This window comes from Legionella taurinensis, from assembly GCF_900452865.1.
Lineage (GTDB): Bacteria > Pseudomonadota > Gammaproteobacteria > Legionellales > Legionellaceae > Legionella_C > Legionella_C taurinensis.
In genome coordinates this window covers 2,887,672-2,940,000 of the sequence record NZ_UGOZ01000001.1, presented here as the reverse complement: position 1 = coordinate 2,940,000, position 52,329 = coordinate 2,887,672, and the positions used below count along the sequence as shown (strand labels likewise).

Here is a 52,329-nt window from a genome sequence, read left to right as displayed (position 1 = left end):
CGGGCGTTGGTTGTCCCGGTACTTGCACGTAGGTGGAGAGACTTGGCAAATCCGGTCTCTTATTAACACGGAGGTGCGAAGTGGTTCTGACCTTTCGGGGTACAGAGAAGTCATTGATGCCAAGCTTCCAGGAAAAGCTGCTAGCCATAACTTATAGGAAACCGTACCGCAAACCGACACAGGTGGACAGGTAGAGAATACTAAGGCGCTTGAGAGAACTCGGGTGAAGGAACTAGGCAAAATGGTACCGTAACTTCGGGAGAAGGTACGCCCTTGATGGTTAGTTGCCTGCGCAACAAAGCTGTTGAGGGCCGCAGAGACCAGGTGGCTGCGACTGTTTATTAAAAACACAGCACTCTGCAAATTCGTAAGAAGACGTATAGGGTGTGACGCCTGCCCGGTGCCGGAAGGTTAATTGATGGGGTTATCTTCGGAGAAGCTCTTGATCGAAGCCCCGGTAAACGGCGGCCGTAACTATAACGGTCCTAAGGTAGCGAAATTCCTTGTCGGGTAAGTTCCGACCTGCACGAATGGCGTAACGATGGCCACACTGTCTCCACCCGAGACTCAGTGAAATTGAAATCGCTGTGAAGATGCAGTGTACCCGCGGCTAGACGGAAAGACCCCGTGAACCTTTACTATAGTTTTGCACTGGACTTTGATGATAACTGTGTAGGATAGGTGGGAGGCTAAGAAGTGCGGACGCCAGTTCGCATGGAGCCGACCTTGAAATACCACCCTGTTATTATTGAGGTTCTAACTTGGTCCAGTAATCCTGGATGAGGACAGTGTATGATGGGTAGTTTGACTGGGGCGGTCTCCTCCCAAAGAGTAACGGAGGAGCACAAAGGTACCCTCGGTACGGTCGGACATCGTACCAAGAGTGTAAAGGCAAAAGGGTGCTTGACTGCGAGAGTGACGGCTCGAGCAGGTACGAAAGTAGGTCTTAGTGATCCGGTGGTTCTGTATGGAAGGGCCATCGCTCAACGGATAAAAGGTACTCCGGGGATAACAGGCTGATACCGCCCAAGAGTTCATATCGACGGCGGTGTTTGGCACCTCGATGTCGGCTCATCACATCCTGGGGCTGAAGCAGGTCCCAAGGGTATGGCTGTTCGCCATTTAAAGTGGTACGCGAGCTGGGTTTAGAACGTCGTGAGACAGTTCGGTCCCTATCTGCCGTGGGCGTAGGAAAATTGAGAGGAGCTGCTCCTAGTACGAGAGGACCGGAGTGGACGAACCTCTGGTGTACCGGTTGTCACGCCAGTGGCATTGCCGGGTAGCTAAGTTCGGACGGGATAACCGCTGAAAGCATCTAAGCGGGAAGCCTCCCTCAAGATGAGTTTTCCCATGAAGCCCGTTGAAGACTACGACGTTGATAGGCGAGGTGTGGAAGCGCAGTAATGCGTGAAGCTAACTCGTACTAATTGGCTGATTGTCTTGACCATATAACCTGATGTGCTTCAGGTTACATGGATAACATGAATGTGACTCTATTCTTTACCGGCCTCATGGCCAATCGGGTAGCACCGAGACAACCATGACGCTTAAACCGTTTTCCTGGCGACCATAGCATTCTGGAACCACCTGAATCCATCTCGAACTCAGAAGTGAAACAGACTCGCGCCGATGATAGTGTGAGGCTTCCTCATGTGAAAGTAGGTCATCGCCAGGGCTTTATTTAGAAAACAAGACCATTGTATGTGGCACACAGTAGGCAAGGATAGTCTACATTAGAAAAGAGTAATGCTGGCGTAGCTCAGTTGGTAGAGCAACTGACTTGTAATCAGTAGGTCCCGGGTTCGATTCCTGGTGCCAGCACCACTTAGTCTAATCCCATGCGCTAAAGCACTTGACTTTAGTCATTTCCTGAAAGAAAATGGCGTTTTTTTTTGGAGGGGTTCCCGAGCGGTCAAAGGGATCAGACTGTAAATCTGACGGCTCAGCCTTCGAAGGTTCGAATCCTTCCCCCTCCACCAGTTGAGAAAGAGAAAGGCACGCGGGTGTAGTTCAATGGTAGAACTTCAGCCTTCCAAGCTGATAGCGTGGGTTCGATTCCCATCACCCGCTCCAAGTATTTAATTTTCTCATGGATGTATTGTGTCTGATGCTTAAGGCCCACATAGCTCAGGCGGTAGAGCACTTCCTTGGTAAGGAAGAGGTCGCTGGTTCGAGTCCAGTTGTGGGCACCAAAATTATGATCATTTATTAGGGGAGATTTTCCGATGGCGAAGGAAAAGTTTGAGCGTAAGAAGCCACACGTAAACGTTGGAACGATTGGTCACGTAGACCATGGAAAGACAACGCTGACGGCAGCGATTACAACGATTATGGCAGGCCTGCATGGCGGCACGGCAAAAGCATACGACCAGATCGATGCTGCACCGGAAGAAAGAGAGCGTGGTATTACGATTTCTACGGCTCACGTAGAATATGAATCCACGAATCGACATTATGCCCACGTTGACTGCCCAGGACACGCGGATTATGTTAAGAACATGATTACGGGTGCTGCTCAGATGGATGGAGCGATTCTGGTGGTTTCCGCTGCGGATGGTCCGATGCCTCAAACACGCGAACACATTCTGCTGTCTCGTCAGGTTGGTGTACCGTACATTGTTGTGTTCATGAACAAAGCGGACATGGTAGACGATCCTGAATTATTAGAGCTGGTTGAGATGGAAGTACGCGACCTTCTGAGCAGCTACGAATTCCCTGGGGATGACATTCCTATTGTTGTTGGTTCTGCATTGAAAGCATTGGAAGGCGATACCAGCGAGATTGGAGTCCCAGCGATTGTTAAACTGGTTGAGACGATGGACTCTTACATTCCTGAGCCTGTACGTAACATTGATAAGCCCTTCCTGTTACCGATCGAAGACGTATTCTCTATTTCTGGACGCGGAACAGTAGTCACTGGTCGTGTTGAAAGCGGTATTGTCAAAGTCGGTGAAGAAGTTGAGATTGTGGGTATTCGTGATACTCAGAAGACAACGTGTACTGGTGTTGAGATGTTCCGTAAGCTGCTTGACGAAGGCCGAGCAGGTGACAACGTGGGTGTTCTGTTGCGTGGTACGAAGCGTGATGAAGTGGAGCGTGGACAGGTCTTGGCGAAACCAGGAACGATCAAGCCGCACACCAAGTTTGAAGCGGAAGTTTACGTACTGTCAAAAGACGAAGGTGGCCGTCATACGCCGTTTTTCAATGGCTATCGTCCGCAGTTTTACTTCCGAACGACTGACGTAACCGGTTCTTGTGATCTGCCGCAAGGTGTTGAGATGGTTATGCCTGGAGACAACGTCCAGATGACTGTAAATCTTCATTCACCCATCGCGATGGACGAAGGTCTGCGTTTCGCGATTCGTGAAGGTGGCCGTACCGTAGGTGCAGGTGTTGTTGCTAAAATCATCGAGTAATGGATGGTTTGGGTGCAAACACGGTTTGCACCCGACATGTTAAGTTAGGCCAGTAGCTCAATTGGCAGAGTGGCGGTCTCCAAAACCGCAGGTTGGGGGTTCGATTCCCTCCTGGCCTGCCAACTAACAGAATACATATGACTAATTCATCAAATTCAAGATTTACATTCAAAGAAGCAATCTTGTGGTTAGGGATACTGATACTAACTGCGGGTTCTTTTTTTGTTACCTATTATTATTCTTATTCCGCGCCGGTTAAAATTATTATATGGATTGGTTGGCTGGTAGGTTGTGCTATACTTGCATTCTTTACCAACAAAGGGCAGCAGGTTTTTGAGTTTGCAAACGAAGCCAAAGTAGAACTACAAAAAGTGGTTTGGCCCTCCCGACAAGAAACCATACAGACTACTTCCATTGTTATGATCATGGTCGCTGTGACAGGTTTTATCTTGTGGGGCGTTGATTCTGCAATGATGTGGGTCATTGCTAAAATAACACATTTAGGTTGAGATCAAGGTGGAAGAACAGAACAAGGTTGAAGAACAAAAATCTAAGCAGTGGTATGTTGTTCATGCCTACTCAGGCTATGAAAATTTTGTAATGCGCGAAATTAAATCACGTGCTGAGCACCACCATCTGCAGGATAAAATAGGCGAAGTTGTTGTCCCTTCTGAGGAAGTGGTTGAAATGCGCGCGGGTCAAAAACGTAAAAGCACCCGTAAATTTTTCCCTGGTTATGTCCTTGTTAACATGGTGATGGATGATGCCACATGGCATATGATCCGAGCGATTCCACGTGTACTTGGTTTCATTGGCGGCACAAGCCAGACGCCTACTCCTATTAGCGATAAAGAAGCGCAAGCTATTCTGCAGCGTGTTGAGGATGGTGTTACCAAGCCTAAACCTAAAATTCTGTTTGAACCTGGCGAAGTGGTTAGAGTTAAGGAAGGTCCTTTCGTTGACTTTAACGGCGTTGTCGAAGAGGTCAATTATGAGAAAAGCCGTCTACGAGTTGCTGTTCTCATTTTTGGTCGCTCCACTCCTGTCGAGTTGGAGTTCAGTCAGGTTGAGAAAACCTGATTTTTGTTAGTAACGGGAAGCCAAACACTGATTACCAAATCAGACATTGGCGCTATACCCATAAGGAGTCATCATGGCTAAAAAAGTTGAAGGTTATGTCAAGTTACAGATCCCGGCAGGAAAGGCTAATCCAAGTCCTCCAGTAGGTCCTGCTCTGGGTCAGCGCGGCGTAAACATTATGGAATTCTGTAAAGCCTTTAATGCGGCAACACAGAATTTGGAACAAGGTTTACCTATCCCTGTTGTTATTACTGTATACAGTGATCGCAGTTTTACTTTTATTACTAAAACGCCTCCAGCTTCTATCTTATTGAAAAAGACAGCGGGTCTGCAAAGTGGTAGTAGTAACCCCAATACTAAGAAGGTGGCAACATTGAATCGGGCTCAGCTCGAAGAAATTGCCAAAACAAAAGAACCCGATTTAACTGCCGGAAGTTTAGATGCAGCGGTACGCACCATTGCTGGAACTGCCCGTAGCATGGGAATCGAAGTTGAAGGTTGATAATAAGGGGCACTACCATGGCAAGTTTAAGTAAAAAACAACAGAAAATTCGCGAAAAAGTTAAAATCAATTATTTGTATAATCCAGCTGAAGCGATTGAAATTCTGAAAGAGTTTGCAAGTAGCAAATTCAGAGAAAGCGTGGATATCAGCGTTAATCTTGGCGTCGATCCAAGAAAATCAGATCAGGTTGTTAGAACATCAACCAATCTGCCAAAAGGTACGGGTAAAACCGTCCGTGTTGCGGTGTTTGCACAAGGTGACAATGCCACCAAAGCTAAAAATGCCGGCGCTGATCTGGTCGGTTTTGAAGATCTGGCAGACAAAATCAAAGCAGGTGAACTGGATTTTGATGTAGTCATTGCTACACCGGATGCTATGCGCATTGTGGGCCAATTAGGTCAAATTCTCGGTCCTCGCGGTCTGATGCCTAACCCCAAAGTCGGTACGGTTACTACGAATGTGGAAGCAGCCGTTTCCGATGCTAAGTCAGGTCAGGTTCGTTATCGAACCGATAAAAACGGTATTATCCATTGTACTGTTGGTAAAATTGATTTCACTTCGGATGATCTCATTGAAAACATTACCGCGTTAATGGTTGACTTGAAAAAGGCAAAACCGGCTTCATCTAAAGGGGTATATTTGAAAAAAATTACCTTATCAACCACAATGGGTCCTGGATTACCTATTGATATTGCATCATTACCTGTGTAATATATCTGACCCGAATTTCGAATTCACGGCATAGACTCGTTCCATGCCGTCGAAGACCGCAGGTGCAGAAATGCTTAATTACCCTGCGCAGACGGTGAACCGGAACAGAAGTTATTCTGAGACGGCCACCATAACTGTCAAATCATTTAGATTTGCACAACTTAGGAGGTCACTAACGTGACGATAACATTAGCTGCAAAGAAAGCTGTTGTCGAAGAAGTAAATGCAGTTGCTTCTAAGGCTATTTCAGCTGTGGTTGCTGATTATCGTGGTTTGACTGTAAACCAAATGACCCAATTGCGTAGCCAGGCTCGCAAATCCGGTGTTTATCTAAGGGTTGTAAGAAATACATTAACCCGTAGAGCATTTGAAAACACTGATTTTTCCTGCTTGAGCGACAAATTGGTTGGTCCTTTATTTATCGCTTTATCACTTGAAGCACCAAGTGATGCGGCAAGACTATTAAAGGATTTCGTAAAAACATTTGACAAGCTTGAAATCAAAGCATTGTCTGTAGGCGGTAAAGTCTATGGCGCTGAGCAATTAGATGCAGTAGCCAGCTTACCGACTAAAGACGAGGCAATAGCCAAACTGATGTTTGTGATGAAAGCGCCTATTGAGAAATTTGTCAGAACACTTGCTGAACCGCATGCCAAACTGGTTAGAACGGTTGCTGCAATCAAAGACAAAAAAGAACAGTAAAATTCCGATAATCGATTATATTTAATTAGGAGCTAGTAATGGCTGTATCAAAAAATGAGATCCTTGAAACAATCTCTAACATGACCGTAATGGAAGTTGTTGAGCTGATCGAGGCAATGGAAGAAAAATTTGGCGTTTCTGCCGCCGCTGCTGCTGTAGCTGTCGCTGCACCCGCTGCTGCTGCATCTGCTGCTGCTGAAGAAAAGACAGAGTTTGACGTGGTAATGACAAGCTTTGGCTCTAACAAAGTCGGCGTTATTAAAGTCATTCGTAACATCACCGGTTTAGGCTTGAAAGAAGCAAAAGACCTGGTTGAAGGTGCACCTGCCACTGTTAAAGAAGGTGTATCGAAAGACGAAGCAGCTAGCATCAAGAAAGATCTGGAAGAAGCTGGCGCGACTGTTGACGTTAAGTAATAATTATACGTCTCTATTTCAGAACCCGGCCATGGTTACATGGCTGGGTTTGTGTGTTTGATGATCAATAATTTACAGAGGAACCACCATGGCAACTGCAGAAGCTAAACCTCAACACTATTCTCACGCCGAGAAGAAACGATTCCGTAAGAGCTTTGGCAGGCAAGCTGACAAGATGGCGATTCCCAATCTCCTGGACATTCAGTTAAAGTCCTATAGAGATTTTCTGGAAGCTGATTCAAAAGCCAACTCAGAACAGAAAACAGGTTTGCATGCAGCGTTCTCATCCGTATTTCCTATTGAAAGTTTTTCTGGTAATGCCCGCTTAGAATACGTGGGTTACAAATTGGGCGAACCCGCCTTTGACGTGAGAGAGTGTAAATTACGTGGTTTAACGTATTCAGCTCCTCTGCGTGTTAAAATCAGACTTGTGGTCCTTGACAAAGATGCGGCTGGTGAACCAAAGCCCATCAAGGATATCCGTGAACAAGATGTGTTCATGGGTGAAATTCCATTAATGACTGACGTCGGTACTTTCGTTGTTAATGGAACCGAGCGCGTTGTTGTTTCGCAGTTGCATCGCTCGCCCGGTGTTATATTTGAACATGATCGCGGAAAGACGCATTCTTCCGGTAAACTGCTTTATTCCGCCCGTATTATTCCATACCGTGGTTCATGGCTTGATTTTGAATTCGATCCTAAAGACTGTGTTTTCGTGCGTATTGACCGCCGTAGAAAATTACCAGTCAGCATTTTATTACGTGCACTGGGGTATGAAGTTGAAGATATCCTCGCTGAATTTTTTGAATCGACCGTTTGCCAACTGCGCAATGGTGAATTCCACATTAATCTCATTCCTGCTCGTCTGCGCGGTGAAATTGCATCGTTTGATATTGCTGTTCCTGAAACGGGTGAGCTGATCGTTGAGCAGGGCCGCCGCATTACTGCCCGTCATATTAAAATGATGGAAAAGAGCAACATGCAGGATCTCGTGGTCCCGCAGGATTATCTGGTCGGTAAGATACTCGCCAGAAACATTGTTAATACTGAAACAGGTGAAGTGTTGGCGAATGCCAATGATGAAGTCACCTCTGAATTATTAGATCAGTTGGCTGAACATGGCATTTTGTCATTTGAAATGATCTATACCAACGATCTGGATCATGGTTCTTATATTTCTGACACCTTAAAAATTGATCCCACCAACAGCCAACTTGAAGCGCTGGTTGAAATTTATCGCATGATGCGTCCTGGTGAGCCGCCAACAAAAGAAGCGGCGGAAGCCTTATTTAAAAACCTTTTCTTTGCGGAAGATCGCTATGATTTATCCGCAGTCGGCCGTATGAAATTTAATCGACGCGTAGGGCGCAAAGAAGATCAGGGTCCAGGAACGTTAACGAAAGAAGACATTCTCGCAGTTATCAAAACATTGATTGATATTCGTAACGGTATTGGCATGGTTGATGACATTGATCATCTGGGTAACCGACGTGTACGCAGCGTGGGTGAAATGACAGAAAACCAGTTCCGTGTTGGTTTGGTCCGTGTTGAGCGTGCGGTCAAAGAGCGTTTAAGCCTGGTTGAATCTGAAAACCTGATGCCTCAGGATTTGATTAACGCCAAGCCAGTTTCTGCTGCCATTAAAGAATTTTTTGGTTCAAGCCAGTTATCGCAGTTTATGGATCAAGTTAACCCCCTTTCCGGCGTGACTCACAAGCGTCGTGTTTCAGCTCTGGGCCCAGGCGGGTTAACTCGAGAGCGCGCAGGATTTGAAGTCCGCGACGTTCACACCACCCACTATGGCCGTGTTTGCCCGATTGAAACGCCTGAAGGTCCAAACATCGGTTTGATCAATTCACTCTCTGTCTACGCCCGTACCAATGACTATGGTTTTATTGAAACACCTTGCCGTAAAGTAATTGATGGCTATGTCACGGACGATATTGAATACCTGTCAGCGATCGAAGAAGTCGATCAATACATTGCTCAATCGAGCGTAGCAGTAGACGAAAAAGGCAAAATCCTTGCCGATTTGGTTCCTTGCCGTCACCAGAATGAATTCTCATTGACGACACCGGATAAAATTAACTACATGGATGTGTCGCCTAAGCAGATCGTATCCGTTGCAGCCTCATTGATTCCTTTCCTGGAGCACGATGACGCGAACCGTGCCTTGATGGGTTCTAACATGCAACGTCAGGCGGTACCCACACTGCGTTCTGAAAAGCCGCTGGTTGGTACGGGAATGGAGCGCACAGTGGCTTCTGATTCCGGTGTTTCTGTTGTTGCCAAACGTGGCGGTGTGATTGATTTGGTTGATGCCTCCCGTATCGTTGTCCGCGTTAACGATGACGAAACCACTGCGGGTGAAACCGGGGTAGACATTTATAACCTGACGAAATATTTCCGTTCTAACCAGGATACCTGTATTAATCAGCGTCCCATTGTCAATACAGGTGATCGTATTCAGAAGGGTGATGTTCTTGCCGATGGCCCGTGTACTGACATGGGTGAATTGGCACTGGGGCAGAACTTGCTGGTCGCCTTCATGCCCTGGAACGGTTATAACTTCGAAGACTCGATTTTAATTTCAGAGCGTATTGTCCAGGAAGATCGCTTCACCACCATTCATATTGAAGAATTAACCTGTATTGCTCGCGATACCAAACTCGGAACGGAAGAAATTACGGCGGACATCCCTAATGTGGGTGAATCAGCATTGGCCAATCTCGATCAATCGGGTGTGGTGTATATTGGTGCTGAGGTCTCCGCAGGCGATATTCTCGTTGGTAAAGTCACGCCAAAAGGCGAAACACAGTTAACACCGGAAGAGAAATTATTAAGAGCCATTTTCGGTGAGAAAGCGTCTGATGTAAAAGATTCTTCCTTGCGCGTTCCATCCGGCATGAACGGAACAGTGATTGACGTTCAAGTCTTTACACGGGATGGTCTGGAAAAAGACGAGCGTGCCAAGAGTATTGAAGAAGAGCATCTGGCCCGCGTCCGTAAAGACCTTATCGATGAACGACGTATTCGCGAAGAAGACATTTATCACCGCGTCTATAATTTGTTGCTGGGTAAAACGGCAGCAGGCGGTCCATCCAGCATTAAGCCGGGCTCTAAAATCACTGAATCCTATCTGGAGAAAGTGGACAGAAGCAAATGGTTTGATGTTCGCGTGGATGACGAAGTTATCAGCCAGCAATTGGAACAATTGTCCAAGCAGCTTGAATTGCTTGGCAAAGAAATGGAAAAGCGCTTTAACGACAGCCGTAAAAAAATTATCCAGGGCGATGATTTGGCTCCCGGCGTTCTAAAAATTGTTAAAGTGTATCTTGCAGTTAAGCGTCGCATTCAGCCGGGTGATAAGATGGCTGGTCGCCACGGAAACAAAGGGGTTATTTCCATTGTGGTTCCCGTTGAAGACATGCCTTACATGGCGGATGGTACTGCGGTTGATATCGTATTGAATCCATTAGGTGTACCGTCCCGTATGAACATTGGTCAGGTTCTGGAAACGCACTTAGGACTTGCTGCCAAGGGTTTGGGACAGCGCATTGCCGACTTAGTTGACAGCAATAAGCCCGTTAAGCAGATTCGTGAATTCCTGGGCAAGATCTACAATCATGATGGCGTTCAGCGTGTTCACCTTGAAAAGCTTGATGACAACGAAGTCGCTATTCTTGCTGACAACCTGCGTGCCGGCGTTCCCATGGCGACACCGGTGTTTGACGGCGCCAATGAAGCAGAAATTAAATCCATGCTTGAGCTTGCTGGATTGCCTGCTGATGGAAAAACCATGCTGATTGATGGGCGTACGGGTAAGACATTTGATAACCCCGTCACCGTCGGTTACATGTACATGCTCAAACTGAATCACCTTGTGGACGACAAAATGCACGCCCGCTCCACCGGTTCGTATAGTCTGGTTACTCAGCAGCCGCTTGGCGGTAAGGCTCAATTCGGGGGCCAGCGCTTCGGTGAGATGGAGGTCTGGGCATTGGAAGCTTATGGCGCGGCTTACACGTTGCAGGAAATGTTAACAGTTAAATCAGACGATGTCGGAGGACGAACGAAGATATATAAAAACATAGTTGATGGTGATCATCGTATGGATCCTGGAATGCCTGAATCCTTCAATGTATTACTGAAGGAAATTAGAGCATTGGGTATTGATATCGAACTGAACCACGACTAACACGTTCAGCGATCAATTCTGATAAACAAATTTTTGGAGGCATAGACTTGGCTAATCTAAGCAGCGACCCAATGAGAAAAGCACCTGTAATGAGTGATTTGCTTGGTATCCTCAAACAACAAGGGCAAAGTGAAGAATTCGATGCGATTAAAATCGCATTGGCTTCACCTGAATTAATTCGATCCTGGTCTTACGGGGAAGTAAAAAAACCCGAGACCATTAATTACCGTACCTTTAAACCGGAGCGCGATGGTTTATTCTGCGCAAAAACGTTTGGCCCGGTGAAGGATTACGAATGTTTGTGTGGTAAGTACAAACGACTTAAGCACCGCGGCGTTATTTGTGAAAAATGCGGTGTAGAACTGGCATTGGCTAAAGTCCGCCGTGAACGTATGGGGCACATTGAGCTGGCCAGTCCAGTGGCCCATATCTGGTTCCTGAAGTCACTTCCGTCCAGAATTGGTCTTTTGCTGGATATGACGCTGCGTGATATCGAGCGCGTTCTTTATTTTGAAGCGTTTGTCGTGGTCGATCCCGGTATGACCGAGTTGGAGCGCGGTCAGTTGCTGAATGATGAAGTGTATCTGGAAGCAATGGAGCAATACGGTGATGAATTCGATGCCCGCATGGGTGCAGAAGCCATCCGTGATTTATTACGCCAGATTGATCTTGAAGAAGAAATACGCACTCTGCGTGAAGAATTGCCTACCACCAATTCTGAAACCAAAATTAAGAAAATCACCAAGCGCTTAAAATTAATCGAAGCATTCTATGAGTCGGGTAACAAGCCGGAATGGATGATTATGGATGTCCTGCCCGTATTGCCTCCTGATTTAAGGCCTTTAGTGCCTCTGGATGGCGGACGTTTTGCTACATCCGATTTGAATGATTTATACCGTCGCGTGATTAACCGTAACAACCGCCTGAAGCGATTACTGGATCTGAACGCACCGGACATCATTGTCCGTAACGAAAAGCGTATGCTGCAGGAATCAGTTGATGCGCTGCTGGATAACGGCCGCCGCGGCAGAGCGATTACAGGGACCAACAAGCGTCCATTAAAATCACTTGCCGACATGATTAAAGGAAAGCAGGGTCGTTTCCGTCAGAACCTTCTAGGTAAGCGCGTTGACTATTCCGGTCGTTCTGTGATTGTAGTCGGTCCGACTTTGCGTTTGCACCAGTGCGGTCTGCCGAAAAAAATGGCGCTGGAACTGTTCAAACCCTTTATCTTCAGCAAGCTCGAATTCCGAGGTCTTGCTACCACGATTAAAGCGGCCAAGAAAATGGTCGAGCGCGAAGAGCCGATTGTTTGGGACATTCTGGATGATGTGATCCGAGAGCATCCCATTCTGTTAAACCGTGCACCGACGTTGCACCGTTTAGGTATCCAGGCCTTTGAGCCCGTGTTAATTGAAGGGAAAGCAATCCAGCTCCATCCGCTCGTATGTACTGCGTATAACGCAGACTTCGACGGTGACCAGATGGCTGTTCACGTTCCGTTAACCCTGGAAGCGCAATTGGAAGCCCGGTCGCTGATGATGTCCACTAACAATATTCTGTCTCCCGCGAGCGGTGAGCCGATTATTGTTCCCAGTCAGGACGTGGTGCTCGGTCTTTATTACCTGACGCGCGAACGTATCAATGCCAAAGGGGAGGGCAAAATTTTTGCCAGCGCCCAGGAAGCTCAGAATTTTTATGAAGCTGGCTACATCGATATTCATGCCAAAATTAAAGTACGCATGCCCAAAGATGATGAAGACGGCGAAAACGGTGGTAACGCTGGTGTTCATCTCGTGGATACCACGGTAGGCCGTGCGATTCTGGCTGATATTCTGCCTAAAGGAATGGCGTTCGCACAAATCAACCGTACGATGACTAAAAAAGTTATTTCGCGTGTTGTTGACCATTGCTACCGTAAATTTGGGCTGAAAGAAACTGTCATTTTCGCTGACCAGCTGATGTATACCGGGTTTAAGTACGCCACGCGTGCCGGTGCATCGATTGGTATTGAAGACATGGAGATTCCAGACGACAAGGCCGTGATTATTGAGCAGGCTGATAATGAAGTGCGTGAGATTGAATCGCAATTCCGTTCCGGTCTGGTAACCAATGGCGAGCGTTACAATAAGGTTATCGATATCTGGTCGCGTACCAATGAAATGGTGGCGAAGTCGATGATGAGTAAAATCGCAACGGAAGAAGTGATTGATCGCGCTGGAAATACAACGCGTCAGGAATCATTTAACCCCATCTTCATGATGGCTGACTCCGGGGCGCGGGGTTCTGCTGCCCAGATTCGCCAGCTCGCCGGTATGCGGGGATTGATGGCGGCTCCAGACGGCTCCATTATTGAGACGCCGATTACAGCGAACTTCCGAGAAGGACTGAACGTATTCCAGTACTTCATTTCGACTCACGGTGCCCGTAAAGGTTTGGCCGATACCGCGTTAAAAACAGCAAACTCCGGTTATCTGACGCGTCGTCTGGTGGATGTCGCTCAGGATGTGGTGATTACCCAGGATGATTGCGGTACCGAAAATGGTATTCTCATGCAGCCTCTCATTGAGGGTGGGGATATTGTTGAACCCTTGCATGAAAGGGTATTGGGTCGTGTGGTTGCTACGGATGTTTATATTCCCAATCAGGAAGACGCGGTTGTAACCGCCGGTACCCTCCTGGACGAGGACTGGGTAGAGAAGCTTGAAAAGCTTGGCGTCGATCAAATTCTGGTTCGCTCACCCATAACCTGTGAAACCCGGTTTGGTCTGTGTGCCAAATGTTATGGACGCGATCTGGCTCGTGGTCATCTGGTGAACACCGGAGAAGCCGTGGGGATTATTGCGGCGCAATCCATCGGTGAACCCGGTACTCAGTTAACCATGCGTACTTTCCATATCGGGGGTGCGGCATCCAGGGCAACGGCAGCCAATAATATTCAGATTAAGAATAAAGGGGTTATTCGTCTGCATAACATCAAGACGGTTACTCACGAGAATGGCAACTTAGTCGCTGTATCACGTTCTGGGGAAGTATCGATTGTGGATGACTTCGGCCGTGAGCGTGAGCGCTATAAATTACCTTATGGTTCTGTGCTCACTGTTCATGACAACATGGCAGTTGAGGCCGGTCAGGTTATTGCCAGCTGGGATCCTCATACCCACCCGGTTATTTCTGAAGTAAGCGGTAAGCTGAAATTCATTGACCTTATCGAAGGCATGACCATGAATCGTCAGACCGATGAAATAACGGGTCTGAGTAATATTGTGGTCATCGATGCCAAGCAACGAAGCTCTGCTGGTCGTGACATGCGTCCTATGGTTAAGCTTGTGTCTGATGACGGCGAAGACATTTACCTGGCAGGAACCAATGTCCCCGCCCAGTATTATCTTCCTGTGGATGCAATCATTAACTTTGAAGACGGTAATAGTGTCGGCGTGGGTGATGTCATTGCCCGTATTCCGCAGGAGCGTTCCAAGACACGTGATATTACCGGGGGTCTTCCGCGTGTAGCTGACTTGTTTGAGGCTAGAAAACCTAAAGATGCTGCGGTGATGGCTGAAATATCAGGTCTGGTAAACTTTGGTAAGGAAACCAAAGGAAAACGTCGTCTGATTATTACAGCGTCAGAAAATCAGTTCCATGAAGAATTAATACCAAAATGGCGTCATATTTCGGTGTTTGAGGGTGAGCATGTTGAGCGAGGGGAAGTGATCGCAGAAGGTCCGCTTAACCCACACGATATACTGCGTTTGCTTGGTGTCGGCGCGCTGGCCAATTACATCGTTAACGAGGTTCAGGATGTTTACCGCCTGCAGGGGGTAAAAATCAATGACAAGCATATCGAAACCATTGTTCGACAAATGTTGCGTAAACGGGTAATTACATTTGCCGGTGATTCGAAATTCCTGGCAGGCGAGCATGTTGAAGAAAGCGTGATGCTGCATGAAAATGACAAATTGGTTGCTGAAGGAAAACAACCTGCCCATGGTACCCCCATATTGCTGGGTATTACTAAGGCTTCCTTGGCGACAGAATCGTTTATTTCAGCGGCGTCATTCCAAGAAACCACAAGAGTACTTACCGAAGCGGCTGTTAGCGGCAAGGTCGATGATCTTCGTGGTTTGAAAGAGAATGTGATGGTCGGTCGACTGATTCCTGCGGGAACAGGCTATGCCTACCACCAGGGCCGCAAGGCGAGACGTGCCAGAGCTGCAAGTACTGAGCATACCGCACATACCGTCACTGCAAGTGATGTAGAGCATGCATTAAGTGAAGCGTTGAACGCAGACAATCATAATGATTAACTTGGATTGATGTAACCCCGGCAGGTTTAACTTGACAAATCTGCCGGAGCTATATAGAATCCGGCCTCCTTATGCATTCAAAATATAGACAAGAGATAAAGTTCGGAGTTAACAATAAATGGCTACTATTAATCAGTTAGTAAGAAAGCCTCGCAGAGACATCGAAGAGAAAAGTAAGGTCCCTGCTTTGCAATCCTGTCCACAACGACGAGGTGTATGTACTCGTGTATATACTACAACCCCTAAAAAGCCAAACTCAGCTATGCGTAAGGTAGCACGTGTGCGCTTGACCAATGGTTATGAAGTATCTTCCTACATCGGTGGTGAAGGCCATAACCTGCAGGAACACTCTGTTGTATTAATTCGCGGCGGTAGGGTAAAAGACTTGCCTGGTGTGCGCTATCATACCGTTCGTGGAAGTCTGGATACCTCTGGTGTCAACGATCGTAAACAAGGTCGTTCTAAATACGGTACCAAGAAGCCGAAAGACAAGAAATAATCTGATTGTAGGAAATTGAAATGCCAAGAAGAAGAGAAGTACCCAAACGCGAAATTTTGCCTGATCCAAAGCATCACAGCGAACTTTTAGCCAAATTCATTAACGTCCTGATGGTAAGCGGTAAAAAATCAACTGCCGAAAAGATTACCTATGGCGCCCTTGATCTCTTGAATGAGCGCATTAAGAAAAGCAAAAAGAACGACGAAGAGGGCGAGACTGGTTCATCCAGTGCTGGTTCCGCTAGTGTTCTTCATTACTTTGAACAAGCTCTTGATAATGTAAGACCCAGTGTGGAAGTGCGTTCAAGACGAGTCGGCGGTGCGACCTACCAGGTTCCTGTTGAAGTCCGTATGGATAGAAGCATTGCGCTTGGCATGCGCTGGATAGTCCAGGCTGCCCGTTCACGCGGCGAAAAAGGAATGATGTTACGGTTGGCAGGCGAATTAATCGATGCATTCGAAAGCAAAGGTTCTGCCGTGAAAAAACGTGAAGACACTCATAAAATGGCCAAAGCTAACCAGGCTTTTGCACATTTTAGATGGAATTAACAGAGAGGTTACGTCGTGTCTACTCCGTTAGAACTATACAGAAACATTGGTATTGCCGCCCACGTGGATGCTGGTAAAACAACGACCACTGAGCGTGTTCTGTATTACACCGGTATGTCACATAAAATTGGTGAAGTGCATGATGGCGCTGCAACCATGGACTGGATGGTTCAGGAGCAGGAACGCGGAATCACGATTACCTCTGCAGCAACAACGTGTTACTGGGCTGGAATGGACAAGCAATATGCTCGCCACCGTATCAATATTATTGATACTCCGGGCCACGTTGACTTCATGATTGAGGTGGAGCGTTCTTTACGTGTTCTCGATGGTGCTGTAGTAGTATTCGATGCTGTATCCGGAGTTGAACCGCAATCAGAAACCGTATGGCGTCAGGCTGACAAATACGGTGTTCCACGCGTTGTGTTTGTCAATAAAATGGACCGTATGGGTGCAAACTTCTTGCGCGTAGTCAGTCAAATTAAACAACGTCTGGGTTCAAATCCTGTTGTCGTTCAAATGCCAATCGGTGCCGAAGAAGCTTTTGTTGGTGTGGTTGACTTAATTAAAATGAAGGCAATCCATTGGGATGAAGAAAACAAAGGCATGTCTTTTGAATACAAACCGATTCCAGAAGCTATGCTTGCCCAATGTGAAGAATACCGTGGCTTGATCATCGAAGCCGCTGCTGAAGCATCTGAAGAGTTAATGGAAAAATACCTGGAAGGCGGCGAATTCACCGAAGAAGAAATCAAAAAGGCATTAAGACAGCGGACCATTACCAATGAAATGGTACCTGTCTTCTGTGGTTCAGCCTTTAAAAATAAAGGGGTTCAGGCTGTGTTGGACGGCGTTATTGATTATCTGCCGTCCCCCATTGACATTCCGGCTATTAAAGGGCACGACGAACATGGCGAAGAAATTCGACGTAAAACATCGTATGATGAGCCGTTCTCTGCACTGGCATTTAAAATTGCTACAGACCCTTTCGTTGGGACATTGACCTATTTCCGAACTTATTCAGGTGTACTTAAAAGTGGTGACACGGTATACAACTCGGTAAAAGGTAAAAAAGAGCGTATAGGCCGTCTTCTTCAAATGCATGCCAATTCCCGTGAAGAAATCAAAGAAGTACACGCGGGTGATATCGCTGCAGCCGTCGGCTTAAAAACTGTGACGACTGGTGATACCCTCTGTGATTCTGATTCAGTGGTTATTCTTGAAAGAATGGACTTTCCTGATCCAGTGATTGCAGTTGCTGTAGAGCCAAAAACCAAAGCTGACCAGGAAAAAATGTCGATAGCTTTAGGTAAGCTTGCTCAGGAAGACCCCTCATTCCGTGTTCATACTGATGAAGAGTCAGGGCAAACAATTATTCAGGGAATGGGTGAGTTACATCTTGAGATTATTGTGGATCGCATGAAGCGTGAATTTAACGTGGAAGCGAATGTTGGGAAGCCACAGGTTGCCTACCGTGAAACGATTAAAGCCTCTGTTGAACAGGAAGGTAAATTCGTTCGCCAATCAGGCGGCCGTGGTCAGTATGGACATGTATGGCTTAAAATTGAGCCAAACGAGGCAGGGGCAGGGTACGAGTTTGTCAATGCGATTGTCGGTGGTGTAATTCCCAAAGAATACATTCCGGCAGTTGACAAAGGCATCCAGGAACAGTTGCAAAATGGTGTTATTGCAGGGTATCCAGTAGTCGATGTTAAAGTGACTCTGTTTGATGGATCTTTCCACGAAGTGGATTCCAGTGAGATGGCATTTAAAATTGCTGGTTCTCAATGTTTCAAACAAGGAGCCACAAAAGCGAAACCTGTTCTGCTTGAGCCGATTATGAGTGTCGAGGTCGTTACGCCTGAAGATTACATGGGTGATGTGATGGGTGACCTCAACAGACGTCGTGGATTGGTTCAGGGCATGGAAGACTCTCCTGCAGGAAAAGTCATCCGAGCGGAAGTGCCTTTGGCTGAAATGTTTGGATATGCAACCGATGTACGTTCGGCAACACAGGGTAGAGCAACCTACTCTATGGAGTTTTCACGCTATGCAGAAGCTCCTAATAATATTGCTGAAGCGATCATCAAGAAACAATAAAAGTTAAAGTTAACGAGGTATAGAGAAATGGCGAAGGAAAAGTTTGAGCGTAAGAAGCCACACGTAAACGTTGGAACGATTGGTCACGTAGACCATGGAAAGACAACGCTGACGGCAGCGATTACAACGATTATGGCAGGCCTGCATGGCGGCACGGCAAAAGCATACGACCAGATCGATGCTGCACCGGAAGAAAGAGAGCGTGGTATTACGATTTCTACGGCTCACGTAGAATATGAATCCACGAACCGACATTATGCCCACGTTGACTGCCCAGGACACGCGGATTATGTTAAGAACATGATTACGGGTGCTGCTCAGATGGATGGAGCAATTCTGGTGGTTTCCGCTGCGGATGGTCCGATGCCTCAAACACGCGAACACATTCTGCTGTCTCGTCAGGTTGGTGTACCGTACATTGTTGTGTTCATGAACAAAGCGGACATGGTAGACGATCCTGAATTATTAGAGCTGGTTGAGATGGAAGTACGCGACCTTCTGAGCAGCTACGAATTCCCTGGGGATGACATTCCTATTGTTGTTGGTTCTGCATTGAAAGCATTGGAAGGCGATACCAGCGAGATTGGAGTCCCAGCGATTGTTAAACTGGTTGAGACGATGGACTCTTACATTCCTGAGCCTGTACGTAACATTGATAAGCCCTTCCTGTTACCGATCGAAGACGTATTCTCTATTTCTGGACGCGGAACAGTAGTCACTGGTCGTGTTGAAAGCGGTATTGTCAAAGTCGGTGAAGAAGTTGAGATTGTGGGTATTCGTGATACTCAGAAGACAACGTGTACTGGTGTTGAGATGTTCCGTAAGCTGCTTGACGAAGGCCGAGCAGGTGACAACGTGGGTGTTCTGTTGCGTGGTACGAAGCGTGATGAAGTGGAGCGTGGACAGGTCTTGGCGAAGCCAGGAACGATCAAGCCGCACACCAAGTTTGAAGCGGAAGTTTACGTACTGTCAAAAGACGAAGGTGGCCGTCATACGCCGTTTTTCAATGGCTATCGTCCGCAGTTTTACTTCCGAACGACTGACGTAACCGGTTCCTGTGATCTGCCGCAAGGTGTTGAGATGGTTATGCCTGGAGACAACGTCCAGATGACTGTAAATCTTCATTCACCCATCGCGATGGACGAAGGTCTGCGTTTCGCGATTCGTGAAGGTGGCCGTACCGTAGGTGCGGGTGTTGTTGCTAAAATCATCGAGTGAGTAAAATGAGTAACCAACAAAATATCAAGATTCGTCTGAAATCATTTGATCATCGCTTGATTGATTCGTCAACTCGCGAAATCGTAGAGACAGCAAAACGTACTGGCGCACAAATCCGTGGGCCAATACCTTTGCCAATCAAGAAAGAGAAATTTACTGTATTGATTTCACCGCATGTTAACAAAGATGCGCGTGACCAATACGAATTACGTACCCATAAACGCCTTGTTGTCATTGTACATCCCACTGAGAAGACAGTTGATGCGCTAATGAAGCTTGATTTGGCTGCCGGGGTTGACGTTCAGATTAGCCTGGATGATGAATAATCCGGGCCAGGGATATTAACGAGGTGTTACAATGACTAATGGGTTAGTAGGCCGAAAAGTAGGCATGACACGAATTTTTACAGATGAGGGTGTATCTGTACCTGTTTCTGTAGTAGAGGTATTGCCTAACCGTATTTCTCAACTTAAAACGCTTGAGACTGATGGTTACACAGCAATCCAAATTACTGCTGGAACAAAAAAGGCAAGCCATGTGAGCAAGCCTTTAGCTGGCCATTTTGCCAAAGCGCAAATTGAAGCTGGTGATATGATGTGTGAATTTCCAGTTGAAGCATTGGATGGTTACAGTGTGGGTCAAACCCTGTCTGTTGCTGATGTTTTTACTGCTGGACAATATGTTGATGTTTCCGGGATTACCAAAGGTAAGGGTTTCGCCGGTGGTGTAAAGCGCCATAATTTCCGTACTCAGGATGCTACGCACGGTAACTCCCGTTCTCACCGTGTTCTAGGTTCTATTGGTCAAAACCAGACACCTGGACGCGTGTTCAAAGGTAAGAAAATGGCAGGCCAATTGGGTAATGTGCGTTGCACAACTCAAAGCCTGGAATTGGTTCGTGTTGATAGTGACCGTAATCTTCTTTTGATTAAGGGTGCCATTCCCGGATGCCCTGGTGCACGAATTGAAGTAAGGCCCGCGGTTAAGAAGCAAGTAAGGGGCAAATAATGGAACTTAAGACAAAAGATACAAACACTGCTCTTAGCGTAAGTGAAGATGTTTTTGACTATCGTTACAATGAAGGCTTGATTCATCAAGCGGTCGTTACATTCATGAACAATGCGCGCAGTGGTAATAGCGCCCAAAAAACACGTTCTGAGGTAAGCGGTGGCGGTAAAAAGCCATGGCGTCAAAAAGGAACAGGCCGAGCAAGAGCGGGTACGATTCGTAGCCCAATCTGGCGTTCCGGTGGGGTTACCTTCGCTTCAAAGAAACGAGATTATTCGCAAAAACTTAACAAAAAAATGTACAAACGTGCTTTGCGTAGTATAATCTCCGAACTTCATCGTACGGACAGTCTTGTCGTTGTTAGCGATTTTGAGTGCAAAACGCATAAAACCAAAGATTTTCTGTCTAAAATGAAGGACTTAAATTTATCCAATGCATTAATTGTGATGAATGAAGTGGGTGAGCACGAGTATTTGGCTTCTCGCAATCTGCATCAATATGATATTTGCGACGTTAACACGGTTGATCCGGTTAGCCTGCTGCGATTCGAGAAAGTATTAATGACTGGCGATGCAGTGAAGAGTTTAGAGGAGTTGTTACAATGAATGCAGAGCGCTTATTAATGGTTCTCAAAGAACCACACACCTCTGAAAAAGCAACTGTAATGGCTGACAAGTTCAAGCAATTCACGTTTAAAGTTTTAAAGACTGCGACCAAACAGGAAATTAAACACGCTGTCGAGCAAATGTTTAAAGTCAAGGTTAAAAGCGTGACAGTCATGAACGTTAAAGGCAAAAACAAGCGCTTCAAGCAATTAAGTGGTAAGCGAAGCGATTGGAAAAAAGCATTTGTAGCATTACATGAAGGTCATGATATTGACTTTACAGTGACAGAATAAGGCAGATTAAGATGGCATTATTAAAATCGAAACCAACATCACCAGGAAAGCGCGGTGAATTACGGGTTGTCCACCATCATATTCATAAGGGGCAACCCCATTCTGCTCTGGTTGAAAAATTAAACAAGACGGGTGGTCGAAATAACCAGGGCCGTATCACTGTCCGCCACATTGGTGGAGGTGTACGTGCTAAGTACCGTATTATTGATTTTAAACGCAACAAAGACGGCATTGAAGCCCGTGTTGAGCGTATTGAATATGATCCAAACCGTTCAGCATTGATTGCCCTTGTCGTCTATAAAGACGGTGAGCGTCGTTATATCATTGCTCCAGCAGGTCTGGAAGCAGGACAAACGATTGTGAGTGGTGAAGACTCGCCAATCAGCACAGGAAACTGTTTGCCGCTGCGCAATATCCCCGTTGGTACCACCATTCATTGCGTGGAAATGAAACCGGGTAAAGGCGCTCAGTTGTTAAGAAGTGCTGGATGCAGCGGTCAAATCGTTGCGAAAGAAGGTGTTTATGCCACTTTAAAACTTCGTTCAGGCGAAATGCGTAAAGTGCTGACCGCCTGCCGAGCTGTCATTGGTGAAGTAAGCAACAGTGAACACAGCTTAAGGGCTTTAGGTAAAGCGGGTGCAAAACGTTGGCGTGGTATTCGACCCACTGTACGTGGTGTGGCCATGAACCCGGTTGATCACCCACATGGTGGTGGTGAGGGTAGAACTTCAGGTGGTAGACATCCAGTTACTCCATGGGGTGTACCTACCAAAGGCTATAAAACCCGTAGTAACAAGCGCACTGACCGTTTCATCGTCAGAGGTCGCAAGAAGAAATAATTAGTTAAGAGGATATCACAGTGCCACGTTCTATTAGAAAAGGTCCCTTCGTTGATGGTCATCTGTTAGCAAAAGTTGAAGCGGCTATTGCGTCAAAATCAAAAAAACCAATTAAGACCTGGTCAAGACGTTCAACAATAACACCTGAGATGATTGATCTGACATTGGCTGTTCATAATGGTAAGGATCACGTTCCTGTGTTCATTACTGACAATATGGTCGGTCATAAATTAGGTGAGTTTGCTATGACTCGTACATTCAAAGGCCACTCTGGCGACAGAAAAGCCAAAGGTAAGTAAGAGGCAATGATGGAAGTTACAGCTAAATTAAGAAATGCACCACTGTCCGCCCAAAAAGGCAGATTGGTTGCAAACATGATTCGCAAAATGGATGTCTCAGGAGCGTTAGACGTGTTACGTTTTACTCCTAAAAAAGGCGCCCAGTTAATGCTGAAATTGTTGGAATCTGCTATTGCTAACGCGGAAAACAACAACGGTGCTGATATTGACGAATTGAAAGTAGGTATGATTTGTGTCGATGAAGCGATGACATTAAAGCGCATTAGCCCAAGAGCGAAGGGTCGTGCTAATCGCATCTGCAAACGCACATGCCATATCACTATAAAAGTGTCTGACGAGGAATAGCAATGGGACAGAAAGTAAACCCTATAGGTATCCGTTTAGGTATTATTAGAGACTGGAATTCCAAGTGGTATGCCAGTAGAGATTATGGCCGATTGCTTAATCAGGATATTAACTTAAGAAAAGATCTTAAGAAAAAATTGATGGCTGCGGCCGTTAGCCGTATTCAGATTGAACGTCCGGCTAATAATGCAGTTGTTACTATTCATACTGCCCGCCCTGGCGTCATTATCGGCAAAAAAGGCGGTGGTATTGAATCTCTGCGAGGCGATATCGCCAAACAACTGGGTGTACCTGTTCATTTGAACATTGAAGAAGTACGTAAGCCTGAGCTGGATTCAACTCTCGTAGCAGAAGGCATTGCTCAGCAGCTGGAGCAGCGCGTCATGTTCAGAAGAGCAATGAAGCGTGCAGTCACTTCAGCAATGAAGGCAGGCGCTAAAGGTATCAAGATTTGCGTAAGTGGTCGTCTCGGTGGTGCTGAGATTGCCCGAAGTGAATGGTATCGTGAAGGCCGTGTGCCATTGCATACATTCCGTGCAGATGTTGATTACGGAACTGCAGAAGCCAAGACAACTTATGGCATCATCGGTGTTAAAGTCTGGATTTTCAAAGGCGAAATTCTGCCCCAAAAGAATCGTAATGCTGAAAGCAGTAAATGAGTGAGGATTTTTAATCATGCTACAGCCTAAACGTACAAAATATCGTAAACAAATGAAAGGCCGCAACCGCGGACTGGCCCAACGCGGCAGTAAAGTCAGCTTTGGGGAATTTGGATTGAAAGCACTTGAGCGTGGCCGTTTGACTGCGCGACAGATTGAAGCTGCTCGTCGAGCCATGACTCGCCATATTAAGCGTGGCGGTAAAATCTGGATTCGTGTATTTCCTGACAAACCAATTACTCAAAAGCCTCTCGAAGTCCGACAGGGTAAGGGTAAAGGTAACGTTGAATACTGGGTTGCCCAAGTTCAACCGGGTAAAGTTTTGTTTGAAATGGAAGGCGTTACCAGAGAATTGGCCATGGAAGCGTTTAATCTCGCTAAAGCCAAACTACCTTTCAAGGTTATATTTGAAGAAAGAACGGTGATGTAATGAAAAAGATTGAAGAGCTTAGAAATTTATCATCTGACGAACTGAACGCCGAATTATTAACTCTGCGCAAAAAGCAGTTTGAACTGCGTATGAAGAAGGCAAATGGTTCTTTAGATAAGACCCATCTTGTTTCTCAAGTCAGAAAAGCGGTGGCGAGAGTTAAAACCATTATGACAGAAAAGGTTGGAAAGAGTGATGTCAAATAGTGAATCAAATGCAAGAACAATAGTTGGCAAAATTGTTAGCAATAAAATGCAAAAAACTATTGTTGTCATGGTAGAAAGGACTGTAAAGCATCCGAAATACGGAAAAATCATGAAACGCAGAACGAAACTGCATGCTCATGATGAACAGCAAGTTGGACAAATTGGTAATACCGTAAGAATACGCGAATCTAGACCCCTCTCTAAAACAAAAAGTTGGGTTTTAGTCGAAGTTATTTCTTAATTTGACTTGATCACTTTTAAAATTCCAGAAGGGCTGATATAATCAGCAACCTTTTTCTGGTCGAATTTAGAGCTGGAGATAAGAATGATACAAATGCAGACTGTGCTTGATGTTGCAGACAACAGCGGCGCACGCAAAGTGATGTGTATCAAGGTGCTTGGTGGATCACACAGACGCTATGCTCGCGTCGGTGATGTTATTAAAGTAAGCATTAAAGATGCAATTCCACGTAGCAAAGTAAAAAAGGGTGCGGTAATGAAAGCCGTAGTCGTGAGAACCAGTCAGGGTGTTCGTCGTGATGATGGTTCGCTCATCCGTTTTGATGGTAACGCAGCCGTATTGCTGAATAACCAGGACGAGCCTATCGGCACACGTATATTTGGCCCGGTTACTCGTGAGCTTAGAGAAAGATTTATGAAAATCATTTCTTTAGCTGCAGAAGTTTTGTAAGAAGGATTAGATATGAAGCGTATTAGATCAGGTGATACTGTCATTGTTATCGCCGGAAAAAGTAAAGGCCATGTCGGTAAAGTCAAGCGTGTTAGTGATAAAGGTATCGTTGTTGAAGGAGCGAACCTGATCAAGAAACATGTTAAGCCTAATCCTCAAATTAACCAAAAGGGCGGTATTGTTTCGCTGGAAGCTGCTTTAGATGTCTCTAATGTGGCGATGTATAACCCAGTATCCAAAAAAGCTGACAAGGTTGGTTTTAAATTTATTGAAAAAGATGGCAATAACATCAAAGTAAGATACTTTAAATCCAATAACGAAGTTATTGATTTGGTCTAATTAGGTGGCTGAAATGGCAAGACTTGAAGAGTTATATAAAGATAAAATAGTCGAAGTAATGATGAAAAAATTCGGCTATAAAAGTGTAATGGAAGTTCCCAAGATTACTAAAATTACATTAAATATGGGTGTCGGTGAAGCGGTTGGTGATAAAAAAGTCATGGAACACGCTGTGAAAGACATGACCCTTATTTCAGGCCAAAAACCAGTTGTGACCAAGGCAAGAAAATCAATTGCCGGATTCAAAATTCGTGAAGGCTGGCCAATTGGTTGTAAAGTGACTCTGCGCCGTAAGCGTATGTATGAGTTTCTGGACAGACTGATTACTATTACTTTGCCCCGTGTAAGAGACTTCCGTGGTTTAAACCCCAAGTCCTTCGATGGTACTGGTAATTACAGTATGGGTATTCATGAGCAAATCGTTTTTCCTGAAATTGACTACGATAAGACTGATGGTATTCGCGGTTTGGACATTTGTATTACTACAAGTGCAAAAACCAATGAAGAAGCAAAGGCTTTACTAGAAGCATTCAATTTGCCTTTGAAAGACAGAGACAAACACTAAGAAGGGTATTATTGTGGCTAGAAAATCGAAGCTCGAAAAAACTAAAAACTTGGAAGCATTAATAGAAAAATACGCCGAGCGCAGACAAGAATTAAAAGTTTTAATTAAGTCTTCACAGGATTTTGATGCAATTATGGATGCACAGGCTAAATTAGCCAAGCTGCCGTTAAATTCAAATCCTGTCAGACACACTACACGTTGCCAGCAATGTGGTCGACCTCATGCCGTTTATCGTAAGTTTGGTTTATGCAGAATTTGCTTAAGACAGGAACTCATGACTGGCAATGTCACAGGCGGCCGTAAGTCCAGCTGGTAATTTTTATTCTATGGAGAACAACTGTGAGTATGCATGATCCAGTAGCTGATATGTTGACACGAATTCGCAATGGTCAACAAGCTAAACATCAGAGTGTCTCTTTAATTTCATCCAAATTGAAAGAAGAGATTGCTCGGGTATTAAAAGAAGAAGGTTATATTCTTGACTATTCTGTTGAGCCTTTGGCGAATAACCTGAAGTCGATGACCATTAATCTTAAATACTACCATGGACGTCCGGTTATTGAGCGTATTTTACGTATCAGCAGACCTGGTTTAAGAGTGTATAAATCATCTAAAGATTTACGCTCAGTCTCTGGATTCGGTGTGGCTATCCTGTCTACCTCAAAAGGCGTCATGACTCACAAGGCAGCCAAAACGAATGGGGTTGGCGGCGAAGTACTCTGTGAAGTAGCCTAATAGTTGCGAGGAAAATTATGTCTAGAGTAGCAAAAGCCCCAGTCCGACTGCCTGCCAATGTTCAGCTTCAGGTGGCTAAAGACGAGTTAACTGTTAAAGGTCCTAAAGGGGAACTTAAACAACATTTAAATAAGCATGTCAGTGTGGCTCCAAGTGATGATGATGCCACCCTGATTATCTTTAAACCAGCCTCGAATGATCCGAATGGATGGGCCCAGGCCGGTACAACCAGAGCACTGGTTAATAACATGGTGAAGGGTGTCACAACCGGTTTTGATTTGACACTTGAGCTAGTTGGCGTTGGATACCGTGCTCAGGCGGCAGGAAAATCTTTAACACTGTCTTTAGGTTTTTCTCACCCAGTAGAATACACATTGCCTGCTGGTGTCACAGCCGAAACCCCAAACAATACGACTATTATTTTACGTGGTATTGATAAGCAATTGTTAGGTCAGGCAGCTTCTGAGATCAGAGCCTTCAGACCGCCAGAGCCTTACAAGGGTAAGGGCGTTAAATTTGCTGGCGAACAGATTGCCCGTAAAGAAGCCAAGAAGAAATAAGGTTTAGATCATGAAAAAGCAGGTTGCACGTATTAGACGTGGTTTAAAAGCAAAAGCAATGTTGAAAAGTTCTAGTCGTCCTCGATTAGTTGTTTATCGCAGTGCTTCCCATATTTACTCTCAAATTGTTGTTCGCAGCGAAAACGGTGATGTCACTCTGGTGTCTGCTTCAACAGTCGATAAAGAGTTAAAATCTTCCCTGTCTGGAACGAAAGTTGAACAGGCACAGCAAGTTGGTAAATTGCTTGGTGAGCGTGCTAAGGCGAAACAAATCGTTGACGTTTCATTCGACCGTGCCGGATATAAATATCATGGCCGTGTTAAGGCATTGGCCAACGGCGCCCGCGAAGCTGGTTTGAATTTTTAAGGAACGGTTATGGCATTTGTTGAAGATCAAAAAATGAGTGATGGATACCAGGAAAAATTAGTATCGGTTACTCGTACAGCAAAAGTAGTGAAAGGTGGACGTGTATTTGGTTTCGCCGTTCTTGTTGTAATTGGCGATGGCAAGGGAAAAGTCGGTTATGGCCGTGGTAAAGCACGTGAAGTGCCTATTGCTATCCAAAAAGCAATGGAGCAAGCCAGAAAGAACATGACTTACATTCCCCTGGCAGGAAAAACCATTCATCACGAGATTACCTGGAGTTATGGCGCATCGAAAGTATTCATGAAGCCTGCGAGTGAAGGTACTGGTATTATTGCTGGTGGTGCCATGCGTGCAGTATTGGAAGTTCTGGGTGTACAAAATATTTCTGCAAAGAGTATTGGTTCGACTAACCCAAGCAATATTGTTCGAGCAACGATTGGTGCTTTGACTCATATCGGTACGCCAGATTATGTGGCCGCTAAGCGCGGTAAAACTGTTGAAGAGATAATGGCAGACTAATCATGAGCAAAAGTAAAAATTTAAAAATCACGTTAGTCAAAAGTACTATCGGAAGAAAGCCTAAACATATCGCTATAGTCAAACAATTAGGCCTTGGAAAGTTAAACAGCAGCGTCGTTCATAAAGACATTCCTGCTATTCGAGGTCTTATTAATGCAGTTAACTATATGTTACAAGTTGAGGAATGTGCATAATGAATTTAAATACACTTTCTCCTGATCCAGGTTCCAGACCGTCTAAACGTCGTCTTGGTCGTGGTATTGGATCCGGTCTGGGTAAAACCAGTGGTAAAGGCCATAAAGGGCAAAAAGCTCGTGCTGGCGGATTCCATAAGATTAATTTTGAGGGCGGTCAAATGCCGATTCAGAGACGTTTACCCAAGATGGGTTTCAAGTCTCGAATTGCAAAAACGGTGGACGAAGTGACTTTGTCAGAGTTGGCCGGTATTAAATCAGATGTCATTGATATCGAAGTATTGCGCTCAGTTGGTTTAATCAGCCGTGCAATTCAAAGCGTTAAAATCATTCATTCTGGTGAAATTACTGTCCCTGTCAAACTAAAAGGATTGCGTGTTACGAAAGGTGCTCGCAGTGCAATTGAGCAGGCTGGCGGAAGCATAGAAGAGTGACTATGAATAATGCGAGGCAAATAGCTGGCCAATCCAAGGGTGGGTTGGCTGAATTGAAGGCTAGATTAATTTTTGTGGTTTTAGCAATCCTCGTTTATCGGTTGGGGGCTCATATTCCTGTCCCTGGTCTGGATCCACAAAAGCTGGCTAATTTCTTTGGTGAGCAACAGAATACCATTTTTGGCTTATTCAATATGTTCTCGGGTGGTGCATTATCCCGTGTGACTGTGTTCGCTATTGGAATTATGCCTTATATCTCCGCATCAATTATAATTCAGCTCTTTTCAGTTGTTTCACCTAAATTGGAACAATTAAAAAAAGAGGGTGAAACTGGTCGTCGCAAGATTAATCAATACACCCGTTACTTGACGTTGTTGCTGGCAATTTTCCAATCATTAGGTATGTCTCGATGGCTGGCTGGTCAGCATATTGCCCTTAACCCAGATTTCTTTTTCTATTTTACCTCCGTTGTGACGTTGGTCACAGGAACCATGTTCCTCATGTGGTTAGGAGAGCAAATTACAGAAAAGGGGGTCGGAAACGGTATCTCATTAATTATTTTCTCAGGTATCGTATCCAGCATGCCTAATGCCATCGCCTCTGTGTTTCAGCAGGTGCGTGAAGGGCAGATGCAGGGGTTGTCATTGGTTTTGATTGGTATTATTGTCGTTGTGGTCACTGGCTTTGTGGTGTTCATGGAGCGGGCGCAGCGTCGTATTCGTGTTAATTATGCACAGCGCACGCATGGACGTAAGGTTTATGCTGCACAGACCAGTCACTTGCCGCTGAAGATTAATATGTCAGGGGTTATTCCGCCGATTTTTGCTTCCAGTATTATTTTACTGCCCGCAACGTTAGCTCAGTTTTTCTCTAAGACTAAGGGGATGAGTTGGCTTGCTGATGTAGGAATGGCTTTATCACCTGGCCAACCGCTATATTTAATTGTGTATGCGATTGCGATCATTGGCTTTGCATTTTTCTATGCCGCCCTGGTTTTCAATCCAAAGGATACAGCTGAAAATTTGAAAAAATCCGGCGCCTATATTCCGGGCATACGGCCTGGTGAACAAACTACCCGATACATTGATTCCGTGATGACTCGACTGACATTAATCGGAGCTATCTATCTGGTGCTGGTTTGCTTATTGCCACAAATTTTGATGTATACCTGGCATGTGCCTTTCTATTTTGGCGGAACTTCACTTTTAATCATCGTCGTTGTAATTATGGATTTTGTTGCGCAAGTACAAGCCCATTTGATGACACAGCAATATGATTCATTGATGAAAAAGGCCAATTTTAAAGGGACTAAGTTGCCCGGTCTTTTATGATTATTATCGGAGTTATTAATGAAAGTTAGAGCATCAGTTAAACGAATTTGCCGTAACTGTAAAATTATTAAGCGTAGCGGAACTATACGGGTTATTTGTAAAGACGCAAGGCATAAGCAAAAGCAGGGTTAATTCCTGCTTGATTTTGGATCAATATAATAGTATTCTTCTGTCCCTTTCTGGCAGAACAAAATAACGTTCGGAGAGATTTTAATGGCTCGTATTGCAGGTGTGAATATACCGGATCACAAACACATAGTGATTGCACTTACGTCGATTTATGGAATTGGCAAAACCACATCAAAAAAATTGTGTGAGGCGGTTGGCATTGACACCGCAACCAAAGTTTCCCAACTGTCAGAAGAGAAGTTGGAAGCTTTGCGTACTGAAATTGCCAAGATGACTGTTGAAGGTGATTTGCGTCGTGTTGTTACAATGAATATCAAGCGTCTTATGGACCTGGGTTGTTACCGCGGGTTGCGTCACCGCAGAGGCTTACCATTACGGGGCCAGCGTACGAAAACCAATGCTCGTACACGAAAAGGTCGCCGTAAAGGTACAAGTAATTAATTTAGGATAATAAGATGGCAAAGCAAAAGACTAGAAAAAAAGTTAAACGTGTCGTTTCTGATGGAATCGTACATGTTCACGCATCATTCAACAATACGATTGTAACGTTTACTGATCGTCAGGGTAATGCACTATGTTGGGCAACCTCCGGGGGTTCAGGCTTCCGTGGTTCCAGAAAAAGTACACCTTATGCTGCTCAGGTTGCTACTGAACGAGCCTCTGCGGTTGCAAAGGAATATGGTATGAAATCAGTTGCCGTATTTGTCCATGGTCCTGGCCCAGGTCGTGAATCCACTATTCGCGAATTGATAGCACAGGATTTCAAAATTGTTGAAATTACTGATGTGACAGGCATACCTCATAATGGTTGCAAACCACCTAAAAAACGACGTGTTTAAGATATTCAGGAGTAATTAATGGCTAGATATCTTGGTCCAAAGTGTAAGCTATCTCGTAGAGAGGGAACAGACCTCTATTTAAAAAGTGGCGTACGCGACCATAAATCAAAATGTAAATCTGAAAAATTGCCTGGTCAACACGGTGGTAATCGACCACGCTTAAGTGATTACGGTTTACAATTGCGTGAAAAACAAAAAATCCGCCGTTTGTATGGTGTGTTGGAAAAGCAATTCCGAAACTATTACAAAAAAGCAGCAAGTCAGAAAGGTGGAACAGGTGAAAACCTGATGGTTCTGCTGGAAAGCCGTCTTGATAACGTGGTTTATCGTATGGGATTTGCCAGTACTCGTGCTGAAGCTCGACAATTAGTGTCTCACAAGGCTATTCTTGTGAATGATGAGTTGGTTAATGTTCCTTCTTATCTGCTTAAAGCAGGCGACATCGTTTCTGTGCGTCAGAAGGCAAAAAACCAGGGTCGCATTCAAGCGGCGGTTGCCTTGTCTGAGCAACGTGGCGCATGTGATTGGTTAACTGTTGATAGCAGTGCTTTTAAGGGTACTTTTGCAACGGCACCCACATTAAATGACTTGTCTTCATCCTATAATGTTAATTTAGTTGTAGAACTTTACTCTAAGTAAGCTCGGAGACTAGCCGAATGTATACTGAAATAAATGAAATGCTGACGCCATCTGTACTGAAAGTACACTCAGAAACGCTTAATCATGCTCGTATCGTATTGGAGCCTCTTGAGCGTGGCTATGGCCACACGCTTGGAAATGCGTTGAGACGCATTCTCTTGTCCTCTATGCCGGGAAGCGCGATTACAGAAGTTTCTATCGATGGTGTATTACACGAATACAGCACCATTGAAGGCGTACAGGAGGATGTTGTCGATATTCTGTTAAACCTGAAACAGGTTGCTATCAAGATGACCGTCGGACAGGAAGCGAACCTGACCTTGAACAAACAAGGTCCGGGCATCGTGACTGCAGGCGATATTGAGTTAACTCATGGCATCGAAATTGTAAATCCTGATCTGGTTATTGCTCATTTGAACGAAAATGGCAAACTGAACATGACTCTGAAAGTGGAACGCGGTGTAGGCTTCCATTCTACAGATTCATTCATTCGTCATTTTGACGATGAAGCTGAGCATCGTTCTGTTGGTAAATTAAAAATTGATAATACCTTTTCGCCTGTTATCAAAGTCGCTTATTTTGTGGATAGCGCTCGTGTTGAAAATCGAACGGACCTTGATAAGTTAACGATCGATTTGCAAACGAACGGTACTTTGGATCCTGAAGAAGCGATTCGCATTTCTGCTTCGATCCTGCAAAGGCAATTGCATGCGTTTGTGGACATGAAGTTTGAAGAATCGCGTTCCGATAACAAAGAGCGCAATGATTTTGATCCAGTGTTATTAAGACCGGTAGATGATTTGGAATTGACTGTCCGTTCTGCTAATTGCTTAAAAGCAGAAAATATCTATTTTATCGGTGACCTGGTACAAAAAACAGAAAATGAATTATTAAAAACACCCAATTTAGGAAAGAAATCCCTTACCGAAATTAAAGATGTCCTTGCATCACGATCTTTATCATTAGGGATGAAACTTGAGAATTGGCCGCCAGCTAACCTTGGCGATTAATAGTAGGAGTCTTACCCATGCGTCACCGTAATACAGGCCGTAGTTTTAGCCGTACAAGCAGTCACAGAAAGGCCATGTTCTCAAACATGTGTTGTTCTTTGATTGAGCATGAATTAATTAAAACTACATTGCCAAAAGCGAAAGAATTAAGAAAGTTCATTGAGCCATTGATTACTGTCAGCAAAAAGGATTCAGTTGCCAGTAGACGTCATGTATTTGATCGTCTTCGTTCAAAAAGTGCTGTGGGCAAGTTATTTACTAACTTAGGTCCGCGTTATGTTGAACGTCCCGGTGGTTATGTCCGTGTTTTAAAATGCGGCTTTCGACCAGGTGATAATGCACCTATGGCTATTATTGAATTAGTTGATAGACCAGTTGAATCAGATTCCGATGAGTAATTGATTTATTGACTTATGAGACCCGCTCCGGCGGGTTTTTTTATGACTTCCGTTTTTCCTTTGCCTTCGCTGTTCTATAGCCTATGAAAGCGTTATAACCCAATCAATAACCATTGGTTACATCCGAATAGAATCATCTGGGATTCGAATGGTTGCCTTCGGGCAAGACATGGGTACCCTGGCGGTTTCTGCCCGTCCGCGCTCTCCTGTCTTGCCCGAGCTGGTGTCTGCCATCCTCACCTTTCCCAGTCTTACCCACGCAGACGGGCCCCTATTAGGATCCGGGTTGTTTTTGTCTCGGGATTAGACCTGAGAGTAATCTGATGGTCGCCCATCTTCGTGCAGGATAAATTCTGGGGATTTTGCACGAGGATTTGCTCGCCTGCAGGAAAGTGAGGTTTGCTCATTTTTTCAGGATTGAACCCTGTGTTGGCACGGTCTTAGGGCACGCTGGTTCACCCATTTTTCTTGCCCGCGCAGCGGGCATCCCTGGCTAATTGCAGCGACAGATGTCCATTCGAGTGTCGTCACCACTGTTAGAATTGATGCAGGTGTGATTGCAATTCATTCTGGGCCGCCTCTAAACGATCCATTGTTTGTTGAGCCGTTTTAGGAGGGATATGAAAAAATTGCATCCAGAGCGTTTTTGGGGATAAGGGATAGCGGTAAGTAAAGAGCGTGTTTCTATTGTTCTCCGATAAGATCATTGACTTCCAGTACCTGACTGTGTGCTCTTTAAGGCAATCCTGTAATGTCATGCGAACTTTAAGGTAGGGCTCTTTAAAATCCACGTCCTGCTTCATACTGGTTGTGATGCAGTCAATTTGCACAGTAAGCTCACTGACTAAATTTTTGATCATGACGTGTTTAGTATCCAGAGAGCCGTGCTCTTCTTCTACTGATTGTGCAATGGGTTCCAGATTGACAATCAATGATTGAATCGCATGCTGAATACTGGCGGCCCTTTCTTTAAACAGGTTTTTTAGCTGTAGTTTATGTAAAGGAGTATCCGCTGTTCTCAGATAGGTCGTTGTCAAGGTGTCCATGCGCTTAAAAGCATGACGGGTTTTGTCGAATTTTTCGGTGTGGTTAAGGAAATCCCCTTTGGTGTTGTTGAGGTAGCTTGTTGAGTAATGGTTTCTTAAATGGATGGAGTATTTGTATGCAGGGTATACTTTGTTAGCCCAGGGATCACAGAAAAATGCATTTTTACCCCATGTTTCAGGTGAATGAAGTGGGCTTGCAGGATTCCTGCCCACGACAAGGAAAGTATGATCACCGCCGCTTAGTGTAAAGACTTCGGCCCTCACATCAGGCTCATTCATTACCAGGTATTCCAGTGAGAGGAGTGATAATTCGAAACAGTTGCCCAATGAGTATTTTTTGCAGAGTTCAGTCACTTTGTAGAAAATGTGTATGGAGAGGTCAGTCTCAAGATTATAAGGATCCTTAGCCAAAGAAAGACCCCTCAGATCGGAAATCGCGCCATCCAAACTTACCCTTTGTTGAGATGAATAGGTGTTGTTAATGCTTTGTGTGGCTCCTTTTACGACAAAGCGACGAGCGTATTGGCATGCTTTTCGAGCAGCTAAGTAATTGGCGGCACGGTTCAGAGAATCAGACATAATGACTATCGATGTTAATTTTAGAGAAGGTAGAAGCGATGGCCCTCATGGTGGGTGGTATCCAATAATCACTAAAAAAAGTAAATTGTTTGAATACGTTAATGCAATGGACCATTTCGTACCTCATCTAGTACAAAAAAATGACTTTTATGCTGGTTTATTGAACTTGTCAAATCATTTGATTCAGGAATGGAAAGCGTGCGCCAGCGGGCTTAATGGAGCCTGCTCATGGATTAAAATCCACTACCGAAGAAGCAATTTCGGCCACTCGTAAAGCCAACTCCGGGTTGCCTCCATCCTCCAGATGCCAGGCCGCAGACAACCCTGCGTAAGCCAGAATCCATTTCAGTAGGCGAGTGGGCTCCAATTGAGACGCTTCGGCGACAACCCTAACCTGATTTTGTAAACGGTTGGGGGTCGTGGCGGTTTGGTAATCCGGATTACAAAAAAGATTCGCGTAATCAAAACCCCGTTCGCCAATCAGGCCTTTGGGATCAATGGCCAGCCAGCCGCGGTTACCAAAATAAAGGACATTGCCGTGATGGATATCTCCATGCAACACGACCTGGTCGCGAGGAGTAATGAGCAGGCTTCTAGCCACAACCAGTGCCTTGCTGAATACCCCACCATACTTTGCCGCAGCAGGCTCCAGGGCTTTAAACCAGTCCGAAAGCGATAGGAGTCTGGGTGGAGGCTGAGTCGTTGACGCCGTGTGCAGTTGTTTTACCACGCCACACAGAATTTGACTGGCTTCAGTGTCGTTGCCTTGTTTGACCAGTTGCATGAGGGATGGCTGTGCCATCGAGCGCTCCATTAAAAAGGCCTGCTGGTCATGGGCCAGGATGCGGGCCGCCCCTTGTCCATGCCACCAGACCATGAGTTCGCCACCGCGTTGTTCTTCGTCGAGGGTGACTATTTTCAGCATCGCTGGCTGGTGTTTATAAAGTACCGGAAGCAACCTGCTGGTCTGAGTAATAATAGGGTCGCCATCGGGAAGCAGGTTCCAATGGTGGATATAGGGAAGGAATTCGTTCATTGAATCAGTATAGATGAATAAGGCACTGGTGATGCCAACCCAATGAGATAGACTGCACATAAGCCTAACCTCGCAAGCGAGGTTAGTACGGGCGTGGTTTATTAGAACGGGATGTCATCATCCAGTTCGTCAAAAGCATCCTGGGCAGCGGTCTGAGGCTGACTCTTACGCGCAGGCGCTGAAGAAGCTGGGGCGCCCATGGTTTGGCCAGGCATCTCATCAAAGCCGCCGGCTGAACCGCCTTTGCCATCGAGCATTTGAATGTCTGTGGCGACAATTTCAGTGGTGTAACGGTCTTGACCCTGTTGATCCTGCCATTTGCGGGTGCGTAAGCTGCCCTCGACATAAAGCTTGGAGCCTTTGCGCAGGTATTCACCGGCAATTTCGCCCAAGCGGTTAAAACAAACCACGCGGTGCCACTCTGTACGTTCCTGCTTATCGCCGGTTTGTTTATCTTTCCACGTTTCGCTGGTTGCAACCGATAAGGTGGTTACCGCATTGCCATTGGGCATGTATCGAACTTCCGGATCGCCGCCCACATTACCAATCAGGATAACTTTATTAATCCCGCGTGCCATTCTTTTCTCCTGGTGCTTTTGTTGCCAAGCATTATACCCAATCTCGTCGGGTTTGCGTAGGTTTACCCTGAGTCTGCGTAATTTTATGCAAATTATTTGATTTTGATCGAGGACGGCGCTGGGTGAGCCGCCAGGAAATCCTCAACACGGGTTGATTGGTAATCCTGTTTATCGACACGTAAATAAAGCACGTTTTCATCCGGTTCAAAAATGGCTTCCTTCACGCCGGGTAATTGTTGCAATTGCGGAAGGGCCGTGATTAATGTCTCGGGCGCGTAAGATTCACAATTAATAATCACCGTCGAATAATAGCGATTTGGTTTCATCGTACGAGCAATGAACAGCCACACAATACAAAGCACGGCATTGACATAAAAAAGGGCTTGGTTGCCAGCATACTGATAAAGCACCCCCGCGGTTGTGCCGCCTGCAAAAATGCCCAAAAACTGGCTGCTTGAATAAATGCCCATTGCCGTGCCCTTACTGTGGGGATCGGCCTGGCGCGAAATCAGCGAAGGCAAGACGGCTTCAAGGATGTTGAACGCGGTGAAATACAGCAGCATAAAAATCCATAAACTCAACCAGTAGTACCCGCCAATTGCCAACAGGAATTGGGCAATGCCGCTGGTTGCCACAGAAGCCAGAAACACCGCTTTCATCTGCCGCTTTTTTTCAGCCAGAATGATAAAGGGCACCATGGCAATAAAAGCAATGATCATCAACGGAAGGTAAAACTGCCAGGCTTGGGTAAAGTGGTCCGATTTCACCTGATGCTTAAGCAGGATCGGCACGGCATAAAACGTTGCGGTTAATATAAAATGCTGCAGAAAAATACCGGCGTTCAACCGTTGCAGCTGCGGATTGAAAAAGACGGTTTTCAGCAGTGAAGGGCTGGTTTCGCTGTCATGATGAAACCGTTCGCGAGCCGGAGTGGGAATAACACCGTGCAGCAGGACGAGGCCTGTAAAGGCTAAAAGCGCCGTCAAATAAAAAATACCCGGCAATCCATAATGGTGGGTAATGGCAGGGCTTAGAATCATGGCCAGACTGAACGACGTGCCGATGGTCATGCCAATCACAGCCATGGCTTTGGTGCGCTGGTCATCCGGCGTTAGATCCGCCAGCAGAGCAATCAGCACGCTGCCTATCGCACCCGTACCCTGAAGGATTCGGGCTGCGATCATGCCATGGATAGTGCTGGTTAAGGCACCCAGGACACTGCCGGCAATGAACAGGCATAAGCCCAGGGTCAGGACAGGTTTTCTGCCCCAACGATCCGATAACAGACCAAATGGCATCTGCAGCAGGCCCTGGCTTAAGCCGTAACTGCCCAGGGCTATGCCCATGAGGGCAGGGGTAGCGCCTTCAAGCTGTCCTGCAAAGACCGTAAAAACCGGGATTAACATAAAAAGTCCCAGCATGCGAAACGAAAAAATAGCTGCGATGGGAAAAACGCTAGTTATCCAGGAATTGTTCATGAGACATTGTCATTCTTTACTGATTCTGCTGATGGTACAAATTTAGCACCGCCTCGACAAGGAGAGATTATCAACTGGCCGTTGACAGGATAGGGTAATTCGCTGTAGTTTGGCAAATTTTATTAATGAGGCTTTGACGAATGAGTTTGATTTTTGCAGATAAAGTGGCACTGATAACCGGCGGCGCCCGCGGGATAGGCAAGGCGACTGCCTTGAAACTGGCGCAGGCAGGCTGTGACATCGCTATCGTGTATTACAACAGTTCCGATGAAGCCAATGATCTGGTGAATGAACTAACAGCCATGGGACGAAAAGCGGTCGCCCTCCAGGCTAATGTAGCGGATCATCAATCCGTTAAGGACATGTTTGCCCAATTTCGCAACCATTTCGGGCAGTTGCATTTTTTAATCAGTAACGCCGCCAGCGGTGTGTTAAAACCGGCATTAACCATGTCGACCAAGCATTGGCGCTGGTGTATGGAAACCAATGCCCTGGCTTTGAATCACCTGGTCTCCGAAGGGCGGGAACTCATGCCGGCTGGGGGGCGGGTCATCGCCTTATCCAGTCTCGGGGCAGAGCGCGCCATTCCCAACTATGCCTTTATTGGTGCGTCGAAAGCGGCACTGGAAGCACTGGTGCGTTCATTAAGCCTTGAGCTTGCAGAGTACGGCATCACGGCCAATACCGTGTCTGCCGGCGTTGTCGATACCGATGCGTTGAAGCATTTCCCTAACCGCGAACAGCTTTTGGATGAATACCAGGCCCACGCACTGGCCGACAGGCCGTTAACCCCGGCTGATGTTGCCAATGCGGTGTTCCTGCTGTGCCTGCCGGAGGCGGCGATGATCAACGCCCATACCCTGTTTGTGGATGCAGGGTATAGCCGTGTGGGGTAAGAAAGAGCGAGCAGCGGTCTGTCATTAGACCGTTGTTTTGCTGTTGGCTGTTGAGGGTGATGAGGGTGCCACTTTTTCACAGAGGTCTTTGAATTTAGAAACATCCTGCCTGCCTGCAAAAAAATCAGAGACAATCGCTCTGACGTTTTCGACAATCCCCGTCGTTTTTAACCCATGAAAATCCGACCGGGTAGTCGCAATAAAACGCGACTTGCCTTTCTTCCAGGCATCCTCTATCCCCAGCAGCCGTTGTACGGCAAGCAGGCGGCTGGTGCCGAAATAGCTGCCGCCGGCTGTCAGCAGCGCAGAGGAACCCACTTTCGTTATCGCCTGGTCATGTGCCTGCGTTACTATCGTCTGGAGCGAGCTGTCAGGCGTAATTGCTGTTTTTTCAAACGAAGCCAATAACTGCGTGCAGTAAGCTATTTTGGTGTCTTTTCGAGACTGATGGAAGAAGCGGGTAATGAAATCCTTTTTCTCAGACTCGAGCTGGGTTTTATAATTGCTGACGAGTGTCATCAGGATACCCAGTTGTTGTTTCAGGGTTTCCCTGTGTCTTAAAACCGACTCATCCTCTTGTTCAGGCGCTGGGACATTCTCTTGCGGGACAGTCTCCTGGCGTTGGTCCACGTCAGGAACGTCGGTTGGGTTATTGGCCGCGGGGGAAGTAAGCGGATCTTCGACGACTTCGGGTTCTACGATGACTTCAGTCGGTGTGATCGGTTTCTCTTCGACCACCGCGTTTTTCCTGTTCAGGTATTCATTATGGTTTACAACCTTGGATAAAGCCTGCTTCGCCAGTTCACCCGTGGCGATAACTTTTGCTTTTTCCTCCTGAATTAGCTTCACCAGTTCGGTGAGTTTATTTTTCGTTTCGGCATCATGGCAGCTGTCAAGTTCGTTTTGTAATCCCAGCTTGTCAAACGCAGCACTCAGGGCGTCAATCGCGCGGATCTTTTCCTGGATAAACTGGATGTCTTTTTCGACTGGCTCATTTTTCATTAATGCCTGTTGTGCTGTTTCATCAATGGTTTGCAAAACAAGGAGTGCCTGCTGGTAAACCTCCCCGGCTCTTTGCGCATACAGCATGGCTTTTTGAAGCAACTCGCTATCGCGCAGCGCAAGCACTTTTTCTTTGAAAAGTTGCGCTCGGGTGGTTACATTTTGTAATAAACTGTTTTCCTGATTCAGTTCTTCCTCTGTAAGCAGTTGGAATTCCTTGCCCAGTTGATTCTGAACGGTTTCTTTATACCCTTTCCTGACCCGCAAATAATGAGCAAATACTGAATAGTCACTCCGTGCTTTTTTGGTATCTATTTTTTCAATTGCCTGAAGCGCCTCTAACTCGGTAATGAGTTGACTCAGGAATTGAAGGTGGCGTTCACCTTTAAAACCAAGAGCAGGTAAACCCTTAATGGGGTCCCCTATGAATAACTTTTGCAGCGGCACACTGAAACCCAGTTCCGCAAAGGCTTTCAATTGCTCAAGGATGGGTTCGGAAGTAAAAAAACGGGGTTTCTTGAAAACGAGGTGAATTTGAATATTGCTCATCAAAAGCGCTCATATTAATCATGGTGTCCATATTATATGCTTGCTTGTCTTAACAAAATATTAACTAAGATTTAATTTTGACTTAATGTTTGTTTTGTATACTGTTAGTCTGAATTGTAAGGAGTTTGTTATGTATCATTATTTTAAGGATCCCCTTAATAATTATTATCGCCTTGAGCTCAATAAAGGCGAGATAGCACAGTGGCAAAGGAACACACAGAGGTGGCATCCTAGTTCTATCAGCAAGAAGACAGAGGAGGAACATCGTTGGGTTTACACGCTGGAGACCAAAGACAACATAGGCGTTGAATTGGTAATGCTCAAAAATTTTAGTGAGGTTTCGCTTATTCTGACACAAGGAGAAGGCCTGGCGTCCAAATCGACTAAGGTACCTCTGGAGCGGATTGAAGACCCGATTGGTCCAGGTTCATTGTTCTCTGGCATTCAATCAAAAGAGAAACAGTCTCTGCCTCATGTGGGTTCGCAGCTGTCAAATCAACAAATCGAGAAGCTAAGGGCCCATAAAGCTAAATTGGAAAACCGTCTGTTTGAATACCGCTTTTTCAGTTATGTTTTTGGTGACTGCTTTGGCAAAGGCTACACCAAAAGTGAGAAACTCAGGGAGATTGATAACTTATTGAATGGCAAGGAGGATGTGGATATGGCCGTTGTGCAGCAGGGACGAACCGGGCGCATACTGCGGGGCAATTAGTTAAACGCAATTTGGCATAGCTGTCAATGAAAAAATTATGATATACTCTGGAGTTTTTCTAACTAGATGAGCTCTGAGGATAGAATATGAATGTAGACAGCGTGTACCCCAAGGTCAGGGAAATTATCGCAGACGTATTGGTGATCGATGAAGAAGACGTGACGAAACAAAGCCGTCTGATCGCTGATTTGGGGGCGGAATCCATTGATTTTCTCGATTTGGTTTTCCAACTCGAAAAAGAATTTAATATCAAAATTCCCCGTGGTCAGTTGGAAAAAAACGCCCGCGGCGATTTGGCTGAAGACGAGTTTGAAAAAGGCGGTGTTTTAACAGTCAAAGGCATGCAGGCGCTTAAAAATTATTTAAGCGAAGTGCCGGCTGAGCATTTCAAAGCCAACCTGAAGGTCAATGAAATTCCCATGTTGTTTACGGTCGAAACGTTTTGCAAATTAGTCGTTGCTGCCGTTAATGATCAGAAAACAACTGAAACAGTGGCCTGATGCGCTTTTTATTTGTCGACAGAATTCTTGAGCTTGTCCCGGGCGAGTGGGTTCGCGGTGTAAAACATGTCACCTGTGATGATGCTTACCTGGTGCAGGATGAAGAAGGCAGGCTATGCCTTGCTTCCTCGCTCATCGGTGAAACCTTAGGCCAGCTGGCAGCCTGGAATGTCATGGCCATGAACCAGTTTACGGCAAGGCCGGTCGCGGGTGTCGTGGCCAGTGCCCGCCCGCTTAAACCGGCTTATGTAGGCGACACCCTGTTGCTTGAATCGTTTATCGAGCGGCTGGATGAAAGTTCCGTACAATACCACAGCAAAGCCAGCGTCAATGGCGAAGTCATCTTCACCGTTGAGGGGGCTTTAGGCCCTCTGCTGCCCATGGACCTGTTTATTTCCGAAGGCGAAGTCCGCGCCCAGTTTGCCGAAATTAACCGGCCCGGGGAATGGCAACCTTCAGAGGCCAACCCTTGCGCGGTCCCTGCCCGTTCAGTGACGCTGACAGCCTGCATGGGGTTCGACCGCATTCTTTCCTCTGTGCCAGGTGTGGAATGTGTGGCTGAAAAACTGATCAGCCGTTCAGCCTCCTATTTCCCTGATCATTTTCCTAGAAAGCCGGTGCTGCCCATGACAGTATTGCTGGAGTGCAAGCTCAATCTTGCCCGAGAGTTTCTTGCTCAGGCTGATTTTCCGGTGACTTACCGTGTGGTTGAGTTGCGCAAAATTAAAATGAGTGATTTTGTTCAGCCTGGCGACCGGTTACTCTGCTACCTTAAAGTCAAGCATCGGGACGAGCAGCAATTGATCTTGAGTTATCGCAGCGAAGTGGATGGCCGGAGGGTTTGTGTTTTAGAAGTTGTGATGACCACAGAAGGTAATTGATTATGAGTAAACGACGTGTAGCCATCACCGGTTTGGGTGTGGTTTCCCCCCTGGGGAACGATGTGGCAGCGACCTGGTCCAATCTGATGGCTGGGAAATCCGGAATTGCTGAAATCAAACAATTTGATGCCAGCGGGTTCCCAACGACCATCGCCGCCGAAGTGAAATCCTTTACGCCAAAGGCAGCCCTTCTGGGAAAACACAGCCGTTTTGCCATGTCGTTTACGCAATATGCCCTGCATGCGGCCCAACAGGCCTTCGATGATGCCGGCATTTTGCCCGAAAAGCACAACGCCGCCCGTTGGGGCGTTGTGGCGGGCAGCGGCATGATGACGGCTGAATTTGACTACCTGCAGCGTTTTCAGCGCGCCTGCGCTGAACAAGGTGAGATTAACTGGCAGCAGCTTGAGGAAAACGTCCGGGATTTCTACCGCCTTGCCGATTTCGGTCAAACCACGTCCAATTCGGGTTTATCCCTGTTGATTCAACAGTTTGGTATCGAAGGGTATGCCACCTCCGTTCACACCGCCTGTGCCTCCGGTGGTCAGGCCCTGGGCCTCGCGATGCAGGCGATTCGCCGCGGCGAGGCGGATTACATCCTCGCCGGCGGGTTTGATTCAATGATTAATCCCTTGGGCTTATCCAGTTTTTGCCTGTTGGGCGCACTGTCCACTTACAATGACACGCCGACGACAGCCAGCCGGCCGTTTGATGCCACCCGCAATGGATTTGTTCTTGGCGAGGGAGCGGCCTTCCTGATCCTTGAGGAATGGCAGAAGGCTAAAAAACGCGGTGCACGGATTTATGCGGAATTGGCAGGAGAGGGGAATTCCCTGAGTTCCTACCGTATTACCGATTCACACCCCAATGGCGATGGCGCTATCCAGGCCATTGAGCGGGCCCTGCAGGATGCCGGCGTACAGCCTTCCGATGTGGATTACATCAATGCCCACGGAACTTCGACGAAAATGAATGATTTGAGCGAGACCAATGCCATCAAGGCGGTGTTTAAAGAGCGTGCCCGTACCTTGCCGGCCAGTTCGACAAAAAGCCAAACCGGTCATTTGATCGCGGCGGCAGGTGCGCTGGAAGCCGTCTTATCGGTTTTGTCCATCCACCATGGCTATATCCCCAAAACCGCCAATTTAACGACGCCTGATCCTGACTGTGATTTGGATTATGTGGTGGATGGACCGCGTGAAAAGGCGGTTGGTGTGGTATTATCCAATTCGTTTGGATTTGGCGGCTCAAACAGCAGCCTGCTCTTTAAGCACCCGGAATTTGGAGGGGCAGCTCATGACTAATCGTGTGTTTATTACCGGATACAGTGCCCTGACGGCTTCTGGCGACACAGCCGCAGCCACCTGGGATGCGGTGCTTGCCGGTCAAAGCGGTATTGATAAAATTACCCAGTGGGATCTGGCCGGTTGGCCTGCGTCTCTGGGCGGAGAGCTTAAACACTTCCAGCCGGCGAAAATGCTGCCGGATCGCAAGTTGATGAAAGTCATTTCCCGCCAGGATGTCATGGGGATTAATGCGGCCGTGCAGGCGGTGGAGCACAGTCAGATGATTGCCTACCGTGACGCCCTCCCTTCAGCCACAGCGTTTGATGAACAAACCGGCGTGTACGTGGGTTCTCCAGGGAATAAATATTTTCAGCAATACGATTTCTTACCTTTATTGGCTAAAACCGGCGGCGACATGCAACAATTTGCCGCTCAATTATTTAACGAAGTCCACCCCATGTGGCTGCTGCGTATTTTACCCAATAATGTGCTGGCCTATACTGGCATAACCTACGGGTTTAAAGGCCCTAACCACAACGTCACCAACCATGCTGTGGGTGGCACCCAGGCTTTACTGGAAGCGTTCCATGCCATTCAAAGCGGTCAGGCTGAACGCGCTGTTGTGGTTGCTTACGATATGGGTATAGAACCTCAGGCGTTGTATTACTATGACAAGCTTGGCGTAGTCAGCGCCAGGCATTTAAAACCGTTTGATTGCGAACATGATGGCACCATCCTCGCTGAGGGGGCGGCAGCCCTGGTCCTCGAAAGTGAAGCCAGTGCAGCGGCGCGGGCAGCGACTTGCTATGCTGAAATTGCCGGCGGTCTGTCAGCCTCCGAAGCGTCCGGTCTGTTTTCGGTGAATGAAGACGGTGCGCATTTAGCGCAACTCCTTCACACCACCTTAAGCAATGTCGGGGTGGATGCAGAGCACATTGATTTTGTCGCCGCGCACGGTAACGGCAACAGAAAATCCGACATCAGTGAAGCGCAGGCCATTAGGCAGGTCTTTGGAAAGGATATTCCAGTGACTGCCTTTAAGTGGGCCATGGGCCATACCATCTGTGCTTCCGGCATGGTGGATACTGTATTGACTGTCATGGCGCTCAGGCAGCAGTGCGTTCCAGGCATTGCCAATCTGACCGCGATTTCCGAGGCATGTGCCGACTTAAACATTGACAGCCAAACCCGTACTCTGCCGCAAGCCCGCCATGCGGTGCTGATTAACCGCGGCTTTGCCAGCATGAATGCCTGCGTGGTGATTAAAGCCTGTGAATGAAGCAGCCGAAAAAATTGACGCCCTGAAGTTAACGCTTGCCGGTCGGTTTATCTACCATTGCCTGCCCTATCGACGTCGTGTCGTCATGGGGAATATCAACCAGGTGTTTGGCGACCAATTAACACTGAAACAAAAAAAACACCTGGCCAAAGCCTTTTATGGCCACTTGGCCACGTCGCTGAAAGAAACCTTGTTGTTGCGCTTTATGAGTGAAAAAGCGCTTAAAGAGCGCGTGGAAGTGCGTGGGCATGAGCACATGTTGAATGCCGTGGCGAACCAGCGAGGCGTGTTGGTTTTAACGGGCCATTTCGGCAGTTGGGAATTTGCCCCCATTGGCGGCGTGTTGAATTTTAAACGGTTTCAGGGTCAGTTTCACTTCATTCGCAAGACGCTTGGCAATAAATGGATTGAGCGGATGATGTTTAGCCGCTATTACCGTGCGGGTTTAAATGTTATCCCCAGTAAAAATTCCTTAGAGCAGGTCTGTGATGCGCTGGAGAAAAACCATGCCGTCATTTTTGTGCTTGATCAGCATGCTTACGTGGAAAACCGGGATGGGGTGGCGGTAGAATTCTTTGGTAAAAAAGCCGGGACCTACCGCAGTCTGGCCAGTTTTGCGCGGCATACGGGGGTACCGGTGGTCCCCGCTGCTTCCCATCGTCTGGCTGATGGCCGCCATGTGCTCGAATTTTTTGAGCCGCTGGCATGGAAGGATTACGGCTCTACCCAGGAATCGATTTACCGCAATACCTTAGCTTACAACCAGGCCCTGGAACGCATGATTCTGGCTCATCCTGAGCAATGGTTGTGGTTTCATAAGCGTTGGAAGTTAAAAGAGCCGGTCAATAATGGACAAGCGATTAACGCCAGTCCTTAGGCTCGAGTGGAATCAGCAACCACATAATGACATAGACAAGCAGGGATGAACCGCCCAGGATAAAAAGCAGCACAAAAGCTGCCCTTATCCAGAAGGGATCCAGTGAAAAATAATCAGCAAGTCCGCCACAAACGCCGGCAATTCGTCTTTCGCGTCTGGATCGCCAGAGTTTACGATAGGGTTTAGTGGGTTCAGTCATGGTGAAATCATTCAAACGAAAAAGAGAGTATAAACGATAGCGGGGCAGGATGCCAAAAGTGTGGAAAGTTGTCCTGCAGCAGTTCTGGTCACAAAGTGGATGTCACATGACTCGCGTTAGGCGTCTTACTCACGGTAAGCTGGCACACGGCGGGTCGAATCAGACCTCCTGGCGATGTCTTGTTAGCCGAGCAGGAACAACTACCACTAACATAACCTTATGCCATGCAAGGGTGTTTCGCAAAATCTATTTTGTTAAGTTTAAGCAAAGTTCGATTTGAATGGCTTAGCGGCAGGGCTTTATACTTCAGGTCTTCTTCACAGGGAAAAACGGCAGGTGAAGTGCTTCCATCCTGCTTGAGGATGGAAGGCAGGCCGCTTACTCTTTGACTTCACAGGTGATTTTTGTGCAGTCACGGCAATGTTGGCCGGCAAAATTAAAGGCTTCATCCGCAGAACGAGCGGTGTCGGCCATTTGTTTGTCGGCTGCTTTATCTGACTCAACGTCGCTGCTGCTGGCATTGGTTGTGCAAACCCATTTGGACGTCATGTCGGTATTGGCTGCATAAAGGCTGGTGGCTGCCAGCATGACGCCAGCAAATACGAAAGAAGTGATTTTCATAGTAACTCTCCTTGTACTAAGTAAATTAATGATAACGGTTTTGGAAGTCTTTAATGGCTTTCTCTGCCTGCTCACGGTTATAACCATAACGTTGTTGCAGTTTGCCGTAAATTTCCTGTTGGTCGCCTTCGATAGCCTGTAAATCGTCGTCAGTCAGTTTCCCCCAGGCTTGTTTCATTTTGCCTTTGACTTCTTCCCAACGGCCTTGAAAGATATCCTTATTCATTTCATTCTCCTTGTTTATTTTTTGTACTGAGGCGTGCTAATTGTCTCAGTGTCATTAAAAATAGTTAAGAATTTCTGAAAAAGCAAAATGGAATGGCAAAAAAAACCCGGCAAGCGCCGGGTTGATTATCAGGCGTAGGCTTTTAAGGTAAGGGTTTTATTAAATTCATGAGGAAGAACGGCAACCAATTGGCCTGCGGCATAAAGGAGATAGGTTCCGGCATTACTGGTTACTTTTAATACCTGTCCTGCGACAAGAGGCAATTGGTGCGTCGTCAGTGTTGGAATAGCCAGGGTTGCGGTTGATTGTTGATCCATGGTCTTCAAGGTAATGTACGTGGTGCTGCCTGATTTTTTTACAGCAGTAACCCTGATTTCCTTGTTGGTGAAAAGCGACGCGCTTCCTTCAACAACCTGACTGGCCAGCAGGCCTGTGCCTTTTAATTTCTCATGATGCTCAGGCATGGCAACAGCCATTGAAGAAAACAGAAGAAACAATACCAATAATTTAAATCGACTCATCATTAACTCCGTAAGATCTTGTTTTTTATCCAGAAAGAAATGGTAAAAATACCAAAGTGGGTGATTATATTCCAACATTGGGAATAAATAAACATTTTGGGTTATTAATTGCTCTGTTGGTGAAATAATGCCTTTTCCTCTCAGGTGGAGGACAGCGGGGTTTGGCTGGGTGGGTTGCACTCCATCTCCGACTTAAGCGGCTTCTCCGACCCCCAGAATAATAATTTCGGCAAACCGGGTAAAGAAACAACGGCATTGACCGTGGCGGTAATGAGTTGACCGACAAGGCCAGGATCGGCTGGTTTGTTATCCGTCGGTACGAGGTGGCTTGATTCCGGCAACGGCGGCTCTGCCGACGTAAACCATTCATCCGCCAGGCTTTTAAATAAAGGCAATTCGTCTGTCGCTTTTTTTAACAAGCGACGCAAGGCTTTTTCATCGCCACTCTGGCTGTAAATGGCAAGCAGTCTTTTGCGGTTTTTAATAAAAGGATCCATGTTGTGCGAGAGCCAGGGAGAAAACTCAAGCCGTTTAGCCCGCAGAAGCAATTCACTGAACACGCGATCCGTTTGTTCACGCACCAGTAATTCATCCGGTTTCTGAGCCTGCCAATCATAAACCTCAAGGGCCTGTTTCAATTCCGTCAACGCGTCCAGAGACGCGTCACTGTCGAGTTGACGAAGCTGTTCAGCCAACGATTTGATATGGGTTTTGGACGGTTCTTTTTTATCGCCGGACAAGTCTGGAAACACCAGTTCCAGACGACTGGGATCGTCATCAAACGGTGTAACAAATTGCGGTTTTTTAGGAACAAACCAGCCGCTGAAACCATAAAAAAGGCAGCGTTTGAACCAGATGCGCCATTCCCGTAAAAAAGAGGATGTCGTGCTTAAAGCCTGTTCAAAATCAGCTTCCTGCTGGGCCAGACGTACCATGGAGGCGGTGTCTGAATAAGGGTCGAGATAAGGCAAACTCTGACTGCACAGGTGGGATAATTCCGGGTATTTTTTTTGCAGTCCCAGGCGTTTGAGTACTTTGATACCATCGTAGCGCAGGAGGCAGGAGGCGATTTTGCCATCCATAACCTGGGGGTATTTCCAGAAACTTTCAAATAGAATTTTGCGTAGGGAGGCTTTAAGGCCGGTTTGATTAATTAACCAGGCGATTGCATGGAGATGATGAACCTGTTTTTCCTGGCTGCAGTAGTGAAGATAATGGGTCATCAACTGTTTTAGGTCTTCGTCATTATTGCGGTAATGAATTAAAAAATAATGAATGGAAAGAATGGAATTGAACTCTTCCTTCATGTCATTAAATACAACCGGTTCATCCCGTGACAGGGATTCTGCCGGCTCCTTGTTCGCGGGTTTGAATAAGAAGCCCAGGAACCCACGGGACGTTTTCTCTTTTTCCGCGTTTTCATCGAGTAATGGCTTGCGCAAGCGCTGGATCGACAACATGCCGTCATCGTAAAAGAAGCTGCAGTTGCCTTGGAGGGCGTTCTCGCGCAGATAATCACTGGTCGCGGAACTTAAACGCGCCTGCAAATCCGCAAAATGACTGTCTTCCGTCACTCGAATCAACAGTTGCAGTGTCGGCGAGGATAATTTCTGCACATCCATCGTGGCTAGGGCATTTTTAATCAGATCAATCAAGGACTGCATGTCCTGACGTCCGTGAAGGTACAGTTGCAAGGCATAGGCCAAATGCGTTTCGTCACAATAACTGACCAGGCCATTTAATTTGCTGCCGTCTGATAACAGATGATGTTTCTCAATCAGCGTCATCAGCAGGGGACGCCGTTTGCCGGGGTCCATTTCGCCAAGGGTCGTCAGTACCTGCTTATTCCATGCATTGGCCAAGGCAATCAAGGGACCCGCTGAGCATGGCAGGTTAGCGTACTGATTTAACCAGTAGCGGATGAGATTGTCGCGGGCTTGAGTGGGTAAACGTTTCAGCAGCAAGGTCACCGTTGCTTCCGAGAAACCATTGAAATGCAAAGGGGAGCAAAATAAACTGGCGGCTGACTCCTCGGTCAGATCCTGCAGCAGGTCCTGTGTCAGCATGTTCTTTTCTATGGCCTGAGTCAGGCTCTGCAGACGCCGGGGCAGGAGCATGGCCGGCAGATTGTTTAATGACAAAAGGAGTGATTCGCCACTTAGTTTATCAAGGTAATCTGTCCGGCTTAGCAGGTGAATGGCCATCAGGGAACGCAAGGCGGGACGGGTGCTTTTTAGCAGTGGAACCAGTTCATTGGCTGGAAATTTTAAAGCCGCAAGCAATTTTAAAAAGGCCTGCTGACTCTTTGTCGTGGCAAGAATAGCCTCTTGATGACGGGCATTTGCCATGGCTGCTTTGAGCAGGTTTAAGGCGTCGGGCATCGACGACGTGCTGATTTCTTCTTGAAGCCAGGACCAGTCAAAGGCCGTAGCGGCCAACTCAATGCGTTGTTCGCGGGGGATGGCAAAGGATTTGAGTTGAGTGTAAATCCACGTGGCCTGCGTGGGGTGAAGTGTCTTATTCGTCAGACGCGCCGCGAGCTCGTTCACCAAGTGCTTGTTGCTGATGTCCTGCAATAATTCGTTTAATGACTGCTGCTTATCAAGCGTTGCGGGGGGCAGGGCGGCTAACCATTCGATGAAGCCATCCACGAGCGACTCCGGGCTTTCACCTATAAATGCAAATAATCCATAATAATGCTGATTAATCACTGGTTCAGCGAATTGGCTTTTTTGCGGATAATTGTCCATCGACAGATAGGCCAGGCTTTTGTTTTCCCGCTTTAAAAAAGCAAAGGCAGCGCGTAAATTGTCGCGAGCTTTAAGTGGTAACTGCTCATTGGCCTGCAATCGCCGGGCGTCCTGCTCCAGCCGTGTAAACAGCTTAAACAGGCTTGCGTCCGCGCTAAAGGAGGCCCGTACACGCGGGTTTATGTCCAGGTGGTGTTTGCGCCAGGGGATTAACTCGGCGGCTGGTTCAATGAGGTACAGGAGGTGTTGAACGCGCAGCAGGGTGTCAAGATCGGATTCGGGAAGTTGACACCATTGCTCCAGAGACAACTCATCCAGTGTGCCTGGCACGGGCTCAATCGCTAGGCTGTTGGCCAAGAGCTGTTGCAATTTGATCCTGGCCAGGGCCTGGCATTTTTGCCCATAACCGCTAAGTGCCAGGTGTTCCAGCAGGAAAACCGGCTTACCCTGGTTATCCAGTGCGTAGTGAGTCAGCAATTCAAGCAGTTTGGGACTCAAATGGGATAAAACCGCAGCAGGATTTTTTTCCTCACTGAGGAGCGATTCCAGCAGCCTGATGAACGCGACCCGGCTTTCGTCGTCGTATTTTTTTTCAAAGACAGCGAGGTAGCTGTTGAGCGTGGTGTAGAAATGGGGAGGACTGGTCTGGCGTATGTTGGCTACTGCCAGCGCATTTAATCGGGCGCTGTTTTTACTATCGGCACGATACCTTAACCCTTCCTGCTCGATGCAGTGATGTTGTTCAACCAGCAGGGACTTCATCCCCTCTGTTTTAACCAGATCCTGCTGCACCCATTCGAGCGTGTGGGTATTGATTGACGGCAAAGGCAGTAAACTGCTGATCTGGTCCGGTGTAAGCCTAAGACGTTTCATGTACAGAACCAGAAGAATAATCTGCGTGAGGTAACGCAGTTCGGCAAACTCACAGGCCTCCAAAAAGAGGCTTAGCCTGGATTGGTTCTGTTTTAATAATAACGTAACCAGATCGGATAAACTCACTTCTTTTCTTAATTCCCGCAGGAAAAGGAAACTCTCCTGATACGTGTCCATTTTTTGCTTTATTTCGCGCATTTTGATGGTCAATTCCGCAGGGTCAACGCCGCTGAGCAAGGTATGGAGCAAGGGACTATCAAGGGCGCGGCCTGCGGCGGAAAAAAGGAAAGAATCAAGAAGCCAGGCTTGCATTTCTTTATCTTTCAGCAACAGGGGATGGTTGGCACTCATGGTCAACAAGGCGGGCATGCTGGTCGTGGGCAACGGCTTGGGCTCGATGGTGACGAGATGATGAATGGTTTTGGAATCCAGGCGAGCGACACTGCCTTTAACCATTTTGCCCTGATTACATCCGGGCAGAAAGAGATTGTACACCTGGGTTGATGCGGCATGTTCCATACTCTTCAGGCTGAAATCATAGCGATGAATGAGGTTTTGTATCCATTTTCGGTGTGAATGGTCAGAGGGGAATACCTTCACATAGTCATTTAACAGGGCATGAAGCTCATTAAGCTGGGTGTCAAATAATCCCTGGAATGAAGAGCCTTCTGACAGCGGCTTAATTAAACTGGTGTAGAGTTTGGTCCCTTCAATGGCGATTGTGATGTTTTTATCATCACAACTCTGATAGTAATGAATAATTTCAAGCAAGCCGTCACCGAGCAGCGGCAGACGATGCACCCACCTCGCAGCAGTCAGCGTTTCGGCTGCCACTTCCTGGCTGTTGGCAAAGGGTTCAAAAAAGGTTTGCAGGCTGTTTAAGTGCGACAGGAATAAGGATTGAATTTTTAACGTGGTTTTCAACGTCTTAAGATCGAGGCTTTTAAGGAGCGCGGGATGGCATGAGTGACCCTGCTCAGGATTAAGCCAGAGGGTTTTGACAAATTGATGCAGGAGACCTTCGTGATTAAGCGGCATATCGAGTGTTGGATGATTAAGGTAATGCCTGATTTCATGGAGACGATACGAATTTCGCTCAATCATCTGCCGTAATTGCGTTTGATGCGCCTCATGAGAGGTGTAATTGGCCAGCGCGGCTAAGGTCTGGCCGTCAATATTCAATCGGCCAAACCAGTCTTCCAGTGACGTATTGGTACTGGCTAAGTAGTCAAAGAGGGCGGCAACGAAGGCAAATTTACTGTCCACGCCGGTCTGGCTGTCTAAAATCCGTAACAACTGTTTTCCGG

General features: G+C 46.6%; 58 protein-coding genes, 5 tRNA genes and 2 rRNA genes (2 of these 65 cut by a window edge). 55 read left to right on the top strand and 10 right to left on the bottom strand.

Annotation, left to right across the window (positions count from 1 at the left end):
* The 48 genes from DYE45_RS13535 to rplQ form a co-directional block, all read left to right on the top strand.
* Positions 1 to 1,448, top strand: a 23S ribosomal RNA gene (locus DYE45_RS13535); it begins 1,447 nt to the left of the window's first position.
* A gap of 111 nt (positions 1,449 to 1,559) precedes the next feature.
* Positions 1,560 to 1,675, top strand: a 5S ribosomal RNA gene (rrf, locus tag DYE45_RS13530).
* A gap of 73 nt (positions 1,676 to 1,748) precedes the next feature.
* Positions 1,749 to 1,824 (top strand) — tRNA-Thr (locus DYE45_RS13525).
* A 70-nt stretch (positions 1,825 to 1,894) separates the two neighbouring features.
* Positions 1,895 to 1,979: transfer RNA gene (locus DYE45_RS13520), tRNA-Tyr, on the top strand.
* Between the two features lie 20 nt (positions 1,980 to 1,999).
* A tRNA-Gly gene (locus DYE45_RS13515) sits at positions 2,000 to 2,073 on the top strand.
* Positions 2,074 to 2,116: 43 nt separating this feature from the next.
* A tRNA-Thr gene (locus DYE45_RS13510) sits at positions 2,117 to 2,192 on the top strand.
* 33 nt (positions 2,193 to 2,225) lie between these two features.
* Positions 2,226 to 3,416 carry an elongation factor Tu gene (tuf, locus tag DYE45_RS13505; protein WP_108294347.1) on the top strand — a complete coding sequence of 397 codons (1,191 nt, stop codon included), beginning with the start codon at positions 2,226 to 2,228 and terminating at the stop codon, positions 3,414 to 3,416.
* Positions 3,417 to 3,462: 46 nt separating this feature from the next.
* A tRNA-Trp gene (locus DYE45_RS13500) sits at positions 3,463 to 3,538 on the top strand.
* Between the two features lie 15 nt (positions 3,539 to 3,553).
* Complete coding sequence (secE, locus tag DYE45_RS13495; RefSeq protein ID WP_108294349.1) at positions 3,554 to 3,925, top strand: preprotein translocase subunit SecE; 372 nt, start codon at positions 3,554 to 3,556, stop codon at positions 3,923 to 3,925.
* A gap of 7 nt (positions 3,926 to 3,932) precedes the next feature.
* Positions 3,933 to 4,496: a transcription termination/antitermination protein NusG gene (gene nusG, locus DYE45_RS13490; RefSeq protein WP_108294351.1), complete on the top strand. Its 564-nt coding sequence runs from the start codon at positions 3,933 to 3,935 to the stop codon at positions 4,494 to 4,496.
* 73 nt (positions 4,497 to 4,569) lie between these two features.
* Positions 4,570 to 4,998 (top strand): 50S ribosomal protein L11, encoded by a 429-nt coding sequence (rplK, locus tag DYE45_RS13485; RefSeq protein WP_108294353.1) that lies wholly within the window; start codon positions 4,570 to 4,572, stop codon positions 4,996 to 4,998.
* 17 nt (positions 4,999 to 5,015) lie between these two features.
* Positions 5,016 to 5,711, top strand: a complete 696-nt coding sequence (gene rplA, locus DYE45_RS13480; RefSeq protein ID WP_108294355.1) for a 50S ribosomal protein L1 — start codon at positions 5,016 to 5,018, stop codon at positions 5,709 to 5,711.
* A gap of 177 nt (positions 5,712 to 5,888) precedes the next feature.
* Positions 5,889 to 6,413, top strand: coding sequence for a 50S ribosomal protein L10 (gene rplJ, locus DYE45_RS13475; protein ID WP_108294357.1), 525 nt, complete (start codon positions 5,889 to 5,891; stop codon positions 6,411 to 6,413).
* 38 nt (positions 6,414 to 6,451) lie between these two features.
* A complete protein-coding gene (gene rplL / locus DYE45_RS13470; protein ID WP_108294359.1) occupies positions 6,452 to 6,829 on the top strand; it encodes a 50S ribosomal protein L7/L12 in 378 nt (125 codons plus the stop codon).
* An 88-nt stretch (positions 6,830 to 6,917) separates the two neighbouring features.
* Complete coding sequence (gene rpoB / locus DYE45_RS13465) at positions 6,918 to 11,027, top strand: DNA-directed RNA polymerase subunit beta (protein ID WP_108294361.1); 4,110 nt, start codon at positions 6,918 to 6,920, stop codon at positions 11,025 to 11,027.
* An 89-nt stretch (positions 11,028 to 11,116) separates the two neighbouring features.
* Positions 11,117 to 15,334, top strand: a complete 4,218-nt coding sequence (gene rpoC / locus DYE45_RS13460) for a DNA-directed RNA polymerase subunit beta' (protein ID WP_165481727.1) — start codon at positions 11,117 to 11,119, stop codon at positions 15,332 to 15,334.
* A 118-nt stretch (positions 15,335 to 15,452) separates the two neighbouring features.
* Positions 15,453 to 15,833: a 30S ribosomal protein S12 gene (gene rpsL / locus DYE45_RS13455; protein WP_058526626.1), complete on the top strand. Its 381-nt coding sequence runs from the start codon at positions 15,453 to 15,455 to the stop codon at positions 15,831 to 15,833.
* Between the two features lie 20 nt (positions 15,834 to 15,853).
* Positions 15,854 to 16,381 carry a 30S ribosomal protein S7 gene (gene rpsG / locus DYE45_RS13450; protein WP_108294365.1) on the top strand — a complete coding sequence of 176 codons (528 nt, stop codon included), beginning with the start codon at positions 15,854 to 15,856 and terminating at the stop codon, positions 16,379 to 16,381.
* A 15-nt stretch (positions 16,382 to 16,396) separates the two neighbouring features.
* Positions 16,397 to 18,481, top strand: coding sequence for an elongation factor G (gene fusA, locus DYE45_RS13445; RefSeq protein ID WP_115301000.1), 2,085 nt, complete (start codon positions 16,397 to 16,399; stop codon positions 18,479 to 18,481).
* 27 nt (positions 18,482 to 18,508) lie between these two features.
* Positions 18,509 to 19,699, top strand: a complete 1,191-nt coding sequence (gene tuf / locus DYE45_RS13440; RefSeq protein WP_108294347.1) for an elongation factor Tu — start codon at positions 18,509 to 18,511, stop codon at positions 19,697 to 19,699.
* A gap of 5 nt (positions 19,700 to 19,704) precedes the next feature.
* On the top strand, positions 19,705 to 20,025 hold the full coding sequence (rpsJ, locus tag DYE45_RS13435) for a 30S ribosomal protein S10 (RefSeq protein ID WP_058526623.1): 321 nt from the start codon (positions 19,705 to 19,707) through the stop codon (positions 20,023 to 20,025).
* Between the two features lie 31 nt (positions 20,026 to 20,056).
* On the top strand, positions 20,057 to 20,707 hold the full coding sequence (gene rplC, locus DYE45_RS13430) for a 50S ribosomal protein L3 (RefSeq protein ID WP_108294369.1): 651 nt from the start codon (positions 20,057 to 20,059) through the stop codon (positions 20,705 to 20,707).
* Positions 20,707 to 21,312, top strand: a complete 606-nt coding sequence (rplD, locus tag DYE45_RS13425; protein ID WP_108294371.1) for a 50S ribosomal protein L4 — start codon at positions 20,707 to 20,709, stop codon at positions 21,310 to 21,312. Before rplC ends, rplD begins: the two co-directional genes overlap by 1 nt.
* Positions 21,309 to 21,605, top strand: coding sequence for a 50S ribosomal protein L23 (rplW, locus tag DYE45_RS13420; RefSeq protein ID WP_058532478.1), 297 nt, complete (start codon positions 21,309 to 21,311; stop codon positions 21,603 to 21,605). The genes rplD and rplW overlap by 4 nt, the downstream gene beginning before the upstream one ends.
* A gap of 11 nt (positions 21,606 to 21,616) precedes the next feature.
* Positions 21,617 to 22,444: a 50S ribosomal protein L2 gene (gene rplB / locus DYE45_RS13415; RefSeq protein ID WP_108294373.1), complete on the top strand. Its 828-nt coding sequence runs from the start codon at positions 21,617 to 21,619 to the stop codon at positions 22,442 to 22,444.
* Between the two features lie 20 nt (positions 22,445 to 22,464).
* Positions 22,465 to 22,743, top strand: a complete 279-nt coding sequence (gene rpsS, locus DYE45_RS13410; protein WP_058526618.1) for a 30S ribosomal protein S19 — start codon at positions 22,465 to 22,467, stop codon at positions 22,741 to 22,743.
* A gap of 9 nt (positions 22,744 to 22,752) precedes the next feature.
* Positions 22,753 to 23,088, top strand: coding sequence for a 50S ribosomal protein L22 (gene rplV, locus DYE45_RS13405; protein WP_108294519.1), 336 nt, complete (start codon positions 22,753 to 22,755; stop codon positions 23,086 to 23,088).
* 2 nt (positions 23,089 to 23,090) lie between these two features.
* Positions 23,091 to 23,747 carry a 30S ribosomal protein S3 gene (gene rpsC / locus DYE45_RS13400; RefSeq protein WP_058532476.1) on the top strand — a complete coding sequence of 219 codons (657 nt, stop codon included), beginning with the start codon at positions 23,091 to 23,093 and terminating at the stop codon, positions 23,745 to 23,747.
* Positions 23,748 to 23,763: 16 nt separating this feature from the next.
* The gene (gene rplP, locus DYE45_RS13395) at positions 23,764 to 24,177 is read left to right on the top strand and encodes a 50S ribosomal protein L16 (RefSeq protein WP_058532475.1); all 414 of its coding nucleotides are present in this window, start codon (positions 23,764 to 23,766) and stop codon (positions 24,175 to 24,177) included.
* Complete coding sequence (rpmC, locus tag DYE45_RS13390) at positions 24,177 to 24,383, top strand: 50S ribosomal protein L29 (RefSeq protein WP_058532474.1); 207 nt, start codon at positions 24,177 to 24,179, stop codon at positions 24,381 to 24,383. Before rplP ends, rpmC begins: the two co-directional genes overlap by 1 nt.
* Positions 24,370 to 24,624, top strand: a complete 255-nt coding sequence (gene rpsQ / locus DYE45_RS13385; protein ID WP_108294375.1) for a 30S ribosomal protein S17 — start codon at positions 24,370 to 24,372, stop codon at positions 24,622 to 24,624. Before rpmC ends, rpsQ begins: the two co-directional genes overlap by 14 nt.
* Before the next feature lie 84 nt (positions 24,625 to 24,708).
* On the top strand, positions 24,709 to 25,074 hold the full coding sequence (gene rplN / locus DYE45_RS13380) for a 50S ribosomal protein L14 (RefSeq protein WP_058483721.1): 366 nt from the start codon (positions 24,709 to 24,711) through the stop codon (positions 25,072 to 25,074).
* A 12-nt stretch (positions 25,075 to 25,086) separates the two neighbouring features.
* Entirely contained in the window at positions 25,087 to 25,413 is a 327-nt protein-coding gene (gene rplX, locus DYE45_RS13375; protein WP_108294377.1) for a 50S ribosomal protein L24, read from the top strand.
* A 13-nt stretch (positions 25,414 to 25,426) separates the two neighbouring features.
* Positions 25,427 to 25,978 carry a 50S ribosomal protein L5 gene (gene rplE, locus DYE45_RS13370; RefSeq protein WP_108294379.1) on the top strand — a complete coding sequence of 184 codons (552 nt, stop codon included), beginning with the start codon at positions 25,427 to 25,429 and terminating at the stop codon, positions 25,976 to 25,978.
* 10 nt (positions 25,979 to 25,988) lie between these two features.
* On the top strand, positions 25,989 to 26,294 hold the full coding sequence (gene rpsN / locus DYE45_RS13365; protein WP_370447887.1) for a 30S ribosomal protein S14: 306 nt from the start codon (positions 25,989 to 25,991) through the stop codon (positions 26,292 to 26,294).
* A gap of 29 nt (positions 26,295 to 26,323) precedes the next feature.
* On the top strand, positions 26,324 to 26,713 hold the full coding sequence (gene rpsH / locus DYE45_RS13360) for a 30S ribosomal protein S8 (protein ID WP_207384259.1): 390 nt from the start codon (positions 26,324 to 26,326) through the stop codon (positions 26,711 to 26,713).
* Between the two features lie 17 nt (positions 26,714 to 26,730).
* The gene (rplF, locus tag DYE45_RS13355) at positions 26,731 to 27,273 is read left to right on the top strand and encodes a 50S ribosomal protein L6 (RefSeq protein WP_108294383.1); all 543 of its coding nucleotides are present in this window, start codon (positions 26,731 to 26,733) and stop codon (positions 27,271 to 27,273) included.
* 10 nt (positions 27,274 to 27,283) lie between these two features.
* The gene (gene rplR / locus DYE45_RS13350; RefSeq protein WP_133138214.1) at positions 27,284 to 27,640 is read left to right on the top strand and encodes a 50S ribosomal protein L18; all 357 of its coding nucleotides are present in this window, start codon (positions 27,284 to 27,286) and stop codon (positions 27,638 to 27,640) included.
* Between the two features lie 9 nt (positions 27,641 to 27,649).
* On the top strand, positions 27,650 to 28,159 hold the full coding sequence (gene rpsE, locus DYE45_RS13345; protein WP_058532467.1) for a 30S ribosomal protein S5: 510 nt from the start codon (positions 27,650 to 27,652) through the stop codon (positions 28,157 to 28,159).
* Between the two features lie 2 nt (positions 28,160 to 28,161).
* On the top strand, positions 28,162 to 28,353 hold the full coding sequence (rpmD, locus tag DYE45_RS13340; RefSeq protein WP_058532466.1) for a 50S ribosomal protein L30: 192 nt from the start codon (positions 28,162 to 28,164) through the stop codon (positions 28,351 to 28,353).
* A complete protein-coding gene (gene rplO / locus DYE45_RS13335) occupies positions 28,353 to 28,787 on the top strand; it encodes a 50S ribosomal protein L15 (protein WP_058532465.1) in 435 nt (144 codons plus the stop codon). Before rpmD ends, rplO begins: the two co-directional genes overlap by 1 nt.
* 2 nt (positions 28,788 to 28,789) lie before the next feature.
* Positions 28,790 to 30,118: a preprotein translocase subunit SecY gene (secY, locus tag DYE45_RS13330; RefSeq protein WP_108294387.1), complete on the top strand. Its 1,329-nt coding sequence runs from the start codon at positions 28,790 to 28,792 to the stop codon at positions 30,116 to 30,118.
* Between the two features lie 18 nt (positions 30,119 to 30,136).
* On the top strand, positions 30,137 to 30,250 hold the full coding sequence (rpmJ, locus tag DYE45_RS13325) for a 50S ribosomal protein L36 (protein WP_010946099.1): 114 nt from the start codon (positions 30,137 to 30,139) through the stop codon (positions 30,248 to 30,250).
* An 81-nt stretch (positions 30,251 to 30,331) separates the two neighbouring features.
* Positions 30,332 to 30,688, top strand: a complete 357-nt coding sequence (gene rpsM, locus DYE45_RS13320) for a 30S ribosomal protein S13 (protein WP_108294389.1) — start codon at positions 30,332 to 30,334, stop codon at positions 30,686 to 30,688.
* A 14-nt stretch (positions 30,689 to 30,702) separates the two neighbouring features.
* Positions 30,703 to 31,086 (top strand): 30S ribosomal protein S11, encoded by a 384-nt coding sequence (gene rpsK, locus DYE45_RS13315; protein WP_108335305.1) that lies wholly within the window; start codon positions 30,703 to 30,705, stop codon positions 31,084 to 31,086.
* Between the two features lie 18 nt (positions 31,087 to 31,104).
* Positions 31,105 to 31,725, top strand: a complete 621-nt coding sequence (rpsD, locus tag DYE45_RS13310) for a 30S ribosomal protein S4 (RefSeq protein WP_108294393.1) — start codon at positions 31,105 to 31,107, stop codon at positions 31,723 to 31,725.
* 17 nt (positions 31,726 to 31,742) lie between these two features.
* Positions 31,743 to 32,735 (top strand): DNA-directed RNA polymerase subunit alpha, encoded by a 993-nt coding sequence (locus DYE45_RS13305; RefSeq protein WP_108294395.1) that lies wholly within the window; start codon positions 31,743 to 31,745, stop codon positions 32,733 to 32,735.
* Between the two features lie 17 nt (positions 32,736 to 32,752).
* A complete protein-coding gene (gene rplQ / locus DYE45_RS13300; RefSeq protein WP_108294397.1) occupies positions 32,753 to 33,133 on the top strand; it encodes a 50S ribosomal protein L17 in 381 nt (126 codons plus the stop codon).
* A 536-nt stretch (positions 33,134 to 33,669) separates the two neighbouring features.
* Here rplQ and DYE45_RS13295 read toward each other — a convergent pair.
* The 4 genes from DYE45_RS13295 to DYE45_RS13280 form a co-directional block, all read right to left on the bottom strand.
* Positions 33,670 to 34,758 carry a hypothetical protein gene (locus tag DYE45_RS13295; protein WP_133138215.1) on the bottom strand — a complete coding sequence of 363 codons (1,089 nt, stop codon included), beginning with the start codon at positions 34,756 to 34,758 and terminating at the stop codon, positions 33,670 to 33,672.
* A gap of 226 nt (positions 34,759 to 34,984) precedes the next feature.
* The gene (locus tag DYE45_RS13290) at positions 34,985 to 35,854 is read right to left on the bottom strand and encodes an aminoglycoside phosphotransferase family protein (protein WP_207393872.1); all 870 of its coding nucleotides are present in this window, start codon (positions 35,852 to 35,854) and stop codon (positions 34,985 to 34,987) included.
* Positions 35,855 to 35,895: 41 nt separating this feature from the next.
* Entirely contained in the window at positions 35,896 to 36,372 is a 477-nt protein-coding gene (gene ssb / locus DYE45_RS13285; RefSeq protein WP_058532456.1) for a single-stranded DNA-binding protein, read from the bottom strand.
* A 92-nt stretch (positions 36,373 to 36,464) separates the two neighbouring features.
* The gene (locus DYE45_RS13280) at positions 36,465 to 37,850 is read right to left on the bottom strand and encodes an MFS transporter (protein WP_108294403.1); all 1,386 of its coding nucleotides are present in this window, start codon (positions 37,848 to 37,850) and stop codon (positions 36,465 to 36,467) included.
* Between the two features lie 140 nt (positions 37,851 to 37,990).
* On the opposite strand from DYE45_RS13280, the gene fabL reads away from it, so the two are divergent.
* Positions 37,991 to 38,746, top strand: a complete 756-nt coding sequence (gene fabL / locus DYE45_RS13275) for an enoyl-[acyl-carrier-protein] reductase FabL (RefSeq protein ID WP_058532454.1) — start codon at positions 37,991 to 37,993, stop codon at positions 38,744 to 38,746.
* Positions 38,747 to 38,770: 24 nt separating this feature from the next.
* On the opposite strand, the gene DYE45_RS13270 is transcribed toward fabL, so the two are convergent.
* Positions 38,771 to 40,297: a hypothetical protein gene (locus DYE45_RS13270; RefSeq protein WP_115300998.1), complete on the bottom strand. Its 1,527-nt coding sequence runs from the start codon at positions 40,295 to 40,297 to the stop codon at positions 38,771 to 38,773.
* 130 nt (positions 40,298 to 40,427) lie between these two features.
* Between DYE45_RS13270 and DYE45_RS13265 the strand changes: the two genes are divergently transcribed.
* The 6 genes from DYE45_RS13265 (at position 40,428) to DYE45_RS13240 (ending at position 45,832) form a co-directional block, all read left to right on the top strand.
* On the top strand, positions 40,428 to 41,009 hold the full coding sequence (locus DYE45_RS13265; protein ID WP_115300997.1) for a hypothetical protein: 582 nt from the start codon (positions 40,428 to 40,430) through the stop codon (positions 41,007 to 41,009).
* Between the two features lie 86 nt (positions 41,010 to 41,095).
* On the top strand, positions 41,096 to 41,509 hold the full coding sequence (locus tag DYE45_RS13260) for an acyl carrier protein (RefSeq protein ID WP_058532451.1): 414 nt from the start codon (positions 41,096 to 41,098) through the stop codon (positions 41,507 to 41,509).
* Positions 41,509 to 42,390 (top strand): 3-hydroxyacyl-ACP dehydratase FabZ family protein, encoded by an 882-nt coding sequence (locus tag DYE45_RS13255; protein WP_115300996.1) that lies wholly within the window; start codon positions 41,509 to 41,511, stop codon positions 42,388 to 42,390. Before DYE45_RS13260 ends, DYE45_RS13255 begins: the two co-directional genes overlap by 1 nt.
* 2 nt (positions 42,391 to 42,392) lie before the next feature.
* Positions 42,393 to 43,694: a beta-ketoacyl-[acyl-carrier-protein] synthase family protein gene (locus DYE45_RS13250; RefSeq protein ID WP_108294409.1), complete on the top strand. Its 1,302-nt coding sequence runs from the start codon at positions 42,393 to 42,395 to the stop codon at positions 43,692 to 43,694.
* On the top strand, positions 43,687 to 44,955 hold the full coding sequence (locus DYE45_RS13245) for a beta-ketoacyl-[acyl-carrier-protein] synthase family protein (RefSeq protein WP_108294411.1): 1,269 nt from the start codon (positions 43,687 to 43,689) through the stop codon (positions 44,953 to 44,955). The genes DYE45_RS13250 and DYE45_RS13245 overlap by 8 nt, the downstream gene beginning before the upstream one ends.
* Positions 44,948 to 45,832 carry a lysophospholipid acyltransferase family protein gene (locus tag DYE45_RS13240; protein ID WP_115300995.1) on the top strand — a complete coding sequence of 295 codons (885 nt, stop codon included), beginning with the start codon at positions 44,948 to 44,950 and terminating at the stop codon, positions 45,830 to 45,832. The genes DYE45_RS13245 and DYE45_RS13240 overlap by 8 nt, the downstream gene beginning before the upstream one ends.
* On the opposite strand, the gene DYE45_RS13235 is transcribed toward DYE45_RS13240, so the two are convergent.
* The 5 genes from DYE45_RS13235 to DYE45_RS13215 all read right to left on the bottom strand — a co-directional run.
* A complete protein-coding gene (locus DYE45_RS13235; protein ID WP_108294415.1) occupies positions 45,816 to 46,031 on the bottom strand; it encodes a PspC domain-containing protein in 216 nt (71 codons plus the stop codon). The two genes, DYE45_RS13240 and DYE45_RS13235, sit on opposite strands and share 17 nt — an antisense overlap.
* A 378-nt stretch (positions 46,032 to 46,409) precedes the next feature.
* Entirely contained in the window at positions 46,410 to 46,652 is a 243-nt protein-coding gene (locus tag DYE45_RS13230) for a hypothetical protein (protein ID WP_108294417.1), read from the bottom strand.
* Between the two features lie 25 nt (positions 46,653 to 46,677).
* The gene (locus DYE45_RS13225; RefSeq protein WP_108294419.1) at positions 46,678 to 46,878 is read right to left on the bottom strand and encodes a CsbD family protein; all 201 of its coding nucleotides are present in this window, start codon (positions 46,876 to 46,878) and stop codon (positions 46,678 to 46,680) included.
* A 128-nt stretch (positions 46,879 to 47,006) separates the two neighbouring features.
* Complete coding sequence (locus DYE45_RS13220; RefSeq protein ID WP_108294421.1) at positions 47,007 to 47,399, bottom strand: hypothetical protein; 393 nt, start codon at positions 47,397 to 47,399, stop codon at positions 47,007 to 47,009.
* A 140-nt stretch (positions 47,400 to 47,539) separates the two neighbouring features.
* Positions 47,540 to 52,329, bottom strand: the 3' portion of a protein-coding gene (locus DYE45_RS13215; protein ID WP_115300993.1) for a hypothetical protein. Its footprint extends 3,706 nt past the window's final position; 4,790 of the gene's 8,496 nt are visible here — the last part of the coding sequence; its start codon lies beyond the right edge, outside the window; its stop codon occupies positions 47,540 to 47,542.

What these genes read in the sequence shown, in the direction of transcription:
- tuf (WP_108294347.1), top strand. Translation starts at nt 2,226, where the DNA reads ATGGCGAAGGAAAAGTTTGAGCGTAAGAAGCCACACGTAAACGTTGGA.
- secE (WP_108294349.1), top strand. Translation starts at nt 3,554, where the DNA reads ATGACTAATTCATCAAATTCAAGATTTACATTCAAAGAAGCAATCTTG.
- rplK (WP_108294353.1), top strand. Translation starts at nt 4,570, where the DNA reads ATGGCTAAAAAAGTTGAAGGTTATGTCAAGTTACAGATCCCGGCAGGA.
- rplA (WP_108294355.1), top strand. Translation starts at nt 5,016, where the DNA reads ATGGCAAGTTTAAGTAAAAAACAACAGAAAATTCGCGAAAAAGTTAAA.
- rplL (WP_108294359.1), top strand. Translation starts at nt 6,452, where the DNA reads ATGGCTGTATCAAAAAATGAGATCCTTGAAACAATCTCTAACATGACC.
- rpoB (WP_108294361.1), top strand. Translation starts at nt 6,918, where the DNA reads ATGGCAACTGCAGAAGCTAAACCTCAACACTATTCTCACGCCGAGAAG.
- rpoC (WP_165481727.1), top strand. Translation starts at nt 11,117, where the DNA reads ATGAGTGATTTGCTTGGTATCCTCAAACAACAAGGGCAAAGTGAAGAA.
- rpsL (WP_058526626.1), top strand. Translation starts at nt 15,453, where the DNA reads ATGGCTACTATTAATCAGTTAGTAAGAAAGCCTCGCAGAGACATCGAA.
- rpsG (WP_108294365.1), top strand. Translation starts at nt 15,854, where the DNA reads ATGCCAAGAAGAAGAGAAGTACCCAAACGCGAAATTTTGCCTGATCCA.
- tuf (WP_108294347.1), top strand. Translation starts at nt 18,509, where the DNA reads ATGGCGAAGGAAAAGTTTGAGCGTAAGAAGCCACACGTAAACGTTGGA.
- rpsJ (WP_058526623.1), top strand. Translation starts at nt 19,705, where the DNA reads ATGAGTAACCAACAAAATATCAAGATTCGTCTGAAATCATTTGATCAT.
- rplC (WP_108294369.1), top strand. Translation starts at nt 20,057, where the DNA reads ATGACTAATGGGTTAGTAGGCCGAAAAGTAGGCATGACACGAATTTTT.
- rplD (WP_108294371.1), top strand. Translation starts at nt 20,707, where the DNA reads ATGGAACTTAAGACAAAAGATACAAACACTGCTCTTAGCGTAAGTGAA.
- rplW (WP_058532478.1), top strand. Translation starts at nt 21,309, where the DNA reads ATGAATGCAGAGCGCTTATTAATGGTTCTCAAAGAACCACACACCTCT.
- rplB (WP_108294373.1), top strand. Translation starts at nt 21,617, where the DNA reads ATGGCATTATTAAAATCGAAACCAACATCACCAGGAAAGCGCGGTGAA.
- rplV (WP_108294519.1), top strand. Translation starts at nt 22,753, where the DNA reads ATGGAAGTTACAGCTAAATTAAGAAATGCACCACTGTCCGCCCAAAAA.
- rpsC (WP_058532476.1), top strand. Translation starts at nt 23,091, where the DNA reads ATGGGACAGAAAGTAAACCCTATAGGTATCCGTTTAGGTATTATTAGA.
- rplP (WP_058532475.1), top strand. Translation starts at nt 23,764, where the DNA reads ATGCTACAGCCTAAACGTACAAAATATCGTAAACAAATGAAAGGCCGC.
- rpmC (WP_058532474.1), top strand. Translation starts at nt 24,177, where the DNA reads ATGAAAAAGATTGAAGAGCTTAGAAATTTATCATCTGACGAACTGAAC.
- rplN (WP_058483721.1), top strand. Translation starts at nt 24,709, where the DNA reads ATGATACAAATGCAGACTGTGCTTGATGTTGCAGACAACAGCGGCGCA.
- rplX (WP_108294377.1), top strand. Translation starts at nt 25,087, where the DNA reads ATGAAGCGTATTAGATCAGGTGATACTGTCATTGTTATCGCCGGAAAA.
- rplE (WP_108294379.1), top strand. Translation starts at nt 25,427, where the DNA reads ATGGCAAGACTTGAAGAGTTATATAAAGATAAAATAGTCGAAGTAATG.
- rpsH (WP_207384259.1), top strand. Translation starts at nt 26,324, where the DNA reads ATGCATGATCCAGTAGCTGATATGTTGACACGAATTCGCAATGGTCAA.
- rplF (WP_108294383.1), top strand. Translation starts at nt 26,731, where the DNA reads ATGTCTAGAGTAGCAAAAGCCCCAGTCCGACTGCCTGCCAATGTTCAG.
- rplR (WP_133138214.1), top strand. Translation starts at nt 27,284, where the DNA reads ATGAAAAAGCAGGTTGCACGTATTAGACGTGGTTTAAAAGCAAAAGCA.
- rpsE (WP_058532467.1), top strand. Translation starts at nt 27,650, where the DNA reads ATGGCATTTGTTGAAGATCAAAAAATGAGTGATGGATACCAGGAAAAA.
- rpmD (WP_058532466.1), top strand. Translation starts at nt 28,162, where the DNA reads ATGAGCAAAAGTAAAAATTTAAAAATCACGTTAGTCAAAAGTACTATC.
- rplO (WP_058532465.1), top strand. Translation starts at nt 28,353, where the DNA reads ATGAATTTAAATACACTTTCTCCTGATCCAGGTTCCAGACCGTCTAAA.
- secY (WP_108294387.1), top strand. Translation starts at nt 28,790, where the DNA reads ATGAATAATGCGAGGCAAATAGCTGGCCAATCCAAGGGTGGGTTGGCT.
- rpmJ (WP_010946099.1), top strand. Translation starts at nt 30,137, where the DNA reads ATGAAAGTTAGAGCATCAGTTAAACGAATTTGCCGTAACTGTAAAATT.
- rpsM (WP_108294389.1), top strand. Translation starts at nt 30,332, where the DNA reads ATGGCTCGTATTGCAGGTGTGAATATACCGGATCACAAACACATAGTG.
- rpsK (WP_108335305.1), top strand. Translation starts at nt 30,703, where the DNA reads ATGGCAAAGCAAAAGACTAGAAAAAAAGTTAAACGTGTCGTTTCTGAT.
- rpsD (WP_108294393.1), top strand. Translation starts at nt 31,105, where the DNA reads ATGGCTAGATATCTTGGTCCAAAGTGTAAGCTATCTCGTAGAGAGGGA.
- DYE45_RS13305 (WP_108294395.1), top strand. Translation starts at nt 31,743, where the DNA reads ATGTATACTGAAATAAATGAAATGCTGACGCCATCTGTACTGAAAGTA.
- rplQ (WP_108294397.1), top strand. Translation starts at nt 32,753, where the DNA reads ATGCGTCACCGTAATACAGGCCGTAGTTTTAGCCGTACAAGCAGTCAC.
- DYE45_RS13295 (WP_133138215.1), bottom strand. Translation starts at nt 34,758, where the DNA reads ATGTCTGATTCTCTGAACCGTGCCGCCAATTACTTAGCTGCTCGAAAA.
- DYE45_RS13290 (WP_207393872.1), bottom strand. Translation starts at nt 35,854, where the DNA reads ATGTGCAGTCTATCTCATTGGGTTGGCATCACCAGTGCCTTATTCATC.
- ssb (WP_058532456.1), bottom strand. Translation starts at nt 36,372, where the DNA reads ATGGCACGCGGGATTAATAAAGTTATCCTGATTGGTAATGTGGGCGGC.
- DYE45_RS13280 (WP_108294403.1), bottom strand. Translation starts at nt 37,850, where the DNA reads ATGAACAATTCCTGGATAACTAGCGTTTTTCCCATCGCAGCTATTTTT.
- fabL (WP_058532454.1), top strand. Translation starts at nt 37,991, where the DNA reads ATGAGTTTGATTTTTGCAGATAAAGTGGCACTGATAACCGGCGGCGCC.
- DYE45_RS13270 (WP_115300998.1), bottom strand. Translation starts at nt 40,297, where the DNA reads ATGAGCAATATTCAAATTCACCTCGTTTTCAAGAAACCCCGTTTTTTT.
- DYE45_RS13265 (WP_115300997.1), top strand. Translation starts at nt 40,428, where the DNA reads ATGTATCATTATTTTAAGGATCCCCTTAATAATTATTATCGCCTTGAG.
- DYE45_RS13260 (WP_058532451.1), top strand. Translation starts at nt 41,096, where the DNA reads ATGAATGTAGACAGCGTGTACCCCAAGGTCAGGGAAATTATCGCAGAC.
- DYE45_RS13255 (WP_115300996.1), top strand. Translation starts at nt 41,509, where the DNA reads ATGCGCTTTTTATTTGTCGACAGAATTCTTGAGCTTGTCCCGGGCGAG.
- DYE45_RS13250 (WP_108294409.1), top strand. Translation starts at nt 42,393, where the DNA reads ATGAGTAAACGACGTGTAGCCATCACCGGTTTGGGTGTGGTTTCCCCC.
- DYE45_RS13245 (WP_108294411.1), top strand. Translation starts at nt 43,687, where the DNA reads ATGACTAATCGTGTGTTTATTACCGGATACAGTGCCCTGACGGCTTCT.
- DYE45_RS13235 (WP_108294415.1), bottom strand. Translation starts at nt 46,031, where the DNA reads ATGACTGAACCCACTAAACCCTATCGTAAACTCTGGCGATCCAGACGC.
- DYE45_RS13230 (WP_108294417.1), bottom strand. Translation starts at nt 46,652, where the DNA reads ATGAAAATCACTTCTTTCGTATTTGCTGGCGTCATGCTGGCAGCCACC.
- DYE45_RS13225 (WP_108294419.1), bottom strand. Translation starts at nt 46,878, where the DNA reads ATGAATAAGGATATCTTTCAAGGCCGTTGGGAAGAAGTCAAAGGCAAA.
- DYE45_RS13220 (WP_108294421.1), bottom strand. Translation starts at nt 47,399, where the DNA reads ATGAGTCGATTTAAATTATTGGTATTGTTTCTTCTGTTTTCTTCAATG.